This window comes from uncultured Methanobrevibacter sp., from assembly GCF_902801725.1.
GTDB lineage: Archaea > Methanobacteriota > Methanobacteria > Methanobacteriales > Methanobacteriaceae > Methanocatella.
The window spans coordinates 1-57,671 of sequence record NZ_CADCJB010000003.1 but is presented as its reverse complement, the minus strand read 5'-3'; the positions used below and the strand labels follow the sequence as shown (position 1 = coordinate 57,671).

The 57,671-nt window shown below is 34.2% G+C and carries 61 protein-coding genes (1 of these 61 running past the window's edge); 27 read left to right on the top strand and 34 right to left on the bottom strand.

Annotated features, from left to right (window positions below; translation table 11 throughout):
* A protein-coding gene (locus QZV68_RS01005; RefSeq protein WP_296877722.1) for a hypothetical protein crosses the window boundary here: on the top strand, window positions 1-1,049 show its 3' portion. Its footprint begins 490 nt before the window's first position; only the last 1,049 of its 1,539 coding nucleotides appear in the window; its start codon lies off the left edge, out of view; the stop codon is at window positions 1,047-1,049.
* A gap of 31 nt (window positions 1,050-1,080) precedes the next feature.
* On the opposite strand, the gene QZV68_RS01000 is transcribed toward QZV68_RS01005, so the two are convergent.
* The 4 genes from QZV68_RS01000 to QZV68_RS00985 form a co-directional block, all read right to left on the bottom strand.
* Entirely contained in the window at window positions 1,081-1,596 is a 516-nt protein-coding gene (locus QZV68_RS01000; protein ID WP_296877720.1) for a flavodoxin family protein, read from the bottom strand.
* Entirely contained in the window at window positions 1,589-2,053 is a 465-nt protein-coding gene (locus QZV68_RS00995; RefSeq protein ID WP_296877718.1) for a flavodoxin, read from the bottom strand. The genes QZV68_RS01000 and QZV68_RS00995 overlap by 8 nt, the downstream gene beginning before the upstream one ends.
* 131 nt (window positions 2,054-2,184) lie before the next feature.
* Complete coding sequence (locus tag QZV68_RS00990) at window positions 2,185-2,547, bottom strand: DUF2283 domain-containing protein (RefSeq protein ID WP_296877716.1); 363 nt, start codon at window positions 2,545-2,547, stop codon at window positions 2,185-2,187.
* Window positions 2,547-2,744 carry a hypothetical protein gene (locus QZV68_RS00985; protein ID WP_296877714.1) on the bottom strand — a complete coding sequence of 66 codons (198 nt, stop codon included), beginning with the start codon at window positions 2,742-2,744 and terminating at the stop codon, window positions 2,547-2,549. The genes QZV68_RS00990 and QZV68_RS00985 overlap by 1 nt, the downstream gene beginning before the upstream one ends.
* A 338-nt stretch (window positions 2,745-3,082) precedes the next feature.
* Between QZV68_RS00985 and QZV68_RS00980 the strand changes: the two genes are divergently transcribed.
* The 6 genes from QZV68_RS00980 to QZV68_RS00955 are packed head-to-tail and all read left to right on the top strand — an operon-like array spanning window position 3,083 to window position 8,600.
* Window positions 3,083-3,853, top strand: a complete 771-nt coding sequence (locus QZV68_RS00980) for a uroporphyrinogen-III synthase (protein WP_296877712.1) — start codon at window positions 3,083-3,085, stop codon at window positions 3,851-3,853.
* On the top strand, window positions 3,846-4,949 hold the full coding sequence (locus tag QZV68_RS00975) for a glycosyltransferase (RefSeq protein ID WP_296877710.1): 1,104 nt from the start codon (window positions 3,846-3,848) through the stop codon (window positions 4,947-4,949). Before QZV68_RS00980 ends, QZV68_RS00975 begins: the two co-directional genes overlap by 8 nt.
* Window positions 4,950-4,953: 4 nt before the next feature.
* Window positions 4,954-6,048: a UDP-galactopyranose mutase gene (gene glf / locus QZV68_RS00970; RefSeq protein WP_296877709.1), complete on the top strand. Its 1,095-nt coding sequence runs from the start codon at window positions 4,954-4,956 to the stop codon at window positions 6,046-6,048.
* Window positions 6,049-6,056: 8 nt separating this feature from the next.
* Complete coding sequence (locus QZV68_RS00965; protein ID WP_296877707.1) at window positions 6,057-6,326, top strand: signal recognition particle subunit SRP19/SEC65 family protein; 270 nt, start codon at window positions 6,057-6,059, stop codon at window positions 6,324-6,326.
* A gap of 5 nt (window positions 6,327-6,331) precedes the next feature.
* Complete coding sequence (gene recJ, locus QZV68_RS00960; RefSeq protein WP_296877705.1) at window positions 6,332-7,738, top strand: single-stranded-DNA-specific exonuclease RecJ; 1,407 nt, start codon at window positions 6,332-6,334, stop codon at window positions 7,736-7,738.
* 58 nt (window positions 7,739-7,796) lie between these two features.
* Complete coding sequence (locus QZV68_RS00955; protein WP_296877703.1) at window positions 7,797-8,600, top strand: winged helix-turn-helix transcriptional regulator; 804 nt, start codon at window positions 7,797-7,799, stop codon at window positions 8,598-8,600.
* Here QZV68_RS00955 and QZV68_RS00950 read toward each other — a convergent pair whose 3' ends face one another.
* Both QZV68_RS00950 and QZV68_RS00945 read right to left on the bottom strand, forming a co-directional pair.
* Window positions 8,601-9,884, bottom strand: a complete 1,284-nt coding sequence (locus QZV68_RS00950; RefSeq protein ID WP_296877701.1) for a DEAD/DEAH box helicase — start codon at window positions 9,882-9,884, stop codon at window positions 8,601-8,603. It lies immediately after the preceding gene.
* Window positions 9,885-9,908: 24 nt separating this feature from the next.
* Window positions 9,909-10,724, bottom strand: a complete 816-nt coding sequence (locus QZV68_RS00945; protein WP_296877699.1) for a radical SAM protein — start codon at window positions 10,722-10,724, stop codon at window positions 9,909-9,911.
* A 131-nt stretch (window positions 10,725-10,855) separates the two neighbouring features.
* On the opposite strand from QZV68_RS00945, the gene cas4 reads away from it, so the two are divergent.
* Window positions 10,856-11,545, top strand: coding sequence for a CRISPR-associated protein Cas4 (gene cas4 / locus QZV68_RS00940; protein ID WP_296877697.1), 690 nt, complete (start codon window positions 10,856-10,858; stop codon window positions 11,543-11,545).
* A gap of 358 nt (window positions 11,546-11,903) precedes the next feature.
* Here cas4 and QZV68_RS00935 read toward each other — a convergent pair whose 3' ends face one another.
* The 7 genes from QZV68_RS00935 to QZV68_RS00905 all read right to left on the bottom strand — a co-directional run bounded on the left by QZV68_RS00935 (window position 11,904) and on the right by QZV68_RS00905 (window position 15,632).
* Entirely contained in the window at window positions 11,904-12,542 is a 639-nt protein-coding gene (locus tag QZV68_RS00935; RefSeq protein ID WP_296877695.1) for a hypothetical protein, read from the bottom strand.
* Window positions 12,543-12,571: 29 nt separating this feature from the next.
* Entirely contained in the window at window positions 12,572-12,979 is a 408-nt protein-coding gene (locus QZV68_RS00930) for an RDD family protein (protein ID WP_296877693.1), read from the bottom strand.
* 8 nt (window positions 12,980-12,987) lie between these two features.
* Window positions 12,988-14,007, bottom strand: a complete 1,020-nt coding sequence (hypE, locus tag QZV68_RS00925) for a hydrogenase expression/formation protein HypE (RefSeq protein ID WP_296877691.1) — start codon at window positions 14,005-14,007, stop codon at window positions 12,988-12,990.
* A 106-nt stretch (window positions 14,008-14,113) separates the two neighbouring features.
* A complete protein-coding gene (locus tag QZV68_RS00920) occupies window positions 14,114-14,488 on the bottom strand; it encodes a 30S ribosomal protein S8e (protein WP_296877689.1) in 375 nt (124 codons plus the stop codon).
* Between the two features lie 193 nt (window positions 14,489-14,681).
* Window positions 14,682-14,918, bottom strand: coding sequence for a hypothetical protein (locus QZV68_RS00915; protein ID WP_296877687.1), 237 nt, complete (start codon window positions 14,916-14,918; stop codon window positions 14,682-14,684).
* 2 nt (window positions 14,919-14,920) lie between these two features.
* Complete coding sequence (locus tag QZV68_RS00910; protein ID WP_296877684.1) at window positions 14,921-15,202, bottom strand: hypothetical protein; 282 nt, start codon at window positions 15,200-15,202, stop codon at window positions 14,921-14,923.
* 85 nt (window positions 15,203-15,287) lie between these two features.
* Complete coding sequence (locus QZV68_RS00905; protein WP_296877682.1) at window positions 15,288-15,632, bottom strand: hypothetical protein; 345 nt, start codon at window positions 15,630-15,632, stop codon at window positions 15,288-15,290.
* Window positions 15,633-15,821: 189 nt separating this feature from the next.
* Here QZV68_RS00905 and QZV68_RS00900 point away from each other — a divergent pair, with 189 nt between their 5' ends.
* Together QZV68_RS00900 and QZV68_RS00895 are read left to right on the top strand one after the other, a co-directional pair.
* Window positions 15,822-16,505, top strand: a complete 684-nt coding sequence (locus QZV68_RS00900; protein WP_296877680.1) for a DNA polymerase domain-containing protein — start codon at window positions 15,822-15,824, stop codon at window positions 16,503-16,505.
* A gap of 37 nt (window positions 16,506-16,542) precedes the next feature.
* Entirely contained in the window at window positions 16,543-17,235 is a 693-nt protein-coding gene (locus QZV68_RS00895; RefSeq protein WP_296877678.1) for a TIGR02253 family HAD-type hydrolase, read from the top strand.
* 19 nt (window positions 17,236-17,254) lie between these two features.
* Here QZV68_RS00895 and QZV68_RS00890 read toward each other — a convergent pair whose 3' ends face one another.
* The 4 genes from QZV68_RS00890 to hemB form a co-directional block, all read right to left on the bottom strand.
* The gene (locus QZV68_RS00890) at window positions 17,255-18,028 is read right to left on the bottom strand and encodes an exodeoxyribonuclease III (RefSeq protein ID WP_296877676.1); all 774 of its coding nucleotides are present in this window, start codon (window positions 18,026-18,028) and stop codon (window positions 17,255-17,257) included.
* Complete coding sequence (locus tag QZV68_RS00885; protein WP_296877674.1) at window positions 18,028-19,569, bottom strand: phenylalanine--tRNA ligase subunit alpha; 1,542 nt, start codon at window positions 19,567-19,569, stop codon at window positions 18,028-18,030. Before QZV68_RS00885 ends, QZV68_RS00890 begins: the two co-directional genes overlap by 1 nt.
* Before the next feature lie 213 nt (window positions 19,570-19,782).
* Window positions 19,783-20,658, bottom strand: a complete 876-nt coding sequence (locus QZV68_RS00880) for a triphosphoribosyl-dephospho-CoA synthase (RefSeq protein ID WP_296877673.1) — start codon at window positions 20,656-20,658, stop codon at window positions 19,783-19,785.
* The gene (gene hemB / locus QZV68_RS00875; protein WP_296877671.1) at window positions 20,655-21,659 is read right to left on the bottom strand and encodes a porphobilinogen synthase; all 1,005 of its coding nucleotides are present in this window, start codon (window positions 21,657-21,659) and stop codon (window positions 20,655-20,657) included. The genes QZV68_RS00880 and hemB overlap by 4 nt, the downstream gene beginning before the upstream one ends.
* Window positions 21,660-21,768: 109 nt before the next feature.
* Between hemB and aroC the strand changes: the two genes are divergently transcribed.
* Window positions 21,769-22,863 carry a chorismate synthase gene (aroC, locus tag QZV68_RS00870; protein ID WP_296877669.1) on the top strand — a complete coding sequence of 365 codons (1,095 nt, stop codon included), beginning with the start codon at window positions 21,769-21,771 and terminating at the stop codon, window positions 22,861-22,863.
* On the opposite strand, the gene QZV68_RS00865 is transcribed toward aroC, so the two are convergent.
* Window positions 22,860-23,789, bottom strand: coding sequence for an MBL fold metallo-hydrolase (locus QZV68_RS00865; RefSeq protein ID WP_296877667.1), 930 nt, complete (start codon window positions 23,787-23,789; stop codon window positions 22,860-22,862). The genes aroC and QZV68_RS00865 overlap by 4 nt on opposite strands.
* Before the next feature lie 13 nt (window positions 23,790-23,802).
* Window positions 23,803-24,723 (bottom strand): DUF2121 domain-containing protein, encoded by a 921-nt coding sequence (locus tag QZV68_RS00860; protein ID WP_296877665.1) that lies wholly within the window; start codon window positions 24,721-24,723, stop codon window positions 23,803-23,805.
* 359 nt (window positions 24,724-25,082) lie between these two features.
* Between QZV68_RS00860 and acs the strand changes: the two genes are divergently transcribed.
* The 3 genes from acs to QZV68_RS00845 all read left to right on the top strand — a co-directional run bounded on the left by acs (window position 25,083) and on the right by QZV68_RS00845 (window position 28,232).
* A complete protein-coding gene (gene acs, locus QZV68_RS00855) occupies window positions 25,083-27,179 on the top strand; it encodes an acetate--CoA ligase alpha subunit (RefSeq protein ID WP_296877664.1) in 2,097 nt (698 codons plus the stop codon).
* A 66-nt stretch (window positions 27,180-27,245) separates the two neighbouring features.
* A complete protein-coding gene (locus QZV68_RS00850) occupies window positions 27,246-27,599 on the top strand; it encodes a hypothetical protein (protein WP_296877662.1) in 354 nt (117 codons plus the stop codon).
* Between the two features lie 6 nt (window positions 27,600-27,605).
* A complete protein-coding gene (locus QZV68_RS00845; protein WP_296877660.1) occupies window positions 27,606-28,232 on the top strand; it encodes a DUF447 domain-containing protein in 627 nt (208 codons plus the stop codon).
* 37 nt (window positions 28,233-28,269) lie between these two features.
* Here the strand turns inward: QZV68_RS00845 and QZV68_RS00840 are convergent, their stop codons facing one another.
* A complete protein-coding gene (locus QZV68_RS00840) occupies window positions 28,270-29,241 on the bottom strand; it encodes an ABC transporter substrate-binding protein (protein WP_296877658.1) in 972 nt (323 codons plus the stop codon).
* 161 nt (window positions 29,242-29,402) lie between these two features.
* On the opposite strand from QZV68_RS00840, the gene QZV68_RS00835 reads away from it, so the two are divergent.
* The 3 genes from QZV68_RS00835 to QZV68_RS00825 all read left to right on the top strand — a co-directional run bounded on the left by QZV68_RS00835 (window position 29,403) and on the right by QZV68_RS00825 (window position 31,955).
* On the top strand, window positions 29,403-30,017 hold the full coding sequence (locus QZV68_RS00835) for a class I SAM-dependent methyltransferase (RefSeq protein ID WP_296877656.1): 615 nt from the start codon (window positions 29,403-29,405) through the stop codon (window positions 30,015-30,017).
* A 163-nt stretch (window positions 30,018-30,180) separates the two neighbouring features.
* Window positions 30,181-31,191: an ATP-binding protein gene (locus QZV68_RS00830; RefSeq protein ID WP_296877654.1), complete on the top strand. Its 1,011-nt coding sequence runs from the start codon at window positions 30,181-30,183 to the stop codon at window positions 31,189-31,191.
* Window positions 31,192-31,199: 8 nt separating this feature from the next.
* Window positions 31,200-31,955, top strand: coding sequence for a HesA/MoeB/ThiF family protein (locus QZV68_RS00825; protein WP_296877652.1), 756 nt, complete (start codon window positions 31,200-31,202; stop codon window positions 31,953-31,955).
* Window positions 31,956-31,975: 20 nt separating this feature from the next.
* Here the strand turns inward: QZV68_RS00825 and QZV68_RS00820 are convergent, their stop codons facing one another.
* From QZV68_RS00820 to QZV68_RS00790, 7 genes are all read right to left on the bottom strand, one after another.
* Entirely contained in the window at window positions 31,976-32,179 is a 204-nt protein-coding gene (locus QZV68_RS00820; RefSeq protein WP_296877650.1) for a hypothetical protein, read from the bottom strand.
* A gap of 129 nt (window positions 32,180-32,308) precedes the next feature.
* Window positions 32,309-33,139: a formate dehydrogenase accessory sulfurtransferase FdhD gene (gene fdhD, locus QZV68_RS00815; RefSeq protein WP_296877648.1), complete on the bottom strand. Its 831-nt coding sequence runs from the start codon at window positions 33,137-33,139 to the stop codon at window positions 32,309-32,311.
* A 35-nt stretch (window positions 33,140-33,174) separates the two neighbouring features.
* Window positions 33,175-34,563 carry a glutamate--cysteine ligase gene (locus tag QZV68_RS00810; protein ID WP_296877646.1) on the bottom strand — a complete coding sequence of 463 codons (1,389 nt, stop codon included), beginning with the start codon at window positions 34,561-34,563 and terminating at the stop codon, window positions 33,175-33,177.
* A 9-nt stretch (window positions 34,564-34,572) separates the two neighbouring features.
* Complete coding sequence (locus QZV68_RS00805) at window positions 34,573-35,973, bottom strand: hypothetical protein (RefSeq protein WP_296877644.1); 1,401 nt, start codon at window positions 35,971-35,973, stop codon at window positions 34,573-34,575.
* Complete coding sequence (locus tag QZV68_RS00800) at window positions 35,966-36,763, bottom strand: class II glutamine amidotransferase (protein ID WP_296877642.1); 798 nt, start codon at window positions 36,761-36,763, stop codon at window positions 35,966-35,968. The genes QZV68_RS00805 and QZV68_RS00800 overlap by 8 nt, the downstream gene beginning before the upstream one ends.
* Window positions 36,764-36,909: 146 nt before the next feature.
* Window positions 36,910-37,464 carry a hypothetical protein gene (locus QZV68_RS00795; RefSeq protein WP_296877640.1) on the bottom strand — a complete coding sequence of 185 codons (555 nt, stop codon included), beginning with the start codon at window positions 37,462-37,464 and terminating at the stop codon, window positions 36,910-36,912.
* A gap of 57 nt (window positions 37,465-37,521) precedes the next feature.
* On the bottom strand, window positions 37,522-38,541 hold the full coding sequence (locus tag QZV68_RS00790; protein WP_296877638.1) for an adenylosuccinate synthetase: 1,020 nt from the start codon (window positions 38,539-38,541) through the stop codon (window positions 37,522-37,524).
* Window positions 38,542-38,786: 245 nt separating this feature from the next.
* Between QZV68_RS00790 and QZV68_RS00785 the strand changes: the two genes are divergently transcribed.
* The 5 genes from QZV68_RS00785 (at window position 38,787) to QZV68_RS00765 (ending at window position 45,427) form a co-directional block, all read left to right on the top strand.
* Window positions 38,787-40,697 (top strand): histidine kinase dimerization/phosphoacceptor domain -containing protein, encoded by a 1,911-nt coding sequence (locus tag QZV68_RS00785; protein ID WP_296877637.1) that lies wholly within the window; start codon window positions 38,787-38,789, stop codon window positions 40,695-40,697.
* Entirely contained in the window at window positions 40,687-42,555 is a 1,869-nt protein-coding gene (locus tag QZV68_RS00780) for a sensor histidine kinase (protein ID WP_296877635.1), read from the top strand. Before QZV68_RS00785 ends, QZV68_RS00780 begins: the two co-directional genes overlap by 11 nt.
* 86 nt (window positions 42,556-42,641) lie before the next feature.
* Window positions 42,642-43,052 carry a response regulator gene (locus QZV68_RS00775; RefSeq protein WP_296877633.1) on the top strand — a complete coding sequence of 137 codons (411 nt, stop codon included), beginning with the start codon at window positions 42,642-42,644 and terminating at the stop codon, window positions 43,050-43,052.
* Between the two features lie 6 nt (window positions 43,053-43,058).
* The gene (locus tag QZV68_RS00770) at window positions 43,059-44,810 is read left to right on the top strand and encodes a glycosyltransferase (protein WP_296877631.1); all 1,752 of its coding nucleotides are present in this window, start codon (window positions 43,059-43,061) and stop codon (window positions 44,808-44,810) included.
* Entirely contained in the window at window positions 44,807-45,427 is a 621-nt protein-coding gene (locus tag QZV68_RS00765) for a hypothetical protein (RefSeq protein WP_296877629.1), read from the top strand. The genes QZV68_RS00770 and QZV68_RS00765 overlap by 4 nt, the downstream gene beginning before the upstream one ends.
* A 118-nt stretch (window positions 45,428-45,545) precedes the next feature.
* Here QZV68_RS00765 and QZV68_RS00760 read toward each other — a convergent pair whose 3' ends face one another.
* From QZV68_RS00760 to QZV68_RS00745, 4 genes are read right to left on the bottom strand one after another with little or no spacing between them, the layout of a single operon-like run.
* The gene (locus QZV68_RS00760) at window positions 45,546-46,139 is read right to left on the bottom strand and encodes a hypothetical protein (protein ID WP_296877627.1); all 594 of its coding nucleotides are present in this window, start codon (window positions 46,137-46,139) and stop codon (window positions 45,546-45,548) included.
* Window positions 46,136-46,744, bottom strand: coding sequence for a DUF6891 domain-containing protein (locus QZV68_RS00755; RefSeq protein WP_296877625.1), 609 nt, complete (start codon window positions 46,742-46,744; stop codon window positions 46,136-46,138). The genes QZV68_RS00760 and QZV68_RS00755 overlap by 4 nt, the downstream gene beginning before the upstream one ends.
* Window positions 46,731-47,432 (bottom strand): DUF6882 domain-containing protein, encoded by a 702-nt coding sequence (locus QZV68_RS00750; RefSeq protein ID WP_296877623.1) that lies wholly within the window; start codon window positions 47,430-47,432, stop codon window positions 46,731-46,733. The genes QZV68_RS00755 and QZV68_RS00750 overlap by 14 nt, the downstream gene beginning before the upstream one ends.
* Window positions 47,433-48,668, bottom strand: coding sequence for an LL-diaminopimelate aminotransferase (locus QZV68_RS00745; RefSeq protein ID WP_296877620.1), 1,236 nt, complete (start codon window positions 48,666-48,668; stop codon window positions 47,433-47,435).
* A gap of 200 nt (window positions 48,669-48,868) precedes the next feature.
* Here QZV68_RS00745 and QZV68_RS00740 point away from each other — a divergent pair, with 200 nt between their 5' ends.
* Window positions 48,869-50,446: an ATPase gene (locus QZV68_RS00740; protein WP_296877619.1), complete on the top strand. Its 1,578-nt coding sequence runs from the start codon at window positions 48,869-48,871 to the stop codon at window positions 50,444-50,446.
* A 259-nt stretch (window positions 50,447-50,705) separates the two neighbouring features.
* Window positions 50,706-52,019: a hypothetical protein gene (locus QZV68_RS00735; protein WP_296877617.1), complete on the top strand. Its 1,314-nt coding sequence runs from the start codon at window positions 50,706-50,708 to the stop codon at window positions 52,017-52,019.
* A gap of 68 nt (window positions 52,020-52,087) precedes the next feature.
* On the opposite strand, the gene QZV68_RS00730 is transcribed toward QZV68_RS00735, so the two are convergent.
* The gene (locus QZV68_RS00730; RefSeq protein ID WP_296877615.1) at window positions 52,088-52,552 is read right to left on the bottom strand and encodes a hypothetical protein; all 465 of its coding nucleotides are present in this window, start codon (window positions 52,550-52,552) and stop codon (window positions 52,088-52,090) included.
* 8 nt (window positions 52,553-52,560) lie between these two features.
* Complete coding sequence (locus QZV68_RS00725; protein WP_296877613.1) at window positions 52,561-54,231, bottom strand: glutamate--tRNA ligase; 1,671 nt, start codon at window positions 54,229-54,231, stop codon at window positions 52,561-52,563.
* Window positions 54,232-54,401: 170 nt separating this feature from the next.
* Here QZV68_RS00725 and QZV68_RS00720 point away from each other — a divergent pair, with 170 nt between their 5' ends.
* The 3 genes from QZV68_RS00720 to QZV68_RS00710 are packed head-to-tail and all read left to right on the top strand — an operon-like array spanning window position 54,402 to window position 57,252.
* Window positions 54,402-55,406, top strand: a complete 1,005-nt coding sequence (locus QZV68_RS00720; RefSeq protein ID WP_296877610.1) for a lipopolysaccharide assembly protein LapB — start codon at window positions 54,402-54,404, stop codon at window positions 55,404-55,406.
* A 16-nt stretch (window positions 55,407-55,422) separates the two neighbouring features.
* Window positions 55,423-56,436 carry an aldo/keto reductase gene (locus tag QZV68_RS00715; protein ID WP_363136759.1) on the top strand — a complete coding sequence of 338 codons (1,014 nt, stop codon included), beginning with the start codon at window positions 55,423-55,425 and terminating at the stop codon, window positions 56,434-56,436.
* Between the two features lie 3 nt (window positions 56,437-56,439).
* Complete coding sequence (locus QZV68_RS00710) at window positions 56,440-57,252, top strand: class I SAM-dependent methyltransferase (RefSeq protein WP_296877606.1); 813 nt, start codon at window positions 56,440-56,442, stop codon at window positions 57,250-57,252.
* A gap of 29 nt (window positions 57,253-57,281) precedes the next feature.
* On the opposite strand, the gene QZV68_RS00705 is transcribed toward QZV68_RS00710, so the two are convergent.
* Window positions 57,282-57,611, bottom strand: a complete 330-nt coding sequence (locus QZV68_RS00705; RefSeq protein ID WP_296877604.1) for a cupin domain-containing protein — start codon at window positions 57,609-57,611, stop codon at window positions 57,282-57,284.
* Between the last annotated feature and the right edge of the window lie 60 nt (window positions 57,612-57,671).

Genomic DNA, 57,671 nt, shown 5'->3' with positions numbered 1-57,671 from the left:
CAGAAGCAACCGGAAATGGCAGTGCCAACTCACAAGGTGGAGCCGGAGGACAACCTCCTGAAATGCCCTCAGGTGAAGGCAGCCAAGCTCCTGGAAACGGTGGCGGAGACCCATCAGGTGCGAGTGATGTGAGCGGAAATACACAAGCAACCATTAAAAATGTTAAAATTACAACCCATTCAGACAAGTCAAGAGGTCTTGATGCAACATACAAAGGTAAAATCAATGCCGAAAACGTAATAATCAATACCGACGGGCAAAGTTGCGCTGCCATTGCAACTGACCGTGGCGAAGGCCAGGTGCATGTCAAAAACTCAGACATCAATACAGGAGTTAGCAAAACCAGCGGCAGAGGATCACCTTTAATATACTCAACAGGAAACATTACCGTTGACAATACCAAAGGAACATCTTACGTATCACAAATAGCGTGTATCGAAGGTAAAAACTCAATTGAAGTGAAAAACTCTGATTTGACAGGTTATGGTGAAGGTAACAGAAAAGATGGTGATGCTTACGTTGATTTAGGCGGAATATTCATCTATCAATCAATGAGCGGTGACGCTGATGTCGGAACATCCCACTTCAGCTCTGAAAACTCAAAGCTCACAATTCCAAAGGAATCATCAGTTTACAAAGAAGCTCCTATGTTTCATGTAACCAATACAGCCTGTGTAATTGATTTGAAAAATACTGAATTGAGCTTTGGAAGCCAAACATTTTTAGAAGTTTCAAGCCAAAACCAATGGGGAACAACCGGCTCCAACGGAGGAACTGCTGAGTTAAACACAGACAATGAAAAAATAGATGGAAATGTTATTGTTGACAATATCAGTTCCCTGAACTGGACCATGAAAAATACCGAATTCAAAGGCGCCGTCAACTCAACCGGAAACACTACTGTCAATGTTGCTGACGGATCCACTTGGACACTGACTGGTGACAGTTCACTATCATCCCTAGCAGTATCCGGCAAAATTGACTACGGCAGCTACAAGCTAACCGTCAACGGCAAGACTTATGACAGTTCAAATCCATTTAAAGGATAGGAAAGATTGATATCTTTCCTAATTTTTATTTTTAGCAGTTCAAACCTGCATCATATACTTTTTTCAAAATATCTTTTTGTGATTTTGCATTTCCCAAGACTTCAAACACTTCTTTTATTGTTGGATTTTTGGCAAACCCTATGAAACTCTTAAGTCCTGTGAGTGCATCCCCACAACTGCTTCCTGCAGCCAAAATTATATAAAAATCCTTGTTTTCCAAATGTCTAAATATCGGATAGCACCTGTCGAAAAACATTTTTAGTGTTCCGCACATCTCATAGTAGTATACTGGAGTCGCATAGACTATCACATCAGCATCCATCATGTCGTCCAGAATTTTTGCTATGCCGTCATCCTGAAAGCACTTCATTTCGGGAGTCTTGCATTTGTAGCATGCCTTGCATGATGAAAACTCGATGTCTTCAAGGAAATACTTGACTGCATCATGGCCTGCATCCTGAGCGCCCCTTAAAAATTCATCGCATAATGTATCTGAATTTTGGCCTTTTCTGGGAGATGAACTTATGATTACTACTTTTTTACTCATCCTCAATCCACTCCCTTGCTTTAGAGACATTTCCCATGAATCTCATACCTTTTGCAAAGTCAAGCTCTGGATATGCATCCTGAAGGTCGCTTACGCACTTGTCAACGCCTGATCCTCCTGATGTACAGAAAACCTTAATTGTCTTTCCTTTCAGGTCAACACTTTCTATGAATGTGTTGATTATTGTCGGAGCGGTGTACCACCACACAGGAAAACCTATAGCTACAACATCGTAGCCTGAAACATCACATGTTTCGGCAATTGGAGGTCTGAAACTCTTATCGTTCATTTCAATTGTTGACCTTGAATTTTTGTCCATATAATCCAAATCTGCTGCAGTATACTTTTCCACAGGAGTTATTTCAAAAATATCATAGCCGTTTTCATCTGCTATCTTTTCCGCTACGCTTTTTGTTACTCCACTTGCTGAGAAATATGTTATCAATACATTGCTCATATTATCACCTATTTAAAAATAAGACAATTATATTATATAATTGTTTACATATGCAACAATTACTGTTTATGGTAAAATATTTGAGCCAATTAAATGGAAAATAGCTTTAATTAAATAGACGTTAAAAAAAATTAAGCAGTAGAAAAAACTGTCTCCATTGCCGGAATCCCATAATTATTAGCAAGATTATGCTTAAAACAGACATCTTGTTCGTGTTTAGAAACAAAATAAGTAAATTTCAATTCAATACAAATTAAATCATCACTAATAATAATGGCCAAATCAATATTAGGAGAAATAAGATTTTGTTTATCAATCCCAAATATTTTTGAAGCGCTAATTATTTCTAATGCAGCAGGAAAACCATTTACATCTAAATCCAATATAATTCCATTAGTTATATCTATTGATTTATCATATCTAAAAGATTCATCAATAGTAATATCCATTAAATCATATTCATAATCATATACATAATCCAATTTAGATTTCATTAATGCTTCCTCCGTTGAATGTCTTTAGGAATTACAGTAATAATAGATACTTCATTAAAATTAATTATATCCACAACAATATATAAATCCTCATATTTCTTGTATTCAAAAATTAATTCGAATCTATTACCATATCCTAAAGTCTTTTGAATACCAACTGGGACTTCAGACAATAATTTTTTAGATACACAATTCAAATCAACACCACGATATGCTGATTTTTTTAAATAATGGTTGGTATGCCTTATCCCATATGGATTATTCTTTATTTTATTTAAAACTTCGATCAAATAATTAATATCATAATCAATATATTCACCTCAAAATTTCTTAAAAGGCAAATTATAGTTTGTATTTCCATAAATATATAATTTTTTACAGTTATAACTTAAATTAACTAATATATAATCAATTTAATAAAATCAAAGCAATTTTACAATGTCAAATCAATTTTAAAAATAAACCAAAGTAACAAACATTATAAACAAATAAAAACAAAACATATAATATTATAAATTAATGAAGGTAATATAAAATGTCAAAACCTGTTGTTGCAATAACAAGGCCAAAGGATAGGGCAAAAAAGGCTTGTGAGATTGTAGAAAAACTAGGTGGAAGTGCAATACTTGCACCGACACTTGATTTGGAGCCTGTCAACACAGAATCTCTAAAATATCTGGTATCCAAAAAAGATGAACTTGACTGGATTATATTTACATCTCCAACAACCATCGTTTCATTGAATAAATTCTATCCTGATTTTATTCAGACTTTAAACTGCAAATTAGCAGTAATTGGAAATAAAACCGGAAAGTTGGCTGAAAAAAATGGATTAACTGTTGACTTGATGCCAAATGATTTTACAGCTGAAGGTCTGATTGAAGAGTTCAAAAAACGTGAAATCACCGATAAAATCATCGGCATTCCAAGAACCGCATCTGCAAGGCCAATACTTCCGCAGGAACTTGAAAAACTTGGAAATGAAGTAATTTTAGCTGAAGCATACAAATCATTGTTCCCCATGGATGAAAATGCGGTGCAGGAACTGATACAAAAAATTGAGAATAAGGAAATTGATGCAATCACTTTTACAAGCCCCTTGACTGTTGAAAATTTCTTCCAGATAGCCGATGACAAAGAAAAACTTGCAAAACTGTTAAATGACAATCTGTTAGTTGTCTGCATTGGCCCGATTACAGCAAAAGTCCTTGAAAAATATAATATTGCCTACATTTACCCAGACACTTACACAGTTCCAGACATGATGGAATTATTATTTAAGACTTGGAGGGAAGAAAATGAATGAAAAAATAAGCATTATCCTGCCAATTTTTAATGTTGGAGACCATCTTAGAGGTGGAATCGACTCTCTTATAAACCAAACAATTGGAAATGAAAACCTGGAAATAATCATGGTTAACGATTGCTCTACAGATGGATCAGATAAGGTAATCGACGAATATGCTGAAAAATATGATTGCTGTGTTGCAATCCATCATGAAACCAACAGCGGCGGTGCTCACACACCACGTAACACCGGCATTGAAGCATCTACCGGCGATTACATAATGTTTTTAGATCCCGATGACAGATACACACTGGATGCATGTGAAACATTATACAATGCCATCAAAAAATACGACGCAGATATGGCATTCGGAAGGTTTAGAAGAATATTTGAATATGGAGGATATGTTCAAAAATCATATTCCCCGTATTTGGATAATCTGGAAAGTGCATATCCCGGCGAAAAGTTTGAAAGTGCAAACTTTCTGGACATTCCTGACGTCATTTGGGACAATGTTGTCGAAAGGGTCCTTTACGGAAAAACAATAGAAAAGACATATCCGAGAGACAAGCCAATCGACATAATCCATGTTGACAATATCGAAGAGGAACCGGACATGCTGAAAATGCAGCCTTCAGTATGGTGCAAAATCTATAGAAGAGAACTGATAATGGACAACAATATCCGTTTCAAGAAGTTCGTTTCCGGAGATGACCTAGCATTTACATTAGAAGCCCTTTTAAACTCAAAAGGAATCGTATATTTAAACAACTTCATATCCTATGACTATTACATTCGTGATTTGCCTGATGACAAGTCCATTACAAATAACGTCAATGTAAGGCTTCTCGATGAGCTTATGGAGTCATACATTTACTGCAGAGAATGTACTGAAGGTTTTTCAAAGGATGTGCAAAACGTATCCGTCAATCCGCATCTGCTTCACTGGATGCACACCTGGAAGACTTCACCGTTTACAAAAGAAGAGAATAAACTATTATTGAGCAAGGTAAATAAACTTAAAAAGATTCACAAAACAGATTTTAAAACAAGAATGCTGTTAAGCTCAATGACAACTGCAATTGAGTCAAAAATACAGCTTTCAAAGGAGTGAAAAGATGGCTGATTATAAATATGTAATTGTAGGCGCCGGCCTTTCAGGACTGACAATAGCTGAAAGAATTGCAAATGAGTTGGATGAGAAAGTCCTTGTCATTGAAAAGAGAGACCACATCGGAGGAAACGTATATGATTTTTATGACAACGGAATTTTAATTCAAAAATACGGACCTCACATTTACCATACAAACGACAAGAAAGTCCACGATTACCTTTCACAATTTACTGAATGGAACGATTATGTCCACAGGGTCTTAAGCTGCGTTGATGGAAAACTCGTGCCTATGCCAATCTGCATCGATACCCTAAATGCGTTATACGATTTGGATTTGGATGAAGACTCAATGCGCAAATGGATTGATGACCACAAAGAAGATATCGATGAGGTGAAATCCTCAGAAGACGTGGTTTTGAAAAATGCTGGTCGTGACATTTACGAAAAATTATTTAAAAACTACACCGAAAAGCAATGGGGAACATCAGCCGCCAACTTAAGCTCAAGCGTCATTTCAAGAATTCCGTTCAGATTCAATCATGACGACAGATACTTTGCAGACACCTATCAGGGAATGCCTAAAGAGGGTTTCACCAAAATGTGTGAAAATATGGCAAAAAGCGACAATATCCACATAGGTCTCAAATCAGATTATAAGGATTACATTGATAAGATAAATTATGAAACCCTAATATATACCGGTCCAATTGATTACTTTTACGATTACAAATACGGAGAACTGTTATATAGATGCTTGAACTTTGTATATGAAATTTTAGATAAAGATTCATTCCAGGATGTTGCTGTAGTCAACTACCCAAATGACCCTTACTTTACAAGAATTACAGAATTCAAGAAATTGACCTGGCAGGATGTGGAAGGAAAAACTGCCATCATGAGAGAATATCCTGGATTCAACGGTGAGAAATGTTATCCTTATCCGACACAGGAATATCTTGATAAATTCAAATTATATGAAGCTGAAATGGAAAAAGAAGAAAATGTAATATTTGCAGGAAGATTAGCCAAATATAAATATTACAATATGGATTTAGTTGTCAGAGATGCATTGGACATCTTTGAAAATCAAATTAAATAGGTGAAAATATGATTACTGTATGGCCACAATATATAGATAAAAACTTAAGTCTTTCTGAAGGCCGCAAAATCGCCAAAAACGATTGCGTTAGCGAACCGACAGTCAAAGACATTGAAACTGCACTTAAAAGACTCAATTTAAAATATAGTGTGCAAAAGGAATTTTCATATCCTGGAAAATGGTATGAAAAATCCGGAAGAGTACTGGTAGAATGGGATAAGACCAAATTGGAACTTATCCGTGAAATAAGCTTGAAAATTAAAGAAATAAGAAACTGATTACTATGGAAATACCACAATCAATGTCTGAACAGTACAAAAATGCAAAGGAAATTATTGAAAACTCCTCCGACATTAAGATATACTCACATATTGACTGTGACGGTATCTGTTCAGGCGCAATATTATCAACCATCCTTGACAGACAAAATAAAGTTCATGACATCGATTTTGTTAATCTTGATGTTTTGGACGATATAGAATTGGACCATGAGCTGACAATCTTCTCAGATTTGGGATCAGGTCAGAGAATTGATACGAAAGCCAAAGAAGGTCAAAAAATAATTATACTGGACCACCACCCCCCATTAAGAGACCTTGACTACAAGGACAACAAAGATTACACATATCTTGAAATCAATCCTATTCATCACGGCATTGACGGGTCATATTATGTCTGCGGTGGCGGACTATGTTACTTTTTAGCTAAAGAATTCGGTTACTATGACTTAAGTTGGATTGGAGTTCTTTCAGCCATCGGAGATATGCAAAATACAAAAACAGGACATTTTGAAGGCCTAAACAAGATTATTCAAAAGGATGCTGTCGATGGAGGATATCTTGAACTAACTGAAAACGACATCAACATCTATGGAAGAAATACCCGCCCACTATTCGTCGCACTTTCATATTTCAGCGACGTCAAACTGCCAATCACAAACAACACCGCTGAAACCATGGCTATTCTAGAAGAATTGGGCATAGATGAAAAACACAAGAGGAAAACATTAAATGAACTTACCATGGATGAAAAGGTTAAACTGTACCAAAAATTGGTTGAAATGATTTCCAAAGTCGTTCCAGGAAGATATATCAAATATATCCCCCAATTGATTATTGGAGACTCATATACATTCCTAAAAGAGGATGAAGACAGTTTTTTAAGGGATGGTTCTGAATTTTCAACTGCTATGAATGCATGCGGCAGGAATCATGAAGAAAAAGTGGCAATGGAAGTTCTAAAGGGAGACAGAATCGAAGCTTTGGATCAATTGGAGGCAATCAGCAAAACCCACCGATATAATCTGGCAACTTCAATTTCACAGATTGCAGAAAGCGATGAAACAAATATCATTGAACTGGAAAATCTCCAATACTTTGACGGAACAGGAATCAAGCCTGAAATTGTTGGAACAGTTACCGGAATGATTTTAGGATACTGCAACTGGAAAAAACCAGTTATAGGCTTTACGCAAACCGATGATGAAGGACTTAAAGTTTCACTCAGATGTTCCAGATTACTTTCCTATGATGGAATACATTTCGGAAACATAATCCGTGAAATTTCAAGAGAAGTTGGCGGCACAGGTGGAGGGCATGCAATGGCATGCGGAGCATACATACCTGTTGAAAATAAATGTCAATTTATTGAATTATTCAATGAAAAATTAACAGGTCAACTTACAAACTAAATATATTTAAATATACTTGAATAAATATATAATCATAGCAATTAGGGGAATGAAAATTATGAAGGCATTTAAAAAAAGAGGTGCGCTTACTCACTTTCAAATATTAAGTGAAATATCCAAGCAAGACCCTCACCTTAAACAAAAAGATTTGGCTAACAGTTTGGGAATTACCATACAGGCGGTTTCCGAAAATATAAAAACATTAATGGAATTAGGATATATAACTTCCAAAGACGGCAGGTCTCCTTATAAAATAACTCAATCAGGTATTGATAAAGTTAAAAGAGATGCAATAAGTTTAAGAAAATATACTGATTCTGTTTTAGAAACTATGAACCATTACAAGACCATATGGCCAGCCATAGCTACTGAAAACTTGAAAAAAGATGATATCGTTGGACTTTATATGGAAGATGGAGTTTTATACGCACATAAAAAAGAAGAAAATGCAACTGGAGTCGTTTTAGAAGATGCTGAAGCAGAATGCGATGTATCACTGACCAATCTCACAGGAATGATTGATATGAGTGTTGGTGAAGTTACTGTCATCAATGTTCCGACAATCAAGGACGGCGGTTCAAAAGTTTGTGATTTGGAATTAATCGGCAACATTTACAAAAATGGAACCAACAGTGGCGAAAAAATAGATAAAGTTGCCATTGCAGGTACTGTTGCACGTGCTGTTGCAAACAAACTTAATATTCCAATAGACATTGAATTTGCAGCTCCTCAGGCAACTGCAAATGCAGCCCGTAAAGGATTGAATGTTATTGCCATATGTGTTGGGGATATGAGTAAAGCATTTATCCGTGAGCTTGAAAATGAAAAAATCAAATTTAATATTATCGATGGCGGAAAATAATTAATTTTCCCTCATCATCTTTAATAACGCCGAAGCAATATCATCACTTGAAAAAGTTTTAGAAGAACTATTTTTTATCAGCTTTTTATATTTGTCCAAATCATCATTCTTAATTGAATTTTTTACTCTCTCCAAAATCACCTTGCTTTTCAGCATGTCAATTTCATCATCGCTTGGAATATCCTTTTCAATGATTCTTACTTTACTTTGCTTTTTGATATTATCAAACAAATTTGAATCTCGGGAGGTGACTAAAGTAAATGCAAAACCTGCATTTCCTGCTCTGGCAGTCCTTCCGATTCTGTGAGTATAATCATCGAAATTTTGAGGAACATCATAATTAACAACCACATCCAAATTAGAAATATCCAATCCCCTTGCAGCAACGTCGGTTGCAACCAAAAAGCGAACATTACCGTTTCTGAATTTATTCATTACCTTGTCACGTATTTTTTGGGTCATGTCCCCATGGAGCGCATCAGAGGAATAATCATTCTTCTTCAGATTTTTAAATACGAAATCAACTCCCTTTTTAGTGTTGCAGAATATCAATGCAGATTTAACGTCATATGCCTCGAACAAATTGCATAAATCATCAAACTTATATTTCGGATTTGTTTTAAATGAATATTGGGTGATTTTTGGAATAGTTTTTTTATTGGACCCTATTTTAATAAATTTCGGATTTTTTTGATAATTCTCAGCAATCCTTCTAATCTGGCGAGGTATTGTAGCCGAGAAAAGTAAAGTTTGCCTTTGGTGAGGAGTATTCTTTAGAATTGTTTCTATATCCTCCCTAAAGCCCATGTCAAGCATCTCATCCGCTTCATCCAAAACAACGCTTTCAACACCAATCAAATCAAGATTTTTCCTTTGAATATGGTCAATGACACGTCCGGGAGTTCCAACAACAATATGAACACCTTTTTTAAGAACTCTTGTTTGCTTTCCAATGCTTTGACCCCCATAAACCGCCAAAACTTTGAGCTTTTTAATGTGTTTTGCCAGTTTTTCAATCTCACCTGCAACCTGAATGCACAGCTCCCTTGTGGGGCATAATATAATGGCCTGCGGAGACCTGTCGGGAACGAAAATCTTTTGAAGAATTGGAATTGAAAATGCGAGGGTTTTTCCGCTTCCAGTTTGTGCCTGAGCAGTTATATCCATTCCCTTCAATCCTATAGGAATTGCCTTTTTTTGAATGGGCGTTGCTTTTTCAAAACCCATCTCAACAATCGCTTTTTTGATTTCATCCGAAATATTTAAATCATCAAAATTCATCATATTAATATTTAAAAAAACAGTTATTTAAATTAATTTAGTCTGATAGGACTTTTGAGGAAAATCATGAAGATATTCAAATATTTCCTGAGGACGGTTTAGGATATTGTTTTTTGAAGTTTTTTGTCTGAATATTTCCATCAGCTCATCGTTTTTAGGTGATGGAATCGAATAGCTGTCTCCAAACTCTTCAATATACCTATCTTTTAAACCTGGAAAATTCACATCCAGTTTTTCATAGAAGTATTCCCTGTTGCCCCTTCTTAAGGTCAGCCCCATATTGAAGCATATTATTCCCTTCACTTCCGCTTCAATGCAGGAATCCAAAATCGAAGTGATATTTCTTTTGGTATCGTTAATGTAAGGTAAAATCGGACACAACCAAACAACGGTTGGAATTCCTTCATCCCTCAAAACATCAAGCACTTCAATGCGTCTGGAAGTGCTGCAAACGTTAGGCTCAAGGATACTGCACAAATCATCATCAGAAGTTGTCAATGTCATCTGAACAACTGCCTTTGTGTTTGAGTTGATTTTTTTAAGCAAATCCAAGTCCCTTAATACAAGATCAGACTTTGTAATGCATGTAAAACCAAACCCATATCTGTCAATCAGCTCCAATGCATGCCTTACATATTCCAAATGTTTTTCAAGGGGAATGTATGGGTCAGTCATCGCCCCTGTTCCAACCATTGATTTTGGCCTTTTAATCAATTCTTTTTTAAGCAATTCAATGGAATTTTCCTTTACTTCAATATCCTCAAATTTATGGTCCATTCCATAAACTTCACTTCTGGAATCACAGTATATGCAGCCATGAGTACAGCCTCTATACAGATTCATCCCATTATTTTTTGAAAGGATAGATTTTGATGAAACATAGTGCATGAATTTTAATATATCCAAAATACTATTTAAAAAAAGCGAGAGAGCATTCGTAAAATAATAAGTATTAAAAAATACTAAATACAATTATGCAACAAAAAAACATTACAGGATATGGAAAAGAATATGAAATTAAAGAGCATCCTGACATAAAAGGTATTCAAATTATCGAAGGTAAAAACAATTTCCCCATTAGCTGGTTAAATCAGCAAGGATATTGTGAATACCAGATATATCTCGAATACATGAAAGGCATTGAAACTGCACCTACAAGTGCAATGACCCACGGAAGTGAAATCCACAACCAGCTTGAAACCATCTTCAAACAGGATGCAACACCCACAACATTTGAAGAAGCCGTTGAAATATCAAAAAGTGAAGCAAGCATGTCAAGGGAATGTTTTGTCATATCACCCCGCTATGGCATTAGAGGATACATCGATGAAATCTGGATGACACCGGAAAAAATTGTAATAATCGATGACAAACCGGGAAGAACACCTTACCAATCAACAATGAACCAGGTAAGAGCATATTGTCTTGCCTTCAAAGACATGACAAATGATTCAAGGCCTATCAAAGCAGCCCTAAGAGAACGTGGAACAAGCAACCTCTTTTGGATTGAAATATTCACACCTGAAATCGAAAAGGAAATTGAATTTACAATTGAAAGAATGCAAGGCTTGCTTGATGGTTCAAAGCCATTCATACCAACCAAAAATCCTAATAAATGCAGATCCTGCAGATATAAAAGATACTGCGAACACAAAAAAGGATAATTAGGAACGGACAGAAAATTCAATAATCCTGCAGACAATATTTTTAGTTGGCATTTGACTTACGGCAGCTAATTCATTTACTAGCGAAAATACACTGTTGAAAACAAAACGGAAACAGCAACAATCAACTATGAAAATGCCGAGAATACATTGAAGTAATTGATGGAAATGCAATACCTGTTTAAGAATCTGAAAAATTCAATTGACACAGGTTAAAACGCCACAAAAAAATGTGATGAATGTCTTTTTTTAAAATATGTTTTGAGAATTTGGCAATGAATAAAAAAAGTACTAATCTACAGCAAACTGGCTAAAATTTCCTGTTTCGAACCAAAGAATTTAAAAGGAGAAAAATAACTTAAACAACCCTATTTAAACCTAAATATATTTTATTTTTCTTATAAACTTTGTCCAAAATTTCATTCCATTCTTCAGCAGTTATATGGCCCTTGTTTGGAATCAGGTTATCCAGTGAAGATTCATTTAAATTTAAGATATCTGCAAGGATATACGATAAAGTCTTTCCAGTCAATGACAAATCATAGGGATCATATCCTGTCACTGCCAAAACCCATAATTTTTCACGGGTTAAAGTCTTGTATTCATTTTTAAGTGAATCAAACCAACTGACAACCTTATTTCCCTCACAGCCAATTCCGCCACCAATGGAAATATAATAGTCCTCTCCTGAAAAATCAATAGAAGCAATCGCATCATCTATTTTGGCTTTAAGCTCTGGAGAATCGAGACTTAATTCATATTCGTTGTCTGTTACAAAGTCAACGACATAATTTTCAATTTCCTTCTGATTTTTAAAGTAACCTATAGGCTCCAGCCTATCAGAATCAATATCGCACAAATCGTAAATCAAATCCTCATCTACATCGCAGATTTCATATCCTTCAAGCTTATGGGACTTGTATTCCTTAAAATCAATGCAATAATTCTCCAAATCTTCCTTGTTCAAATACCACAAAACCTGAATCTTTCGAATCATAACCATCAAAAAATAAAAAAGAAGAGAGCTTATCTAAGCTCATCAATTACAACAGTTTTGGTAATGCTTCCAAGCAACCTATTGTTATTAGCTCCTAGGAATTTACCAATGAGCCAATCGAAAATTATAGGAACCCAATAAACTTTAGATAAATTACGCACAATAGATTGAGCCCAATTAATTCTAGCTCCGTTTCTTGACCTAACTTCGAGATACATTAAAGCTTTACCAACTGTAGCTCCTTTAGTCTTTTCAAGGACTATGAAGTAGACTAATATTAAAATAGGCAATACTGTTGGGAAAAACTGATATACTGCAGAAGAGTCATATGGATTCATAATGAGAGAACATAAATAAGATACAATCCACATGAACGCTGAAACAACAAAGAAATCAAGAATATATGCAAAAATTCTCCTTGTAAATACACTTGCCATTTTATCACCTAACAAACTCTTGGAACTGGATCAGCAATCGGTGCTTCAAGAATTCTTTCACCACCAATAGGTGTGTTGACAATTACATAATCCCCTTCGACTACTTCACCAATTATTGCTGCATTTTCACCATATTTTTCGCCTTTAATAGCTTCAAGGACTGCTTCAGCCTTATCGGCCTTAACACCCATCACAACTTTTCCTTCATTAGCTACTTCAAATGGGTCAATGCCTAACATTTCAGATACTGCATGGACTTCATCCCTTACTGGAATTGCATCCTGTTCAAGAATAATTCCATTTCCGGATTTTGAAGCCATTTCATTAATTGCATTAGCAAAACCCCCTCTGGTAGGGTCTTTCATTGCTGTAACTCCACCAATTTCTAATGCTTTATTAATAATATTCCACATTGGAGCAACATCAGATTTCAAATCAGTTTCAAAACCAAAACCTTCTCTAAAAGACATTAAACTCATCCCATGGTCTCCTAAACTACCAGTAACGATAATTTTGTCTCCAACCTCCAAAGTTGAATCACGAATCACTTCACCTTTCTTGGCAATTCCAATTCCAGTAGTTACCATCACGATTCCTTCAAGCTTATCTTGAGGCATCACCTTGGTATCACCGGTAATCACTGCAACATCAACTTCTTCGCAGGTTTCATTTAGGGATTTCATTATCCTATCTAAATCATCGATAGGAAATCCTTCCTGCATAATAATTGCATTGGAAATAGCTAATGGACGAGCACCCATTACAGAAACATCATTAATGGTTCCTGCAGCTGAAATTCTACCAATATCTCCACCGGGGAAGAACAATGGATCAATAGTATGACCATCAGTTGTTACGACAATTTCATAATCTCCTAATGGAATAGATGCGCCATCATCCAAATCATCTAAGCTAATACCACCATTTACACTCTTTTTAGTGATATTATCTAAAACTGTGCTAGCTATTAAGTTAGCCATTACTTCCCCACCAGCACCATGATTCATATTAATTTTATCATCTGACATTTTATCTCCTAAATAAATAATATTTAATGAAATAATATTTGTAAAAACAAGTATATAATTATTGGTTAAAAAAATTATAAAAAAAAGAGAATTTAAAGAGTAATCTTTAAATTAAAATTCCGTTAATAACACCGTCTTGACCAGGTCTTGATGTTACTTTAGCATTACCTTCAGGAGTTTCGACAATAGCCCCTTTGGTAATGATGTTCCTTCTTACGTAGTTAGGGTTTGCGGTGTTTTCAATTACTCCAAGAATGTCTACCACTTGAGTTTTTCCGTTAGCATCAGTAACATTGATTTTGTTAGCGGTAGCTAATCTGAGTTTTTCATTTCCACCACGGGTTCTGATTTTTCTTAATCTTTTTTCATCTACTCTAGTTTCAGCTGGATCTCTTCCTAATTCAGCTTTTCTTTTTCCACGGTTTGCAACATTTCTTGCACCGGATGGACTTCTAGTTGATTTTCCTTGAGAAATTGCCATTATTTCACCTAAATAAATATAATATATAAATTAATAATCGCGTCAATAAGACTCTTTCAATTAAAACTGCAAGCAAGAAAAAATAACAGTCTAATTATAGAGAGCAATAAAGAGCCCTAAAGAATAATGATAATAAAATATTACTTTATCATTATATATAAATGTTTTATTTTTTAGCGAAAAAATAGGAATTTTATTTTTTATTTTTTAAAATAAAATTATCAATCAGCTTATCGAAATCCTCTTCACTGAGATTTTCATCCGAAGCGGCATCCAGTATCTTTTGAATTTCATCTTCAGAAACCGAATCTCCTAAAAAATCAATCAGTAGTTCTCTTAAATCCTCATCATCAATATAAGCTTCATTGTTTGATGTGATTGATTGTGAATTCCCATCTTCATCCAATATGTAATATGGAACTTCTTTCATGACTAATCCTCATCATTAACAAATTCATAATAAACTACATCATAAGGGTCATCATCAAAACGCCATTCATTAGGTTCAACGGCCTCGTCACACTCCAAAAGTGTGCCTTCTTCGAAATCTTCACCTTCAACCTGAATGACAATATTAACATCCTCGCCCAGTTCTTCAATATCAATTCCCAGTTCATCCAAATCTATTTCCAGCTCACCGTCTTTGATTGCATCTTCAGGCACCACGATAATTATTTCATCAGCAGAATTAACATTGATTTTCTCTTCATCCATATTATCACGTAATAAATTATTTTTAATAATAATTAACCTTAACTCATATTTAAACGTTGACAAAAAAATAAAAAAAAGACGTAACCTAAAGGTTACAGTCTATCAGATAGTTCAAATCGGGAATTCCAAAGTTGTTTTTACATTTGGTTGAAAAAACCAACAATCCTTCAATACACATCCTAAAAGTCAGACAGGAATTATCGCAATCTATACCAATCCTGACATCAGAACTTTCCAAAACACTTTTTGAAGTGTTCAAGACCTTTGATGCATTTGGAATTAAAACTGCCGCCGGCAAATTGGAATCGTTTATTCCCAAATATATGCCTTTGCTTATACCATAATCTGCAACATATCCATTTTCATCACCTATTTTTCCAACAAAAGTGTCATTTTCTTCATCATAGCTTGAAATCAATCTTTTTTCCATAATATCAAACCTCAAACATATTATATTAAACATAAGATATAATTAATGTCCAAGAGCATTTGAAAAGTAATAACAAGAATTTTTAGAGGAAATAATGCAATATGAAGGAAATAAAATTGACCTTGACTTGAAAAAATGCATTAGAAAAATATTATAACAACATAAAATATACTTTAATTAGGTGTCGAAATGGTTCAAGAGACAAAAGAGCAACTAGAACTTGAAGAGGAAATCAAATTCCAGGCCCAAAAATTCATTACATATCTCAATTCAACCCTTCCGGAAAGCATGGAACTTGAATATGAAGGATTTTACAGAAGAGGATTTTTTGTAAGTAAAAAAAGATATGCTGTCATTGAAGATGGGGAAATTATAGCCAAAGGATTAGAATTAGTCAGAAGAGATTGGGCACCAATAGTTAAAAATACTCAAGAAGCCGTTTTGATGGCAATTTTAAAGGAAGGAAATTCCGATAAAGCAATTAAAGAAGTTAAAAAAGTATTCAAAAGAATTAAAAACGGTGATGTGGACAATAAAGAATTGGTTATCCACACACAAATCACAAAGCCACTTGACCAATACAAGCAGGTTGGACCTCATGTTGTCGCTGCAAAAAAAATAGAGGAACATGGCATTAAAGTTACACGAGGAACTATCGTGCAATACATAATTGTAAAAGGAAAGGGATCCATCAGCCAACGTGCCGTTCCATATGAGTACAGCGAAGGATATGCATATGACAAAGAATATTACATCAACAACCAAATGATACCGGCCATTGAAAGGATTATGTATTCATTTGGATATTCCCGAAAGGACCTTCAGGACATGGCAAGGGGCGAAGTCCAACAAAGTTTGGATGCATTTTTCTAAAAAAATTTATAATACATTATAACATAAATAAGATTATATGATAAATAATGATGAACGTGTAGTTTTCTTTGATGTTGACGGCACATTGCTTGACACATCTGATTTTGCTGAAACTGCAAGAAAAGCAGCTATTGGATTAATGGTAGATAATGGATTGCCATTAGATAAAGATGAAGCATATGGTGTTTTAAAAACCATCATTAGAGAGAAAGGATCCAACTATGGAAGACACTTTAATGTCCTTACCCAGGTCGTTTTGGGTCATGAAGATCCGATGCTCGTTGCACTTGGAATGATTACATACCATAATGTTAAAATGGCACTTTTAAGACCATTTCCAGATACAATCGATACATTAATTTATCTTAAAAGCCAAGGTTACCGCTTAGCAGTAATATCCAATGGTATAACCATCAAACAATGGGAAAAATTAGTAAGACTTAATGTGCACTCATTTTTCGATGCAGTAATAACTTCTGAAGAGGTAGGCAAAGACAAACCTAACAAACTGATTTATGACGTTGCCCTTAGAAAAATGAACGGTAACCCTGAAAAATCAGTGATGATTGGAAATAAATTTAAAGAAGATGCATTAGGTGCTGTAAATGCCGGAATGAGTGCTATTCTTGTAAATTCAGACATTACTGAAGAAGACAGAGAGTACATTAAAAAAGAAAAATTAGATATCGCAATTGCAGATGACATTGGTGATGTAATAACAATACTATAATCACCAATCACGACTTTTTTTAAAATTCCAATTCCAAAGTTACCGGACAGTGGTCTGAACCATAAATTTCATTTAAAATTTCTGCAGACTTCACATTATCCTTCATCTCTTCATTGACATAGAAATAGTCAAGTCTCCATCCGGCGTTTCTCTCACGTGCGCGGGTTCTGTAACTCCACCAAGTGAAATTATTTTCCCCTTCATCAAACATTCTGAAAGTATCTATGAATCCGGCTTTTTCAAGTTCATCCAGCCATGCGCGTTCTTCAGGCAAATACCCTGACTTTCCTTCACAATTTTTAGGATTATAGACATCAATCGGATTGTGAGCTATATTGTAATCGCCTGTAATAACAATATTCTTTCCCTGATTTTTCAACTCGACAATCTGTTCCAGCAGAGCATTGCAGAAATCCACTTTAAAGTCAAGCCTTTTAGCATTCATTCCACTATTCGGGAAATAGATATTGTATAATATAAAATCAGGATACTCGATTCTCAAAACCCTACCTTCACTGTCGAGGTTTTCTATTCCAAGACCTCTTACAACATCAACAGGCTCAATTTTAGAGTATGTTCCAACCCCACTGTATCCCTTCTTTTCAGCCTCGTTAAAATGAGAAGAAAAACCATCAACATCTGCTAATTTCTTGGGAATCTTATCTTTATCAGCCCTTACTTCCTGAAAGTTAATGATATCTGCATCAGTATTATCAAACCAGTTCCAAAACTCGTCTTTTTTAGAAACTGCCCTAATACCATTCACATTCCAAGAAACTAGCTTGATTGACATTATAATCTAACCCCACTATCAAGAGGAACTTCACGAAGCCAGTTAATATCACTTTTGTAAAGCATACGAATGTCTTCCACACCGTATCTTATCATAGCAAGTCTTTCAATACCCATACCAAAAGCCAAAGCAGGCTGATCGATTCCCAACGGTTTTAATACTTCAGGCCTGAACATTCCGGCACCACCGAGTTCAATCCAGCTTTCCTTTTCTTCCAAGTATATTTCGGACTCTGTAGAAAGATATGTGTAAGGGAAGTAAGCCGGTCTGAACCTTACTTCAAATCCTAATTTCTTATAGAATTCTTTTAAGGTACCCAACAGATTTTGATAGCTTATTCCATCACCGCAAACAAGTCCTTCCACCTGATGGAATTCAGGCAAATGTTTGTAATCAAAAGTTTCCCTTCTAAATACCCTTCCGACAGAAAACATTTTTATTGGTTGATCGTGTTCATACAAATGTTTTGTAGATATTCCAGTAGTATGTGTTCTCAAAACACTTTGGCGTGCAATATCCTCATTCCAATCATATTGCCAACCAATTGAACCTGTATCCGCACCGGTTTCATGAGTTTCAGCAGTGAGCTTTACCAAATCATCATCTGGCAAATCACAAGTCAAAGGATTTTTAAGGTAGAAAGTGTCCTGCATTTCACGGGCGGCATGGTCCTGTGGCTGGAAAAGTGAATCAAAGTTCCAGAATGCTGATTCAACATATTCACCATTGTCTTCTGAAAAACCCATGTTCAGGAAAATTTCTCTTATTTCATCTATAATTACTCTTAATGGGTGTTTTTTACCTGCGAATACAACTGGAGCTTCTGCATTAATATCATAAGGACGGTATTGTAAACTTTTCCATTCCCCCTCCTTTAAATGTTGGTGTGTTAATTGAGTAGCCTGTTCCTGGATAATGAAACCTTCCTTTAGAATAGCTTCACCTTTAGGTAGGATTTTAAAAGAATGTGAGGTCTCCTTTTTAATACTTAAAATATTTTTCCTACCAGTTAATTTTTTAAATCCTTCCACCAAATCATCAGTGAAAAGTTTAACTCCATCACTATTGGCTTTAAGATAATCAAGAACCTGTTCGTCAACGCCGGATTTATCTATAAAGTCTTTACCTACATCAGTGATGTTAACAACACCTTTATCTATTTGAGCCCAATTTTTACGGCGTAACCAACCAAGAGCAATATTTGCCTCTTTTTTATCCACACCTGTTGAAGATGACAAATCTTTCATGTGGATTTCAATTTCGTTAGCCAGAACGTTCAATATTCTCCTTTCAGGAAGCCCCTTTTGGGCATATTCCATTCCATCGTCAGTTAAGGAATAGGTTTTCTGAACTTCCTTATCCACTTCGATAATATCTTTTGAAGCAAGTGAACCTGCAGCACTCATGACAGATTTAATATCCATGCCTGTGTTTTCAGCTATTTCCTCAGGAGTTGCATTCGGATTTGATTCCAGTTCTTTTAAAAGTTTCTTTTCATATATATGCAATTCATTAATGGTTTTTTTAATATCCTCACTCATTTAAACACCATAATTTATAGATTAATAATATGATAATATATGTTTGAATTAATTTATAAATATAATGCCAAATCATTGAAAAAAGTAAAAATTAAAAAATTTTTTTAAAATCAAAAAAAAATGCCTTGAAAGTTTAAAATAAAACATGAAAAGATTTCATTGGCATTGGATTATGTAAAAAAATAGTAAAAAAAAAGGAGTAAATTCCTTGATTTAAAAGTTAGATTTTAGATAACTTACAAAAATTGATGCCGCTGTTAAATCAGCAGTTGTTCCAGGATTGTATTTATTTGCAAACAGGTAATCATCAAATTCTCCAACTTGGTCTAAAAAGTCATTTGAATCTTTCATTTTAAGCAAATCACGAGTCATCATTGATATCTTTAAGGCCTCATCATTGCCGTATTTTCTTGAAATCAGAGTATCTGGAACCTGTGACAGTATGGTTAAAAATGTCAATAGACAAGCTTCGTTAAGAGTTTTTTTATCTTTTAGCTCATGATAAGTGGGATAACCCAACTCAAAAACAGCAGGCATGTCGCTGGTCATTTCTCTGGCAAGCATATCCCATGGAGCTGAAATTTTTAATACATCAAACATGGTCTGGCCGTTTGCCCTCAATTCATTTTTTGCATTGTCGCTTGCCACATCATATTCATCCTGATCGCCCATTCCGCCGGCATCGGCTATATTGATTGCATCATACAAATCACATGCATCATCAACAGAGGTATTTCCCATCAGCAATTTGACATTTTCACGGATATCATCAAATGAATCACTGATTGCAGCTGCAATTGCAATTGGAGTTGTCATCATGACGATGCCCAGATTGGTGTTATTTTTAATCCACCTGTCGGTTTCGGCCACAGCCTGAAGAATATATTTACCTAATTGAGGATTTTCAATATCAACATCAGAGCATGCTTCACGGATTGTATCTCCAATTACGATGCCGCTAATAATGAAGTCTTCGAAGACCATATCATCATAGTCACGGGTTCTGTGAACATTTCCCGGTTTTGGACATCCGCTTACTTCAAGTGCAGAGGCAATTTGAGCAATTTTAGCTATTTCGTTTGGATTCATTCTATCACATCATTGAAAAGTAAATATGGTGCAAAGTTAGTGATTATTAAGTCTGCTCCAGCCCTTTTGATTGAAAGTAAAGATTCTGCTATTGCCCGTTCTGTTAAAAATCCCTTTTCAATAGCTGCCATAAGCATCGCATATTCTCCACTTACATTATATGCGACTAATGGAAGCATGAATTCATCCCGAACCATACGAACAACGTCAAGATACGGAAGTGCAGGTTTAACCATCAGAAAGTCGCAACCTTCAATTACATCAAGCTCACATTCCCTTATAGCTTCAACTGCATTGGCAGGATCCATCTGATAAGATTTTCTGTCTCCCTCATGAGGTGAAGAGCATGCGGCAACCCTAAATGGCTCGTAAAATGCAGAAGCATACTTGGCAGAATATGACATGATCATCACATTCACATATCCGTTTTCATCCAGAACCTCACGAATTGCCTTAACTCTGCCATCCATCATATCGGAAGGAGCTACAATATCTGCACCGGCCTGTGCATGAGACAATGCAACTTTAGCTATGTATGGCAGGGATTCATCGTTTAAAATTTCAATTCCATCATCAGTGTCTTCATTTTCAACAATCATGCCGCAGTGACCATGGGACGTGTATTGACATAGACACACATCTGTAATGACAACAAGATTAGTTTCTTTTTTAAGTCTTCTAACCGCTTTTTGAACAATACCTGTTGCGGAGTAATCAGGTGAGGCAATTTCATCTTTGGTATCCTCTTTTGGTATTCCAAATACAATAATTGATTTTAAGCCTTTGCTTTCAAGTTGTTTTGCAAATTCAACACCACTGTCCAAAGAATATCTGTATTCACCAGGAAGTGATGAGATTTCCTCTTTTTCATCTCCTTGAAGTTCTTCTTTAAAATAAATTGGATAAATTAAGTCTTCCTTTTCAAGCTTAGTTTCACGAACTATATTTCTGATTTTAGCATTTTTTCTCAATCTTCTCATTCTTGTAGTTGGAAATTCCATAATAATCACTTATTTTATTATTTAATTTGAGATTATTTAAAATTTTTACTAAACTTATATAAAATTTAAAAAATATAATAAACCTATAATTATCAAAAAGAGGCCAAAAATGTCAAATTCAATAGGAGAAAAATTTAGAATAACAAGTTTCGGGTCAAGCCACGGAAAGGCAGTTGGCGCTGTTGTTGATGGATGTCCTGCAAACTTAGAACTGACTGCAGAAGACATCCAAAAAGAGTTGGATAAAAGAAAACCAGGAACAAGCAATGTTACAACCCCTAGAAAAGAATCAGATGAAGTTCAAATCCTATCCGGAATTTTTGAAGGAAAAACTGATGGAACACCAATTACAGGAGTTGTATTTAATAAAAATCAGCATTCAAAAGATTATTCTATGTTTAAAAATACCCCTCGCCCTTCCCATGGGGATTTCGGTTGGATGATGAAATACGGAAACTACGATTATAACGGCGGCGGAAGAGGCAGTGGAAGAGTGACAATTGGCCACGTTATTGGAGGAGCAATAGCTAAAAAGCTCCTAAAAACAAAAGGAATAGAAATCATTTCCCACGTTACCCAAATCGGAAATATCAAAGCCGAAAAACTTGATTTCAATACAATAAAAGAGAATATTGAGAAAAACCCAATCCGATGCGGTGACCTTAAAGCTGCAAAAGAAATGGAAGAGTTCATAATATCTAAAAAAGAAGAAGGAGATTCCGTTGGAGGCATTGTTGAAACAATAGCCATTGGAGTTCCGGCAAGTCTTGGTGAACCTATTTTTGAAAGGCTGGATGGTGACCTTGCAAGGATATTGATGAACATTGGCGCTGTTAAAGGAGTTGAAATAGGACTTGGATTTGATGTTGCGAAACATTGCGGATCCCAAATCAATGACGAATACCAAATTGACAATGAGAAGATAACCACAAAAACCAACAATTCCGGCGGAATCATTGGTGGAATGAGCAATGGAATGCCAATAGTATCACGAATTGCAGTAAAGCCTACACCATCGATTTCCAAATGTCAGAATTCTATAAATCTGGAAAGAATGGAAAATGAAAAAATAGAAATTAAAGGCAGACACGACCCTTGCATCTGTCCAAGAGTTACCGTTGTGGCCGAATCCAGCACTGCAATTGTCTTAGCTGACCACATGATTCGTTCAGGATTTGTCCATCCGACAAACTTAAAACCTTAATTTTTTCTTTTTTTAATTATTGAAAGCTCATCGAACTCATTATTTTTAAATGAAAGCTGGTATGAATTCTTTCTTTCACTATTATATAATGAATGGGTTGTACTGTGATTTTGAGATTCAACATCCTTAAGAGAAATTAATCTGAATCTTTTAGGATTATTGTAATTTACATTAAATGACAATCCGTCAAATGCCGCTATTACCTTAACACCTGTTTCTTTAGAAATTTTTTTAGCTTCAGTAACCGGATTGGAAGAAATCATTTTAAGCCCAAGATGTGTCATTACCGCAACTTTAGGATTTACCTTATTAATTAAATCAACGAAATTACGAGAACACATATGGCCATTGATGGATCTGTTTCCAGGTCTCAAAACGCTGGCTATCAAAATGTCCGCACCTTCATGATACTCAGGCAGCTCATCAAAATAACCCGTATCTGAAGTATATGACAATTTGAATCCGTTATAATCAAGCTGGAATCCAACACCTGCCGGGTCTCCGTGAATGGTTTTGGTTCCTTTCACTTTAATACCGTCAACTTCCTGAATTTCATCAGGTTTTAAAAGAACAGTATCAGACCGGGATTGATGATAATCAGAAATGCATGGACCCCATTTTTCATAACCTTTTAAAACACTGGTGCTTCCAAAAATAGTTCCATATCTTCTAGTCATTCCCCTAGTCATTGCTTCAATGAGAATTTCCGCATCGTTATAATGGTCAGTGTGTGCATGAGAAACAAATACTCCATTCAAATTACGGGGATCGAAACCGAACTGATAAGTCCTTATAAGAGCTCCTGGACCGGGGTCAATATGATAATTCTTTCCGTTAATATTATCAATCCTAAACCCTCCAGTCATCCTTCTTTGAGAGATAGCGGAAAATCTTCCACCACCACTTCCTAAAAACGTTAATTTCATTTAAATCCCCATATCATAACGAACATAAAATAACGTCACATTTGAGAGGAGAATTATTCTTTTTAAGGCATAAATCCTCATTTTCAATAGTGACTTTATCCCCAATCTCGACATCATCGCTTTGCGTAAACATTATGACATTCTGACCAGGCGCTGCAAGCTGTTTCCAGTTTCCATCCAATGCCTGAATGTTTTCATTTAACTGGACATACAAAATGTTGCCATCAACTGAAACAACTTTTCCGACATCGCCCTTATCGATAATTTTATTTGCCATTTCAATTTCAATACTTTGCTGAACGATTTGTTCGGTTAAAGTCTGTCTGAATTTCGCCAATACCTTAACATCATTATCGATAGTTATGTTAAGGTGTCTTTGGGCTTGTGATTTATCAAAATTAGGTTCCTGCTTTAAAACATCACAGTTAATACCGACTGTAGGAGTTTTAGCTGCAACTTCTCTTAAAATTTCCTCAAAAGCTTCACCTTTTGATTTTAAACTGGATGAAGGTTTCAATTTTCTTTTAATTAAATTTTCAGCCATTTTTTTAGCAAAATTGTTACCGAAAATTACTATTCCCGCTTCACCGGATTTTCTGGAAGTTACTTCTGAACCCAATAATTCAACCAATTGATAACCTGCAGTGGTTCCGTAAATTCTTCTGCGTTTTGTTTCAAAAGTTCCTTTTGTGCTTACTTCACCCCTAACACAGTTGCCAACAATCTTTAGCTTACTGGCATCATCAGTAATTTTTACAGAAATGCCCAATTCATCAGCTCTTCTTTTAAATTCACCGTCAGAGCTAATTTCACCACTATACAATTCTTTTTCTAACCTTTCCAAATTTTCCTTATCACCGAAATAACCAATTTTTCTTTTATCTGCTGCCATTACGCATCCTTTTTTTCCAATGTAAGCAATAATTAAGCTCATATAATTCCCCATGTCATCATATATCATAATTTCAAAAATTATAATATCAAAAGTTTATTATTTATATATAATTATAATTATCCTATATTATATAGTTTAAGAAACATGAACTTTACATGCAAAAATTAACATGATTTTTTTAAATCTAAAATGTGTTATTTTTAAAAAAAAAGTATTGAACAATTTTAGAAAGTAATAATAGTTTCATAATGATTAAAATGGGTTAAAAACTAATTAAATAAACAATATATTTAAATATTAATATAACGATATTTATAATTATAATAGTTGTTAATCATTTATCATTATAAGTCATGTAGTGTTTATAATGTTAACAAAAATTTAAAGGAGAGAAACCAATGAAAGATCTCAACAAAATGTTTAAACCTGAATCCGTGGCAGTTATTGGTGCTTCCAATACTCCGGGAAAAGTTGGACACATTATTGTAGATAATCTCATCAATGATGGATTCGAAGGTAAAATCTATCCAGTAAATCCAAAAGGTGGAGAGATTTTAGGTAAAAAAGCATATGCTAATATAAAAGACATTCCTGAAAAAGTAGACTTAGCAATAATTACCATCCCTGTTGCATTTGTTAACCCGACTGTTAAAGAATGTGGTGAAGCAGGCGTGGAAAACATGGTGGTTATTACTGCAGGTTTCAAAGAAGTAGGCGAAGAAGGTGCTAAATTAGAAGCAGAATTAACAGCACTTGGTGAAGAATACGGTATAAACATTATTGGACCAAACAGTTTAGGAATAACTGATTCACACACTCCATTAAACGGATCATTTTCACAAATGATGCCACCAAAAGGAAACATGGCATTCATTTCCCAAAGTGGAGCTATGATGGTAGCTATTATCGATTGGAGTGTAACTTCAGGAATTGGATTCAGTAAAGTAATCAGTTTAGGAAACAAAGCTGGTGTAACTGAAATTGAATTATTACAATACTTGGCAGACGATGACGAAACCAATGTAATCATCTGTTACTTAGAATCAATTTCCGATGACGACGACTTCGTAAGAACCATGAGAGAAACAGCTCACAAAAAACCTATTATTGTTCTTAAATCAGGTTCCAGTTCAGCTGGAGCAGCAGCTGCATCTTCACACACAGGTGCGCTTGCAGGAAGTGACCTTGCATTCGACACAGCATTCCATCAATCCGGAATTATGCGTGTAGAAACCATGGCTGAATTATTTGACCTAGGTTTAGCATTCTCCAAAGCACCACTTCCAGAAGGGGATAATGTAGCAATTATTACCAACGCTGGTGGTGGAGGAGTATTAACCGTAGATGCAATGGAAAAAGCTGGCTTAAACCTCGTGCAATTTGATGAAGAAACCACTGCAAAACTAAAAGAATGCGTAACTGAAGAAGGAAGTGCTAAAAACCCTATCGATGTATTAGGTGATGCACCAGTAATCAGATACAAAGAATCATTAGAACTTGTTTTAGGTTATGAGGATGTTGACAGTTTAATCGTTATGGTATGTCCTACAGCATCTGCTGATCCGGATGGAATTGCAGAAGCAATCATTGAAGAGAAAAATAAATTTGAAAAACCTGTTATTGTCGTTAATATGGGAGGTCCATCATTTGAAGCTGCAAATGATGTTTTAAGAGAAAACGGTATACCAACCTACGTATTCCCTGAAACTGCTGTAACTGCTCTTGAAGCAATGGTTAGATTCAAAAGATTAGAAGAAAGAACCTATGATGATGTAGTTGAAAAAGTAGATGATGTTGACAAAGATGCCGTTAAAGCAATATTTGATAAAGTCAAAGCCGATGGAAGAGACACATTACTTGGTAGTGAAGCTTATGCAGTAGCTGAAGCTTATGGAATTTCCGCAGCACCGATCAAATTATCCACAAGTGCTGATGAAGCAGCAAGTTTAGCAGAAGAAATGGAATTCCCAGTAGTGCTTAAAATTGCATCAGATAAAATTTTACACAAATCAGATATCGGCGGTGTAAAAGTAGGAATCTCCTCAGCTGAAGAAGCAAAAGCAACCTATGAAGAAATTATTGCAAATGCTAATAAAGCACACCCAGATATTGTTCCTGATGGTGTAGAAGTGCAAAAAATGATGGATTCCGGTGAAGAAGTCATTGTAGGTATGATTCGTGACAAACAATTCGGTCCTATGATTGCATTCGGTATGGGTGGAATCTATGTAAACCTTATTGAAGACGTTTCATTCAACCTTGCAAAAGGAATGAGTTCCCAAGAAATTGACGAACAAATTGCATCAACCAAAGTATCAAAATTACTTGAAGGATACAGAGGAGAAGCACCTTGCGATGTTGAAGAGGTTAAACAAGCTATCAAAAGAGTAGCCAGATTAACTCTTGACTTCCCAGAAATATCTGAGTTGGACATCAACCCAATCTTCGTATACGAAGAAGGTTCAAGCGCACTCGATATCAAAATCAAATTATAATTTCTCTTAACTGAGAAATTCCCCTTTTTTTATATTTTTTATAGAATCATTTAATATAGTGATTATATGAATGGTGAACTTGATTTAGAACTTTACACTATTTCCATCATTGGATTAAACAATGCTTTAAACAAATTAGACAATTCACAAATGAATGATGAAATAAAAGAAATGTTTAAAGAAAGCTGCAATAACTTCCAGGAATTATACGATGACATTGTCAACGATTTAAATCAGGACGAAATACAATTCAATGATTATTATATGTTTTTTCAAAACGGAAAACAGATGTTTCCCCAATACATTGAAAACCTTAAAAGCATTGAAAATGAAGAAATTAATGATTACATAAACTCATTAATTAACATATTTGAAAATTTAAACAGAATAGCTGAAGCTTTTCCAAGCCAACAGGGGTAGGATATAATGAATTTTGATTTGGAAAAAATTGGAATCAACACAGAAGAGAGATATGAATGCATTTATACTACTGTAGATGATAAAGGAAATAAAAACTCAGCAGCAATCGGTTTAAAATACTTTGGCGGAGACAATATCGGATGCAGAATATTTGAAGGATCAAAAACATTAGAAAACATCCAAAAAACCGGAAAATATGTTGTAAACATTACACAGGACCCTCTGGTTTTTACCAAATCAACAATCAGCAAACTTCCCGACGAATATTACACCAATGATAAAGACATGGCCATTCTGAAAGATGCCGGATCATATATAATTGTTAATGTTGTCGATATCCAGGAAACAAAACCTGAAAATACTCCAATTGACAATGACCAAAGCATATTTCTTATTAAGGGTAAAATTGAAGATGTAATCATCAATGATGATAATGTTAAAGCTTTTAACCGAGGATTATCAGGTCTAATCGAATGTTTGGTTAATTTTTCAAGATATCAGATAGTTGATGATGATAAAAGAGCGGCATATATGGACAGAGTAATTGAAAATGAAAGAATGATTGGAAGAATAGGCGATAAGCAAACAAAAGACGCAATGCAAATAATCAAAAGGGAATACGAAAAAAATTAATCAAAAAAAAGAAAAAATAAAAGCATAGTTTAAAGAACTATGCCGGCCAGTACAATTTATCTTTTGAAACAGTACTGTTTAAAATACCTACTTTTACTTCAAGATTTTGGAATGAATCCACATCTGCTTTGAAGGTATCATTAAGACCAGAAATGAATGGGAAACTTTGTAATGAATTAGTTTCCAAATCAGAATTAGCAACAATATCTTCAGGCAAGAGTTTTACAACTTCAGAGGAATTGCCCTCTTTAATTTTATCATTGATGAAATTAGTTGCGTTTTTATGAATTGCAATGATATCTTTAGTTTCGTTTTCATGGTTTTTAATGAAGTCGTCAGATGCAACAACCACACAACATGGGTGGTTTGGTAAAATTTCGGATGAGTTTTCTAAAACAACATTATTGGTATCATTTGCTGCGATACTTACATAAGGTTGGAAAGTAATAATACCGTCAATTTGTTTGGTTTTTAAAGCGTCATTCATAGATGGAACTTTCATTGCTGAAATGTTTAAATCTTTAGTAGATAAACCGTTTTTGTCCAAGTAATATGAAAGAAGAACATATTGAATAGAAGCTTCACCAGGAGTTGCTATTGATTTGCCTTTTAAATCAGCTGCAGAAGTAATTCCAGAATCTTTAGTTACAACAATTCCACTACCCTCAGTTTGAGCAGAAGAAATAACTTTTACAGGAACTCCTTTTGCAACGGAAGACAATACCGGAGCGATTCCAACATATCCAACATCGACTTCACCACTAGCCATAGCAGTCATTAAGTCTCCACCATTATTAAACTGAACAAGTTCAGTTTTAATTCCTTTTTTCTCATATAAACCTTGCTTATCAGCTACAAATAATGCAGCATCATGGTCAGAAGGTAAATATCCTATCTTTACAGTGTCATTTCCTCCACCTAAAAAATCGAAGAAACCTGCACTGGCTGCACCCATAACTAAACATGCTGCAAGTGCTAACACTAAAACAAATGCTATTTTTTTATTCATTCATAATCACCGTTTAATAAATTTAAATTTATTACAATTATTAATTATTATAAGTATATTATAAATATATTACTTAAGAATATTAACAATTGTTATATTGAATCCCTAAACATATTTTATAACTCATCCAATATAAACATTAACTATACAAGGTTGAAACAATGGTAGCTAAAAAAATTGATCAATGTATGAAACCTCATGGCGAGGAAGGTATTCAAACCATCAAAAACATGAATGAGAACCACAAAGAAATTTCCGAATTTGCATTTCAATGCATCACCATCACAAAAAACGATAAAATACTTGATATTGGATGCGGAGGAGGAGTAAATATCGAGAAGTTCCTCAAGTTAACCGACAAAAATGTCGATGGACTTGATTATTCAGAAATTTCAGTTGCTGAATCACTAAAAAGAAACAAGAGTTCAGTTGAAAAAGGAAGATGCCGCATCATTCAAGCGGATGTCAGCGATATGCCTATAGAAAATGAAAGTTATGATTTGGTTTCCGCATTTGAAACAATATACTTTTGGCCAGATATTGGAAATACGTTTAAAGAAGTTTTAAGAATTATTAAAACAAATGGACAATTCATGATTGCTCAGGGAACTGACGGCAACCACCCTGATGATGAAAAGTGGTTGGCTTCTGTTGAGGGCATGAGTGTTTATACTTCTGCCCAACTTGAAAAATATCTATTGAATGCTGGTTTTAGTAGCGTGAATAGCTTTAAAAAAGAAAACGATTATATTTTAGTTGTAATTGCCCAAAAATAATTGAATTTTCAAAACATTTAAATATTAATTTATACAATGTTTATTTATGGAAAAAATAACTATTGTTATATTCCATGATTGCCAGTGCGGCAACTCCAAAATCTAAAATATATAATAAAACATAATATTAATGAGAAAACTCATTAACTGATTAAGGGATAATATGAACTTGGAAGATAAAATCAATATTGTCAAAAGTCTTTTAAAAGATAAAAAAGTAGCCATCGGATTTTCAGGTGGTGCCGATTCAACATTAATGGCATATTTATCTTCAGAAGTTGCAAAAGACACAATAGCTATTACTATTGATAATCACTTAATGCCAACCGATTTTATCAGCCACACCAAAAGCATGTGCGATTCTTTTGGAATAAAACATGAGATTATCGATATTAATTTTTATGAAGACCAGGAATTTCTTCAGAATTCTCCAAGCAGATGTTATACCTGCCGTGACATGATGTATTCACAGATAAAGAGTACTGCCCTAAAAAAAGGTTTTGATTATATCTGCGATGGAAACAACATTAGTGATCTTGTTAATGACAGGCCAGGAATCCTGATTACCTATAAACAAAGGTTTGAAACACCCCTGATTAAAGCAAAATTAACATCCAAGGAAATTCATGAATATCTTGATAAAAACAACATCCCATATTCAAAATCGACTACATGCCTTGCAACAAGAATTCCTACAAATACCAAAACAAATAAGGAAAAAATCGAAAGGATAAGTCAATCAGAAGACTATATTTTAGATACTACTGACTGCAAAATAGTGAAAGTTAGAGACTTTGGAGAAATTGGTATTATTGAAGTTGATGACATTGACGAAATTTTATCCAATGACAAATTCAGACAAATCAACGATGAATTAAAAGGCAAAGGTTATAGAAAGATTGCATTAAATTTATCGCAAATTGATGATGACGAGTTCATTAATATTGATTATAATGAGGGCTCATTTTCATATCAGCTTCCGTTCACCATCAATCTCGAAGAGACTTCAAGACAGATTACTGGCAAGATCAATTCAATAACCGATGAAAAAATAGTATTAGACAACATTACTATTTTTGAAACTGGATTAATAGAAGGAAACAATTTAAAAACAAAAGAAATAGCGCTAGATACATTTATGGAAATATTGCAAAAACTAAGAAGAAATATTTAGGTGAAAAAATGCCAACAAGATACATAGGTGATGGATACTGGGAAATAGCTTCCCGTCAAATGAGTATAGTTACAAGAAGTGAGCAGGAAAGATTTAAAGATGCAAAAGTAACAGTTATTGGCTGTGGAGGAATTGGTGGAGAAACCATTGAAATGCTTGCAAGAATGGGAATCGGAGAACTGGTTTTAGTTGATAAAGATGCATTCGATTTGTCCAATTTAAACAGACAGACATTAGCTTCAATTGCCGATTTAGGTCTTGAAAAAAGCAGTGTTGCAGCTGAAAAAGTCAGATTAATAAATCCCTATGTAAAAACAACCATTTTTAATGAACATATCGATCAAACTAACATTGACAAGGTCATTGGTGACTCAGATATTGTAATCGACGCACTTGATAATGTCCTGACAAGAGTTATCGTTTCTAGAAAAGCAAAAGAAATTGGAATTCCATACATTCATGGAGCAATTCATGGAACAATGGGGCAGATTACCGTATTCCTACCAAACAGCGAAAAAACATATGAAGAAATGTTTAATCTACCATCATTAAGTAAAAAACTAGATGATGATGTCATTGATGCATTGAAAAATGTGACATCAGGAGTTCCGCCGGTTATTGGACCAACACCAAACTTAATTGGATGTCTTGAAGCATTTGAAGCTTATAAAATAATAACTGGAGTTGGAAAAGTTACTGTTGCTCCAAAAATTTTAACATTTGACTTGCTCGATTTGAGCTCATTCAGTTTAGATGAAATTTAATAGATGCGAAAAGCATCTATTTAATTCACTATACTTTTAACAAATTTAATATCAATTTTTAAAGCTTTTGAAATTTCCTCATCACTCATTCCAAATTCCAACAAAGAAATAATATTCTCCCGGAGATTTTTATTTTCACCTTCTTTTCTACCCTGTTCCAAACCGAATATTCCAAATATCTGATGAAATTGTCCGAAAAGTATTGCTGCAACTTTGAAAAACATATTTATATTTTGATGTGGCAAGCGATTACAATCCAAATATTACTAATAACAAATTAGTTTAACTTATATTTTTTAATTATTGAAGTGCGACCATATGAAAAAAGCAGAAATGTGAAAAAAAGAAAAGGATTACTTTTGTAAATCTACACGCTCTGGAGCAGTGTAAATTGTAAATCTACTATCCCTTACAAAACCAATCATTGTGATATTGCCTGCACGCGCAACGTCAATACCTGATGAAGCAGGGGCAGCATTTGAAATAATGATTGGGATTCCAACCCGTATCACTTTAATTAACATATCAGCAGGCATTCTTCCACTATATGAAATGTAACATTTAGAAAAATCATAGCCCTCCCTTGAAGCAGCCCCTATCACCTTATCAACTGCAACATGACGGCTGACATCTTCACGAATGATTATTTGGTCTTCAAATTTTAGCTGAGCAACATGAACCCCAGCCGTTTTCTGCCAAATTTTCGCCTCATCTGTCAAATGTTTGATATCTTTAATAATTTGAGTCGCATTGATTTTTAAATCTGAATTATTGGATTCTATTGTTTTTAATTCTGATCTTATTCCTCCTGCATTATCAGAATTTACTCCCTGATACTCCAATAATCTGCATACACAAGCATGTTCACAGTTTCCCTTTCTCTCCTGAACTATGCCTTCCTGTTCCAAGTCCTCTTCAGGATCATGATTTAAGTTTGTGGAAACCAGAACATTTGTTCCGTCCAGCTTGATAGATTCAATATCAGAGTAATTTTTTATCAATCCCTCTCCAAGACAGTATCCTACTGCAAAATCCTCCAAATCCTTTGGATATGTTGAAAATTTACGGGGAGGCAAGTAATCAATGAACAGATATGTATATTCATCATCCACACTGTTTTCCTTAATTGTTCTATACTCACCATCCTTCCATTGAATAACATCAGTTTGTCTTAAAAATTCCAATTTATCATCCTCCAATTCAAATTAGAAAAAGCAGTTCATTTTCCAATCAATGCAATGCTTGCGTATTTCTTAACGTTGTCACACTCAGCCAAATCAATGTTTTTCAGACTGCTGATACTGGTCTGCTTATTATTTTTAGACAGAGCAATATGAGTATTGATATAACCATTTTCCCTAATTAATTTTAAAAGCCTTTTTCCATAGGTCAAATCAGGATTTAAAATACGATTAAGCATTAAATTTAAAGTGTGGTCGTCATCAATTCCCAATACATCACACATTATATACATCTCGTTTATAATTTCATTTGCCCAACTTTCAATAGTTACTTTCTGACCGTCCCTAATTAATCTCATTGATTCAACATAAGCACATTCGGCAGTGTTTTCTTCATTTATTTTGGCTTCTCTCTGCCAGCCAACATAGTCAGATTCTCCTTTAATGAGGAGATATATTAAAAATAAATGTAAAAACTTCATATCACGTTTTACAAGACCACATTTATAAAATGGATTAATATCCAAAGTTCTTATTTCAATATAATCAATTCCATCTTTTTTTAAAGAATTCAATACATCTTTAGGATTTTTTGGTTTGAGCCTGATTTGAGTGTACAGCTCCTTGGCTTCAGACAAATCTCCACTTTCTATAAAATTGTTGATATCCTCTACAAAGCCATCAACAGAGGCATAAGATGGATATAACTCTTTTAAATTTTTATATCCGCAAGAAGCGTTTCTAAATGAAGGGCCTCTGGTCGAATAATAACTACCATAGTTATCCTTAGCATCCATCAAATGAATGCAATCATTGGAAAATGTTTTATGAGAACCTATCGAACAACCTGTCAAATAAATAATTAGCCAGCAATATCTAAGATAGTTTCTCGCAATTTTCAAATAAACATTGTCCTTAAACTCCCTAAAGCTCAAATCTGCATTTTCAAATTCATATAACTTTTTCAACAGACTGTCTGAAAATGAAAAGTTAAAGTGGACTCCAGAAATCATCTGTTTTTTAACCCCATATTTCTTAGCCAAGTCTTCACGATATTTTTGTGATGATTTGCCTTCTTCTGAGTATTGAGCTATTGGAATTTGATCCCAATAAGGCAAAATACATGGAATTGATTGAAACCAAAGATATTCATCATCAGGAAGAGACACGTTTACCAAATCGGATATCAGTGAAAACGCGCCAAAGGCATCGTCGATTGTGTCGAATGTTGGAGTTATTATTTCTATTTGACTTTCAGAAAAGTCGGTGGTTACCAATGGATTAGTTAGTTTATCTCCAAATACTTCAGGATGAGGGGTTAAAGATAATTTGCCATCGCCTTTAGCTCTTAACGACTCCCATTCTATCCCAAATAATCCTGACAATATGTCATCAGGAGATAATTTAGATAAATATGATAAATTCATTTAATCACCTCAATAGACCTTGCAAGGTTTGCCATAGTCTTCAATAAGTTTTTCCAGGTTTATATTTTGATTTAATGCATCAATCAGGTCCTTTCCTGGATTTGTATGTTTTTTAATACGGGCATACAACGGTTTTAAAAATATTTCCTCACCGATTCCTCTTTCTTCAAGTCCGCTTGATGCCAAATCCACAACATCTTTGCATAATCTACATAAATCCTTTTTATCAACAAATGCAGGAAGTTCATCCTGAATGAATAGTTTTCTAAGTTCGCTTGCAGTATATCCCTTATGATAAATAACCTCATCATCTGAAATCAGATTGCTCAGTTCATCAAGCTTATCCTTAAGGCCCAAATGAAATGCCGCAACTGACATTGAATCCCTGATAGGTTGGGTGCATACACTTCTAAATTCAACGGTCCCCCGGAATGTCAAATTGATGAATTTGAACGGTCTTAAATATTCAATATCATCAATTGAAGGATTTATGTCAACATTTTTGTATTCTCCATTGCAATAGACATCTCCGCGAATATTTTCCTGACCGAAATAATCTAGAATATTGATTGACGGAAAACTGATATATGCTCCGTCGCGCATTACGCAGTACATATTTAGGGATTCAAGATATGCCTGAAGGTCTTTGATATTCTTGAAATCCACATCATACATCCCAATGTTATGAGGATTTACACCATGAGTTGAGTACTCCCATAAAATGTCCCTAAAGCATGTCAAATGTTTATTTTCTTCGAACAGGACAGAATTAGAAAATAATAATGCTTTAATCGGTTCGATTTTGGAAAATACATTTATGGTTTTTACCAGATTATCCCTATAAACGTCTAATTGAACCTGGGAAGCTGACGAAAACATTCCGTATTCAGGGTAGTCATGAAATGGAAATTGAATGTCATCATAGTTTTTGAAAGATTTTAGATGATGATAAAGCATCAGATATCTCTCTGAAGGAATTGGAATATGATTATTGTACTTTCTGTGTGGATTGATTCCCATTCCAGTTAAAGTATGATTAAATTCCTCAAAAGACTCTTTTGTAAATTCATAATACTCGCAAAAACGTTTATTGATAGTAAACAACTCAGTTTCACGACCCATAGCAAATTCTATATTATTATATGAGCAATCATAACAAACAATATCGTCAGTTTTAGGATTTTTCAGTGAAAACACATTCCCTTCATAATCTATTCCGTCTCTTTCAAAATCATTGAAATGCTTATGAAATCTGTCAGTGATTTTGTGAACTACATTAAAATCAACAGCCTTTTTGTCGAGATTGATAATCGGAATTTCAATTTCTATACCAACATAGTTCTTCTTTTGACTTGTCGGCTTTATAAACTCCTCAAACAACCTATTTTTTATTACTTCATCATTAATCATTAATATCATCCCGATTTATTGATTTTAAGAATTCTTCTATAATTTTTTCATGTTCTGGAGTTAATATGAATTCATTGTCATGTTCTTCACTTTCGAAAATGATATTTCCATCAATCAAACCAAATAGCTTATTCAATTCAACAGGCATCCAATTTTCATCATCCGTCAGAGGATTGGAAGCGACTAAAAAGCTTTCATCACTTTTAAGATAATACAGGGAGTCCCTCATGTTGGAGTGAATGTAAGTTAAATCACCGTCATAAATCATCAGATTAAGTTTATTATTTTTAGATAAATCAGATACAATTTCGTATAATAAATTGAAACGTTCCTTGATAGTTGATAATCTCCCATTTTCCTTTTCAAATTGATTGACTTCATCAATTATATATAAAAGTATTCGCTCGGAATCAGTACTTCCATCCCCCTTCTCAGCATATTGATTAAGTGGTGGATAATCAAAGATAGTACCGTTATGGATTAACATCCAGGATCTGTTATTATCATCAGCTTCCGTAAACGGATGACAATTGGGAGATATAATTTCACCCATGGTAGCCAATCTAATATGAGCGAATACATTTTTCCCAACAACAGGATGGGACAATATATTTTTAAGGTGTTGGCTACATGTTGCTTTTATAGGCTCTTTATCTATAACAAATTCATTAGAGTGCATATTAGCCAATCCCCATCCGTGCGGATGTTCCTCAGAGTGATTATAAAAACATTCTAAACATTCATTAACTTGTTTTGGCGTATTTGAATTAAAACAAAAAATTTCACACATATATTATCCTCCCATTATTGATTATCACAATAGTTATATTATGATAACTATTGTTATATAACTTATGTTATATAAATATTTTTAAAAATATCAGGAAAAATCATACAGAAGGCAAATTCAAAAATATAATCCCTCAGCCCATAAAATTAATAGCCTTTGTCCTCAAAGTGATTTCTTGTTTTTTGGTAAAATTCTTCACTGGAAAAATCAAAATTCTCATTAAAAGATTTGTATGCCAAATCACAATCCTTATTTAAATCAAATTTGAAATCAGGACATTTATCGAATAGTTTTTGAAAACAATTTTCAGACAGTTCAGGGAAAGGAACTTCATTGAAAGGGATTTTCTCCACACTCATTTTCACGGCAATTGCAAGAACCGCCAACTGAAGAGCTGAAGCATAGGCATCATAATACTCCCCATAATCCAGATTAACATCAAAGTAAATCATGAAATTGATTAATACATGAGAAATCCAAATTATGGAATTGGGCTCATATTTCTCCAATTGCAAATCAGCAAATTTAAAAATCAGTTTTTCTAAATCACTGCCAGCATTATCTTCACAAAATTTAACAAACTCATTAAAAGAGTAATAAGTGAGATATTTAAGATAAGCATCCTTAATGCGATTATCACATGAATATTTGTCAATTTTCTTTAAATCTTTCTTCCTCAATATTTTCGGATAAGTGAACATGAAAAATCATTAATCTAATCAAAACTAGCAGTTTATAAAAAAAAGGAAAAAAAAGAATTACAATAATTCTTTTCTCAAGTCAATTGTGTCTTTTAAATCAGGACCAGTGGAGATAATGGTTACCGGCACACCGGTTTCGGTTTGAATATCCTCAATGAAAGCTTTTGTTTCAGCAGACAATTCACTGTAGTCCTGAACACGTGCACAATCGAACAATCGGTCAACACAGGTTAAAGCAATTTGGGTTGCGCCGTTGATTCTGCATGATTCCTTTGCAAGTTCCATATCAAAGTGACCAATTCTTCTGCGTCTTCCTGTTACAACACCATATTCTTCCAATCCCCTACTTTCCGCTTCTTCCTTGGTCATTTCAGTTGGGAATGGACCTTCACCAACACGAGAAATGTATGATTTGAATACATTAATCACTTCATCAACTTTAGTTGGTCCGACACCGACATCAGCAGCAAATGTGGATGCGGTAGTGTCTTTACTTGTTACAAAAGGATATGATCCATAGTAAAGTGAAAGGGCGAAACCTTGTGATCCTTCAATGAATACGTCCTTACCTTCATCAATAGCTTCATTAACTTCAAGAGATACATCAGTAATGTATTCTTCAAGTTCAGGAACATCACGTGCTAAATCAATAGTTCTCAATACTCTGTCTGAATTAGCCGGTCCACAACCTGAACCGGTACTGCCTATCTTTTTAGCCAAATATTCAGAGTTTTTATCTCTTGACATGTGCTCTTCATTAATTATTGCACATCTAGGGTCAACACACATTCTTTCTTTTACATTATATTTCTTTAAATCCTCAAATTCTTTAAATAAAACATCCGGATTCACTAAAACTCCAGCACCAATCATGAGTTTAGCATCAGTATGTACAAATCCTGATGGGGTTAACCTTAAACCATATTTCTCACCATTGAATTCAACGGAGTGCCCTGCATTTGGTCCAACTCCTGCACGAGCAATAATGTCCGGTTTATCAGCATCGCAAAGGTAGGTAATGCATTTTCCTTTACCTTCATCCCCCCATGCTCCACCAACTAAAATACTACAAGTCATTTAATAACTCCTTAAATATTTATTATTGAATTTTGTACAATAAATTGACAAACATAAAATAGCTTGTGATATTAATGCACTATTAATATAAAAATATGAAAATTAAAAATTTCCGTAACAATAATATTATATCATTACTGTTTAAAAAAGTTTTTGCAACTTCAATCTGAAGATTTTTCATATAATATAAATAATATATCCCATAAAGATATTATCATATAAATTATAAACTCAAGGTAATTCGCATGCATGTTGAAAAAAAATACAGAAAATTGGAAAACATAGAGGAGATACGGGTTTATAATATTGATAAAAACAAAATGTTCCACAAGGTCAAGCAATTTAAAAAAATAGACAATGTTCGTTTTAACAATATTATGAGACACGTCCCTTCAGACATCAATGTTTTCACGCCTATCGAAGGCAGTGATGATTATCTTGTCGAAAGGATAGGCTGGAATATGCTGGGAAGATTAAATATCAGACCAGATGAAGTTGAAGGAAGATTATTTAGTGAATGTTCTCCGTTTTACTATGATATCTTTAAAGACATATTTGAAGAAGTCTTTGAAACTGGAGAGACAAAGCCGATGAGAATATTTTATTATATTAGCGATAAGATTGCAACACTGGCAAATATCAATATTCTACGGGATGAAGGAAAAATTTATGTAATTTCTGATTTGAAAAAAGCAGAAACTGAAAATAAAAGTGTAGAGGAACAGCAGCAGGAAGAAGATGAAAATAAAGCTACATTAATTGAATACTTCTCACAGACAGGAAGTTATTACAAAACCAATAATGAATACGCCTGGACTCCGGGAATTTATAATATCATTAACCGTTCAAAAGAGGTTAATGACTCCTTTTACAACATCATTTTTGATTTGGTGATTCCTGAAGACAAGCCTCTGGTTGAAGAATTGCTGAAAACCATGAGCCCCGAAACTGATTCATACGAGAATATCATTCGTATAAAAACACCTGGAGGAAGTATTAAGTATTTAGACACATATCTTTACTCCAAATTTGATGAAAACGGAGAAGAAATAAGCCATTATGGATTATTTAAAGACATCAGTGTCGATTCAAATAAGCACATGACCAGACCTGTTGATTTCATGCTGAACGGATTTAATCATAATTCGAAGCTATCATTGCTTGTAGAGCCACTAAGCAAAAGATATGAATTTAGCGAAGGGTTCTATAAAATGATTGAGATACCGAAAAACGAGTACATACACAAAATAGACATTATTGATAACATCATTGAAGAAGAGGTTAGAAACGAAATTACAAAATTAATTGATGGTGAAATTAATGAAATTAACTGCGTATTTACATATAAAGTAAATGGAGATATGGACAATTGTAAAATATGCGAATTATTCATTGAACGTTTTAAATATGGTAATCAGGATCATAGCATAGGATTTTTAACTGACATCACACTTTCACGCAAAAAACAACAGGAATTAATAAAATCAAATGCAACCAAAAACATATTGATTAAAGAGGTTCATCACAGAGTTAAAAACAACCTACAGGTACTTAACAGTTTCCTGAACCTTGAAAGAAGAGAATATGGAGACAATCCAAACCGCATATTGGATAATATGCAAGCACGATTGTCCTCCCTTGCATTACTTCACGAAAAAACATACAATACTGAAGATTTTATCAACATCAATCTTGAAGATTACATGAAAGATCAAGATGAAACATTGCACATGCTATTCAGGGCAAAAAACATTAATTTCACTTCCGAAGTAGACCCTAAAATTCATTTGTCTATAGACGTGATAACACCATTGCTTTTAATAGTTGACGAGTTAACAATGAATGCAATCAAACATGCATTTCCAGACCCTGACATGACCAATAAAACAATTTCCAAGAAAATTGACTTTATTAATGAGTATATCTGCGAATTAATATTAAGGGACAATGGAGTTGGACTTAAGGACCCTGACGCATTGACTAACCATAATCTTGGTTGGGAAATAATCAACAATCTAACAAAACAGATTAACGGAGAACTTGAAATTTTAGACTGCAAAGTTGGAACTGGATTTAGAATAATTTTCCCAGTGAACTTTGAACACAGCGTTGAATACCATCGCGAACTTTGGGAGGGTGAGAAGAATGAGAATTGAAAAAACATACCGGAAATTGGAGGATACCGAAGAGATTAGTATCTATGACATTTCAGAAAGCGAACTATATCAGCAGGTTCCCCAAGAATTTGAGATGTTCTATACACCTTTTGAAAATACATTAAATCAACTTGACAATGATTTGGACATCTTCGTACCATACAACAACGGAGAGGACTTTATCATACACAGATTAGGTTTAAGTGCTCTTGCAAGGGGAGACATTAAACAAAGCGATGTTGCAGGACGTTTACTTAGTAAAACATCTCCAGGTTTTTATGACATTTTAAAAGAACCTTTTCAGGAAGTTTATAAAACCCATAAAACTAAAAAAATGAGATTTTACTATCACTTCCATGAAAAATTAGCTCGATTCTCAAACGTTAAGATTGTTTGGGATATGGACAAATTAATTCTAATTTCAGACCACAGGGACAATCGTGAAACAAACTTACATGTCTCCAATGAGGAAAATAATGAAAAGGCAAATTTAATCGAATATTTCTCACAGACCGGAAGCTATTATAAAATCAATGACCGTTACTCCTGGACTCAAGGTATATATAACATCATCAATCGTGGAATAGAAGCAAACGACGAATATTACAACATTGTATTTGACCTGGTTATACCTGAAGACAAGCCGTTGCTTGAAAAAATCCTAAAGGAAATGGATTCCGGAAGAAGCAACTACGAAAGCGTCATCAGAATAAGAACAGATGACGGCGTTTTGAAATATGTTGAAATTAATCTTTATTCCAAGTTTAATGAAGACGGATACCTTATAAGTCGTTACGGTTTAATAAAAGACGTGAGTACTGATTCAACAAGACAAATGACAAGACCTGTTGATTTCTTGCTTAAAGGATTTAAAAACAATAAAAAATTAGCATTACTTATTGAACCGTTGAATACAAAGCAATACGAATTCTCACAAGGTTTTTATCATCTCATTGAAGATTCTCCTGAAGAGTATCATCATTCACGTGCTATTATTCAAAACATTGTGGAAGAGGATGTGATAAATAATATTCTCAGACTAATTGACGGACAAATCAATGAACTTGATGAAACATTCACTTACAATGTTAAAGGAAATGAAAATAACCAAAAGATATGTGAAATTTACATTGAAAGATTTGAATTTGGTTCCGACACACACAGTATCGGTTTCCTAACAGATGTTACTGAAGAAAGAACTAAACAGCTGGAATTGATGGAAGCTAACGAACATCAAAAAATATTGATTAAAGAAGTTCACCATAGGGTTAAAAACAACCTACAGGTACTTAACAGTTTCCTGAACCTTGAAAAAAGAGCTTATAGAAACAAACCTAATATAATCATTGACCATATGCAGTCCAGATTATCATCTCTTGCAATTCTTCACGAAAAAACCTACAATACTACCGATTTTAAAAACATTAACCTGAAAGAATATATTGAAGACCAAGACATCCAATTAAGAAGCCTGATTGGATTGAGAGATGGTATTGAGTTTGAATCAGAAGTTGATGAAGATCTGGTATTATCAATTGAAGTAATCACTCCATTATTATTGGTTATAGATGAATTGACAATGAATGCAATTAAACATGCATTCCCTGATAAAAGCAAACCTAACAAGAAAATAACTAAGAAAATAAGAAAAATTGATACTGAAACTGCAGAAGTCATACTTCAGGACAATGGTGTTGGAATCGAAGATCCTGACAAAATCACCAAAAATCTCGGATGTGAAATCATCAAAAATCTCACAAAGCAATTGGACGGCCATATCGAACTGTTCCAACATGAAAACGGAACAGGATACAAGTTAACATTCCCAATATATATGGACCATACAATTGAAGGATAATATTTCTGAATAAAATAAAAGAGGACGACAAAAATATAAATAAAATGAAAAATATAAGTAATAAATTGTTAAAAGAAGGTATAAATATGAATGAAAGAATATTAATTGTTGAAGATGAAGCAATCACTGCATTAGATTTAAAATACAGTCTAGAGGAATTGGGTTATGAAGTAATCGATACAGTTGATACTGGTCAAGATGCAATTGATGTAGCAGCAGAAAAAGTGCCTGACGTTGTTTTAATGGACATTAAATTAAAAGGAGATATGGAAGGTATTGAAGCTGCAGAAGTAATATCAGAATTAAGAATCCCAGTAATCTATTTAACCGCAAACACAGATACTGATACTTTTGAAAAATCCAATGTGAAAGGATCCTACGGATTTGTATCCAAACCATACGACATAACCAAATTGGATAAAACTCTTAAAATAACCATAAATAGAGCAAAATTAGAAGAAAGCAAAATAGATGACGCCAGTGGATTTACACAATAGATTCAAATGACGGAATTACAACTAATTAAAGGTCGGCCAAAAATATTTGCCATAGGCTCTGAAGAGATAATGTTATCTTTGATAGAGAAATATGTTGAAGATTACAATTATGAGTATGTCGGATCAGCTTCACAAAAAGATGAAATTTTCGAAAAGATAGACAATTTATCACCTCATTTGATATTTCTGGATACTGAAATACAAGGATTAGATTTGCTGGAACTGGCAACTGATTTGGAAATATTTGATGTTCCAGTCATTATTATTGTAGGAGCTCTTTTTGACAACACTATCGATAAATTACTAATGAGTAATCCCTACAACTATCTGCTTAAGCCTTTTGAAGAGGATGAACTGCAAAGAGCAATGGCCGTTTCCCTTAAAAAACATGAACAAAATAAATTAAGCGTTCAAACAGCCCAGCATAAAATAGAAGAAAAAAATACAGAACTTTTAATTGAAAAATCAGACTCAAGTTTTCTTTTGATTCTTTGTATCGCATTAATCATCATAGCTATTTTAAGTAGAAATGCAACATGGCTTCAATGGGTACTTATAATTCCAACATCAGCTATGCTCCTTAACTCTATTGTCAGCATAAAAAAACAAAAACCAGTCACCCCATACGAAGAGGATGACCTTCCTTTTATAAGCATTTTTATTCCGGCGCACAACGAAGAATACACTATTGAATCAACAGTCAGAAGTGTTTGTGAATCAGAATATACCAAAAATGGAGAATCCAACTTTGAAGTGATTGTCGTAAATGACGGATCTACAGACAGTACCGGAGAAATATTATCCGGCTTAAAAAAGGAAATTCCTGAACTTAAAATTGTTACTAGACACCCGCCACGATCCGGAAAAGGTAAAGGTTTTGTTTTAAACGATGCTTTAACATTATCCAAAGGAGAAATTATCGGAGTATTTGATGCGGATACACAAATCAGTACAGATTATCTCATGACAATCGTCCAATATCTAAATGGAGAAGGCATTGAAGGAGTTCAGTCAAGAGTTAAAATGTGGAACAAAAATGAAAACTTTTTAGCCCGTATGCAACATGTAGAATTCGCAAGTTTTGGAAATACATTAATTGCAAAGGATAATTTTAACTTCACAGGATTTTTAGGTGGAAATGGGCAATTTGTAAAAAAACAAGCAATCATAGACTCCGGTCGCTGGGACGGTTTTGCAGTTACTGAAGATTTGAACCTTGCAATAAAAATTATTCTTAATGGTGGAAAAATACGTTATGCCCGAGACTGTGCAGTATATCAGGAAGCAGTTACATCATGGAGAGCATTCTTCAGACAAAGAATCAGATGGGCTATAGGTAACTTTGAAACTTTATTCGTTTATTTACCCCAGATTCTAAGGTCAAAAATATCTATCTCAAAGAAATTCCATATTATCGAACACATTTCTTTTTATAGTTTTAACTTATTAATCTTCTTCGGATTTGTTGTCACAATAGTCAATGCAATTTCATGGTTCATTTTCCATGGCCCAACCATTATTAGAATGGAAGCTCCGTTCATTGTTGGAGTATTATCCATGATTGCATTTTTCCCTGGAATTTTACTTGCTCTTTCAAGAGATAAACCTACAATTCTGGAATACATAAAAGACCTTGTAAAATATTATATTTACTGTTTCCACTTGATACCATTATTCTTCATGACAATGATGACAATGCTTACAAGAAAAGAAAGAAAATGGTCTAAAACCGAACATACAGGAGGTCAAAAAGAATGAGGCGAGGAGATATAATTCGTGGAGTCGTACTTATAATAATCATTATTTTCTTTGCAACCAACATTAATGCAATAAACAGTTTTTTAAGTGTTAATACAGACAGAACCATTGATTTTGACCATAGTGTGACCATTGTGCCCCAAGCATGGAACAGCACTGAAGAATTAAACTTAACAAACGAATCCAAAACTCCACATGCAATTACAAACAGATATGTCTATATCGACCATTGGGATGATTGGCCTGAAGATCACATTACATCGATTTCGGAAGCCAAATTCAGAAATATGGAAAAAGGAGATTATCAAGTTCTCAAAACTGAAAATTCCACTGCAAGCGGAGTTCCAGTATCAAAACAATATTTCTCAAATCCTTCAAGAAACAACAATGTGACTTGGAGCCATATTGGAGTTAATTATGTTTTCCCTAAAGAAGACACAAATTATGCAATACAGGTTCATTATTTCACATCACATGACTACAACAATTCAACTTTCTTAAGGGAAGTGGATGACCGTATTGAAGATGATATGAGCAATATTCACAACACAGAATATAATGGATTTATTTCAGGTGTGAGAGATGCTTACAATTTCGTAACATCCCACATACCTTGAACTAACTTTTTTTAAATTAAATATATAACTAAAAATTATAATACTTGTTTTAAAAAATAATATTTTAATCAATCCTAAAATCAATATTAAAAAAGAAAAAGTAAAAATAGAACAACAATTATTCTTTAGGATATATCAAAGGATGATTTTCGCACATAGGATCTTTTATAATATTTCTTTTCAGATGATATTTTAAAAAGTAAAGCATCCACTGATTTGAAAGTTCCCTTAGTGAGGCATCATCCAATCTTTCTTCCTTAGTGAAGAAATCCATTTGATTACCGCCAACGGCAATTGCTATTTCTCTTGTCTTCAAAAGCATAAAAAAGTCATTTCTGATATTATGAATACTGAAATCCTCTACAACTGAAATTGTTTTCTCCTTTTTGTAATCATAGAATAAATCATTAAGATATTCAAAATCTACAAATTTCAAATCATCTATGTCTAATAAAACATCTTCACTCAAAAGCTGATTTTTGAAGTCGTATTTAGATAAGAAATCTATATCCCAAATATTGTTATAAAAGGCTGTTATAAAAGAATCCTGTGCAAAACGAACAGTTAATGAAAAATCTTCAGTCTCCTTATGAGATCCAAGCTCTACATCCATAAACTCCAAATAAATCGAATCCTGAGATATTTCTATTGAAGTCAATTTGCCTGAATTAATAATTACATCCCTAATTAATTTAAGTGATCTTCCATTCATTTTAATGCTCCTACAAAATTATCATATGCACCTTCAATTTCATATTCCTTTTGATTATCATAAGATTTATCCCATCCGAATGGATTTATTTCTATTTGATTATTGATAGTTCCATCCCAATTGATTTCAAAATCACATGATTTTAAACAATCAAAAACAATTTTACCAATTTTTAAAGCTTTATCTTCATTGTTCTCAAAGTCCCCAAATGTGATTTTCAGTTTTTCTTCCAGAATTGCCTCTTCAACATCCTCAAAGGTGTAGAAGCAAAAACCATCCGGAGAATATTTATTATTCATTAAATGCACATAAAGCTCAAAAGCATCAGTAACGCCTTCTTTGATATCATAGCCACAATTGTGAATAGCTACAATATTTTTACCTGCCAACAGTTCAAAAACATTTTCCAACTTAGCGAAATTAATATTATCAGACTCATTTAAAGAGATGTCGAATTGGGAAAAATCAACATCCTCCCCAATAAATTCATCCTCCAATATTTCCAGAATTTCATCCTTGTTAAAAAAACCAGATTTAGAAAGGGCATTAATCATGTATTCAATTTCTTCAACTAAATCTGGGTCCATACTATCAGTCCTGTTCATCACCAAAGATTATGATACGGGTAACGTTGCCCCTTTCAGTGAAACCTGCCATGACCCGGGCTTCACCAATCTTTGCCAGTGAAAAATCGTCATGAGGCTTATATCCATAACCCTTAAGTTTTGTATATGCTTCAAATGCAACCTTTGGATATATATTGAAATTCTTCTGAAAGTTGTAATAGGTATCCCTGAATTTTATCACAGAATTATTTTCCTCAATTAAATCTGATTTGATTGCTACAAATATGTCCAATCCATCTTCAGATACTGCATAATAGCCATCCATATCCAATATAGCTATTGAAGCCATTGCTAAAGTGTGACAATCATCAAAATTGGAGTTGAGTGGAGAAGAATTAAATTCAGACAATCCGAATTCATCCCCAATAGCTTTAATCTGTTTTGCTGATTTGATTAGATTTTCGCCGAAAATCTCTTCATTGTCCCATGCCCATGACCATTGCATCAAATCTTCAGAATAAAATCCCAGGATTTGAACCGGGAATGTGATGTCGCCGAAAGTGATTATGCCCTTCTCGATATCCAAATCCCCAATTGTTTCTCCAATCAATTCTGAAAGATTTTCCTGTTTATCCAAAGCTAAAGCACCATACTTTGATAAAACCATTTTAAAGGAGTCTTCTTCTTCAACTGAAATTGGCTTTTCTACTACTTTCAAGATTAACACCTAAAATTCTAATTTTGAAATTCTATCCATTGCTTCTTTAGTGTTTTCCAAAGTATTGAATGCAGTTAATCTTAAATATCCTTCACCGCTTGGACCAAATCCGGAACCTGGAGTTCCAATTACATTGGCTTCGTTTAATAATAAATCAAAGAATGCCCATGAATCCATATCATTAGGAGTTTTTACCCAAATATAAGGGGAGCTTACACCGCCATATACATCAAGGCCAAGGTCAGTTAGGCTTTCCCTGATGATTTTAGCATTTTCCATATAATAATCGATGGTGTCCCTGATTTGTTTTTTACCTTCAGGAGAATAAACCGCTTCGGCAGCCTTTTGAACAGGATAGGATGCACCGTTAAATTTAGTGGTTTGTCTTCTATTCCATAACGGATTGATTTCAACTGCATTGCCCTGACTGTCGTATCCCATCAATTCCTTAGGAACAACAGTGTATGCACAACGAGTTCCGGTAAAACCAGCAGTTTTGGAAAAACTCTTAAATTCAATAGCTACTTCTTTTGCACCTTCTATTTCATAAATGGAATGAGGAACATTATCTTCAGTTATGAATGCTTCGTAAGCAGCATCAAATAAAATTATTGATTTATTTTCCTTGGCATAATCAACGAATACTTTCAATTGATCTTTTGTAAGGGTAGTGCCTGTTGGGTTATTAGGATAACATAAATAAATAATATCTACTGGTTCTGATGGAAGTTCAGGAACAAAACCGTTTTCTGAATTACATTTGATGTAAGTTAATCCTTCATACATACCATCGTCCTTCATTTCTCCAGTTCTTCCAGCCATAACATTTGTGTCCACATATACAGTATATACAGGGTCAGTTACAGCGATTTTATTGTCTATTCCAAAGATTTCCTGTATGTTAGCTGTGTCGCTTTTTGCTCCGTCGCTTATGAAAACTTCGGAAGTGTCCAAATCAATTCCACGTGCAGTGTAGTCATTTTCAATAATAGTTTTAGCTAAAAAGTCATGGCCTTGTTCAGGACCATATCCCACAAATGTTTCACCATTTCCCAAATCGTCCACAGCAGAATGGAATGCTTCAATGACTGCAGGAACTAAAGGTTTTGTAACATCTCCGATACCCATTTTGATGATATCTGCATCAGGGTTTGCTTTCCTGAATTCTGATTCTCTTCTTGCCACTTCAACGAAAAGGTAGCTACTTTTTAACTTAAGATAGTTTTCATTAATTTTAACAACCATGATTAAACCTCATAAATATTAATCTAATATATATTTTATTTTTTCAATATATAAAATGAATGATTAGTATAATTATCATTGAAAAATAGTAAAAATTTTATTTCATAATGATATTGATAGAACCCCAAATATGAAAATATTTAAATTAACTTGTTTACATAAATATAAAATACTAAAAATTAATAAAAGAAGTTGGTAGAATGAATGGAATAACAATAATAATTTGGATTACAATAGCCATTATAGCAATTATTGCAATAATACTAGTTAAATTGCACTATAAAGGAGAAGAATTAGAGAAAGATGATGGATCAATACTTGAAGATACAGGATCCTTAAGTAACCTAGTTTCAGCAGGAAAAAATATTCTATCCAATAATGGAGATAAATCCAATTCCAATCAACCAGCTACTCTTAATCAATCTAAACCTGCTAGCCTAAACAAACAACCTTCATTCAATGAAATATATGAAGAACCTGTTGTTTCAGAAGTTAATAATGCTAATTACAATAATATTGAATACGAATCACAAAATCAAGTACTTGTGGATTATGGTAATACCGTTGAAAAATTTCAAGAACCAATTAAACAAAGCCAGATGGATATTATGAGCCAAAGTAACAACCCTAAAAATGAAAAACATGAGTTAAAAGATTTATTCACTATTGATGAACTTATTAAAGAATCAAAAAGAAAAGATAGTGAAAGAGAAAAAGAAGCACATAAAAATGATGATGAAGACAAAGAATTAGAAGAACTTAAAGAAAGCATCAAACAAAAGCAAGAAGAGAAAAACATTGAAGAGATTATTGACGAAATGCCTGAAGAAACAATCAGAAGCATCATCAATGAATCTGAAGATGAAGATGAACAGAAAGATGCTGTTAAAGAACCTGTTAAAGAGGAAAAGGTAAGCGATGCAATCCCTGAAACAACCAAAAAGGAAAATGCAAGCGATACAATTACCAAAACCGTTGAAGAAGAACCAAAACTCGAAGCATCAACAGTTACTTCACAAGACATTGAAGAGGCAATAACCACCGCCGGCGAAGAAAGTGAAGAAACCGAAGAAAGCATTTCCGAAAGTACAGACATTACTGATGCTTTGCTTAACAATACAGAAAGTGAAAAAACAGAGGAAGTCATAAAAGAACCGATACTTAAAACTCCAACAAAAGTCAAAGACGATTACAAATTCGGAGCAGATCTCAAGGATGAAAATGTATTTGGCGACTATGACAGTGATTTGGACTACAGAAAAGATTTGGCTAAAATTACAAACACAATTAAAGGTTCAAAAATATTCCAGGACGTTAAGGAAAAGCTCATATCAGAGCCACCTGTTGAAGAAGATGTCATTGAAGAGGATTTCATCAGAAACGTCAACGAATACGAAGATGAATTTGTACCAATCATCAATGAAACTCATGCAGATTATGAAGCAACATATGAAGAGTATCATAGGGCTGAGATGGATGACTCATTAAGACAGAGAAATTCACAAAATGTATTTAGCATAAAAGAAACAGCTCCAAAACCTGAACATAAGGAAGAAAAAGTAATACCTGCAATTAAGGAAAAACCTTCAAGAGACAATATAAAAATAAAGTTAAACAATAATGAAGTTGTCCTTAAGAAAGGTGATGAAATCATTTTCAATCATCAGGGAGAAACCTATTCCAGCCAGGTTTATGCAATAAACGGTGACGACATCTCTGTAAGATACAGAAGAAAAAATATCATTATCAAACCGTCAGATGTAAAAAAGGTATATTAAATTATCTTTTTTACTTAAAACACCACAATTATTCACCATACCCTACAATCCAATATATTTTTTTAATGCTTGTTTTAAACAATTTCAAGAAGTAAATTTAACTTGATTTGAACTTTAAAAGAAAAATAAAAATCTCAAAAATCCTAAATAAAGACAAGAATATTTTACAATTTAATTAATATTTATATACTCTCATTTTTAGACTTTTAAGCATAGAGATGCATTTCTTTATATGAAATAAATAATTTAAGGGGAAACTATGTTTAACAAAAAGATATATATACTTCTATTATTAATAGTTAGTATTTGTACCATATCGACAGTAAGTGCAGTAGATAATGTTACTGATGCATTAACAGTTGATGATGCAGCTTCAGACGATGTAGTAACTGTTTTTATTGACGATTCAAGTAATGTGACTGATGATACAAATAAAGAAACAAAAGAGGATGTTGCAAGTGAAGACACATTGGCCGCTACCGAGAATGATCCTTCAGTGGCAGTGGTTGAGTCCGATGAGGTTCTTTCAGCCAAAAAAACTCCTGCCAGCATGTACACAGTTAAATTCACAAAAGACGTTTATCAGTTTTCAGCTGTAAATGGTGCCGTGATAGAATTTAATATTAATCCATGTAAGAATACAAATTACAATGCATTTAATTTATACGTTTGCATATTCAAACTGGATAGTAAAAATAATTTAGTTTCAGAAGTTTCTGAATCAGAAACTGTTACTAATAATGGTAAAGATAGAAATAGTGTAACTTATACCTATACTATTAACCCAAAAGAGATTAAACCTGGAAAATATGCCATATATGTAGCTAATGATGATTCAGAAGGAACATTCATGGATGCTGCACGTTTAGAAGTTAAAAAACCTTCAGTAACCATAAAAGCTTTCAAATTTGTTAAAAGAGGTGGAACTACTGTAAAACTTAAGGCAACAGTGACAAGCCAAGGCAAAAAGCTTACAGGAGGTTATGTCGTATTTAGAATAAGCGGCAAAAACTATAAGGTCAAAGTTAAAAACGGTGTGGCAACCAAATATATGAAAGTAAAACAAAACAAAAAATATGTATATGCAGCCAGATACATTGCAAACACATTCTATAAAGCTTCTAAAAAAGTTACAAGCTATGCAATGATTAGGGGCAGAATAGCAACCAAGATCCTTGTCAAACCGCAAACTGTTTATAGGGGCGACACCAGTAACAAAGCATTCTATGCAAAAATAGTTACCGCAAGCGGCAAATATGTCAAAGGAGGCGTGCTTAAGGTAGTTGGCATTGGCGAAAAAGAAAATGTAAACGGTAAAGTAAAACTATATAGAAACGGTTTTGATTGGAATTATGTGACCAAGAAAGGAAATGACTATTACTACAAAAAGTCTGTAACCAAATACATCAAGCTCATATACACTCCATCAAACAAGAACTATAAAAGCAGCGTAAAATACTTAAAATACACTGTACGTTACAAATGCCCAATTATAGTAAGCCTTTACCCCTTCATAAAATGTGGAAAAACATATTCACATGCACACGGTTCCGAAAGGTATCATGTGATATAAAAATAAAAACAATATACATTAAGGGGATTAACCCCTTAAATATTACTTTTTTAAAAAATTAGAATCTATTATTCATTATTCAATCTGTAACTGCCATTTTCAACTATATATTTTGGAACCACTATTTTTAAAGAACGAATAACATTCAAATAAAAATCATCCAATTCCCTATCGGCATAAGGATAAGTATATTCGAAAATATACAGGTTATTATCTTCCACATATAAAAATTCATTGCGGCGAATCTCATTTTCTCCATCGGAAAACGAAGATACAATCATATAATAAATATCATCGTTAATAGGTATGAAATCAGAAGCTATCAGATTTATCTTATCGTTATTTTTGATATTTTTTTCTATATCCTCCCTAATATCCGGAAGTCCTACCAATGTGGGAGTGGTGGAAAACTTAATGGACATTGGTATCTTAGTATTTACCAGATACATGTCATTGAATTCATCTTTAGTGGCAATAGGCTCAAAGTCTTCAGGCATCTGAAGATTTGAAAATCCATTTGAAAACATTGTCATTTTATCACCTATTTATGTGCGAAGTAGAACACCAATTCACCATCTGAAATTTCATCAAGGCGGGCGAATCCCACTCTTTCAAATTGAACAATATCACCAACTTTCAAATCGCGAAGTGCACCTTCACCAAGACCTGTTTTAATTGATGCATCATCCATGACAATTTTAACATCAACATTGTCTTCAGCAGGAACCCATTGGATAATCCTTGCTTTGACTGCCCTTGCATCTTCAAAGGAAGTGGAATGATAAGATATTTTTCCATCTTCAATGTTGACATTGACAGCATCCATCAGGCGGAATATTCCATCGCCAATGTCTGATTTTGCAAGATAAGCAGTTCCTTCAAAAGGAAGAACTCTGTTTCCCCTATCCAAATGGTCAGCATGAAGCGGCCTTTCAATATCCACTTTACCACCCTCATAGCCATCAATTTCCACAAGTTGAGGTTCTTCACAGAAGAAATACCTGTTGGCAACCGGTTCAAGGAAGCTGCGGTTTAATCCGTAGATTTTTTTCCAGCTGATAGCGGAATCAGCCATCTTAACACCAATTTCGGTAATCAAATTGTAAATGGTTCTTGGGTTTATTCCTCTTCTTGCAATAGCCCTTAGTGTTCCCAATCTAGGGTCGTCCCATCCTGAATATGTTCCATCCTCAATTCCTGCCATTGCCTTGGATGTACTGAGTGCGATATCTTCCATTTTAAGCCTGCCATAGTGGATATATTCAGGCACATCCCATCCCATATGATCATACAAGTATTTCTGCTTTTCAGTGTTGGCCAAATGGTCTTTTCCTCTTAAAACATGAGTCAATCCCATCAGATGGTCATCCACTGCCACAGAGAAGTTCATCATTGGATAAATCCTGTATTTGTTGCCCAGGCGAGGATGAGTTTCGTCAACCAGTCTCATGGCTACCCAATCACGAATTGCAGGATTCTTATGAGCAATATCGGTTTTAACTCTTAGAACAGCTTCACCGGCTTCCATAGTGTCGAATTTTTCCCATAATTCAATATTTTCCTCTATGGAATTGTCCCTGCATGGGCATGCTTTGCAGTTGTCTTTGAGTTCCTTGAATGTTGCACCGTCACAGGTACACATATAGGCAGCACCATTCTCGATTAATTGGCGGGCATAGTCATAATATGTTTCGAATCTGTCAGACTGATAAATCACTTCATCGGCCTTGATTCCCAGCCATTCGAGATCTTCGGGAATCATTTCGTAAGCAGGCTCATATACTCTTTTGGGATCTGTATCTTCAATTCTCAAAATCAGTTTTCCGTTATGTCTTTTTACATATTCCGCATTTGGAACGGCTGCACGAGAGTGTCCAATGTGTAAAGGTCCACTTGGATTTGGAGCGAAACGTAAAACTATGTTTTCATGAGTTCCAGGGAGTTCCTGAAGGCCAACTTCCTTAGCTTTAGGTTTTTTGTCCTGAACTTCAACACCGAATTTTTCCATTTCTGCCTGTTGCTCTTCTAAAGACAGCGCATTGACTTTCGCTACAATTTTACCAGACATCGGACCGATTTCTTTTGCTTTGCTTCTGAGTTCAGGTTCATTTGACATTATTGAACCCATAACAGCTCCGGGATTTGCACTTCCCTTATGTTTAGCTGCATTTAATAAAGCATGTTTATAGATAATTTCCTCTAAATCATTCATTTAATCATCACATTTAATTATTTAACAAAAATAAGCGTCAAGTAAAAATTCTTTACTTGTTTATAATTTTGATGCAAGATATAAAAATAGTTAATGTTTTTAGAATCAAAAAAATATTATAGATAAAAACCTAAATATTAATGAGAGTATTAAAAAAACCGGTTGATATAATGGGCAGGGAAATTGAAAAAGCAAAAAAACTAATTGAAGATGCCAATTATAAGGATGCATTAAAAACTGCCAGAAAAAGGCATGGCAAAGATGATATCGAATCATATCTAACTATTTTAGACCTTCTAATCCAGAAAGATTACCTGCCTGCCTTAGAAGAAAAGGGAATGTATTATCAATATTATGACCCCAGTCATGATGACGGAGATTACGGCGAAAAATACTTTGACGAATACCTTAAAAAACAACCAAAATCAATTAATGCCCTTTGCGACAAATCAATGTCCCTTTTCAATAAATCGAAAATTGACGAATCATTGAAATATATGGACACTGCCTATAACAGGTATGACAAATACTGCAAAGTTGAAGAGCCTAGAATCTCAAAAAAAGAAGTTAAAATGGCCAAAATCGAACTTCTAATACAGGCTAAAAAATATAGAGAAGCTTTAGATGAACTGGACAAATATGAGGTCAAGTACGATGATGATAAAAAATTAAACCTTTACAAGGGCCAGATGCTTCAAAAGAACGGCAAAAATAAAGAGGCATTGATATACCTTGAAAAATCATTGGATGAAGAGACCACTTTAACAGCATTGAATGCAAAAGCTGATGCAGAATATGAACTTGGACAGTACAAGGAAGCATTAAAAGATTACAGACAATGCATACAGTATGAAAAGGAAGCCAATGACAATTTAGAGCTGACAACCAATTTTAATTACAAAGCAGCATTCTGTTGCGTTGAGCTTGGAGACAATCAGGAAGCCATCAAACATTTAAATAAAACCATAAACAAGCTAAACGAACATGGTCGCCTCCCCCATGACCTGGAAAAAATCTATCAAAAATGTTCATTTGAAAAAGACAGGATAATGAGGCAGGGAGACATCAAAGATGAAGAGTTCAAGAAAACAAAATTCATTTCATCAAAATATGCAATCTATGCACTGATAGTAATAATAATCTTATACATCATATTAAAAATAATCGGCTATTGAAATTAATATTGGAGACATTAAAATGAAGTTGGGAAAAACAAATTTGGAAGTGAACAAAAACGGATTCGGCGCACTGCCAATTCAGAGATGCAACATGGACGAATCAATTGAAATACTTCAAAAAGCTTATGCAAACGGAATTGATTTCTATGACACTGCACATTTTTATACAGACAGCGAAGAGAAACTGGGCAATGCCTTTGAAGATGTTCGTGAAAACATTTATCTTGCAAGCAAAACTGCAGCTGAAACTCCCAAGGTGTTCTGGAGCGATTTGGAAACTTCACTTAAAAGCTTAAAAACAGATTACCTTGACCTGTACCAGTTCCATAACATATCATTTACCCCAAAGAATGATGATGAACTATTTAAAGCAATGATTCAAGCAAAAGAAGATGGAATGATTAATCATATAGGAATTACAACCCATAAAATCACATTTGCACATGAAGCTATAGAATCCGGACTTTATGAAACTTTGCAATATCCGTTTTCATACTTAAGCGGCAGTGAAGAAATAGATCTTGTCAACAAATGCAAACAATTGGACGTTGGTTTTATCGCTATGAAAGCCATGGGTGGAGGATTGATAAAAAATTCCAAAGCAAGCTATGCGTTTTTAAATCAGTTCGACAATGTATTGCCAATTTGGGGAATTCAAAAAATCTCCGAGCTTGATGAATTCCTGTCCTATGATGAAAACACAGTTTTAAACGACAGCCTAAAAGCAGAAATTGAAAAAGACAAAAATGAACTGGGCGAAGATTTCTGCAGAGGCTGCGGATACTGCATGCCATGCCCTGAAGGAATTAAAATAAATACATGTGCAAGAATGTCCCTTTGGGTTAGAAGGTTTCCAACAGAACCTCACTTAACTGAAGAATGGCAGCAGATAATGGCTAAAAGCGAAGATTGTATCGAATGTTACAGCTGCGTGGACAACTGCCCTTATGAACTGGACATCCCAAGGCTTCTCAAGGAAAACTATGAGGATTACAAAAACATTCTGTCCGGAAAGACAAAGGTGTGAAACATGAAGCAGTGCATTGAAAACCCCGATGAAGTCAAATGGGAAGATTTTTGGGCATCAAGGCTTAAAAATAAAGTAAATAAAAACTGGGATGATGCCGCTCCACGATTCTATAAAAGAACCCGAGGCGAAGATTATCAAAAGGTACTGTTTGAGAAGCTGATTCTTAATGAAACAGACACTGTACTGGATGTGGGTTGTGGAGAAGGTTCAATAACCATACCATTAGCCAAAAAAGTAAAAAAAGTCATAGGCATTGATTCATCACCAAAAATGCTTGAATATTTAAAAAAGAGGGCTTGTGACAATAACGTTGAAAATATCAAGACCATATTAAAACCGATTGAAGAAATTTCATATGATGAAATTGGAGATGTCGATGTTGTGGTCTGCTCAAGATCTCTTAATGGAATTGTCCCTATTTGTGAAGTGTTAACCGAACTTGACAAAATTGCCAACAAATATGTCTTCATAACCGTATTCGGACCTGAAAACAAAAAAATAGAAAAAGATTTCGATAAGGAACTTGGAATAAAAACAGAAGATTTTCCAGATTACAATTATCTTTTCAACATATTATTCAATCTCGGCATCTATGCCAATGTCGAAAGGTTTGATTTGAATAATTACCGCATGTATGACAGCATCCAGAGTGCTATGGATAACGGCAAGTTTAGGCTTGACCTATATTCTGATGAAGAAAAAGAATTGCTGAGAAAATATCTTGAGAGAATTCTCAGCTTTGATGAAGACACAGGGAAATATTATAACGTCAAAGACAAAGCTGACTGGATAATGGTCTGGTGGAAAAAATAGTTAATATTTAAAAAAAAAATAAAATGAATTTAATCACTTTTTATCATGGTTAAAATCATTTTATACGGACTGTTTACTGCCTGAAGAGCATGTGGTTCATTAGCAGGCATGATAATAATTTCACCTGCCCCAACAGTGTGTTTTACACCGGAAATTGTAATTTCAGCTTCACCATCTATTACTTGAACCATTGCATCAAAAGGAGCGGAATGTTCTGACAATCCCTGACCCTGGTCGAAGGCAAAGAATGTTACTGTCCCCAACTCTTTCTTGATTACTTCACGGCTTACGACACTATCTGCCTGATAATCCAATATGGATTGGATATCTAAAGCTTTCGCTTTAATATCTTCACTCATCAGTTATTCCCCCATAATTGTTTTAATATCTGCAATGGCATCTCCTGAAGTTGGAGTCAA

Coding starts and splice junctions, on each gene's coding strand:
- QZV68_RS00950 (WP_296877701.1), bottom strand. CDS start 9,884: ATGATGAATTTTGATGATTTAAATATTTCGGATGAAATCAAAAAAGCG.
- QZV68_RS00850 (WP_296877662.1), top strand. CDS start 27,246: ATGAATGGTGAACTTGATTTAGAACTTTACACTATTTCCATCATTGGA.
- QZV68_RS00765 (WP_296877629.1), top strand. CDS start 44,807: ATGAGGCGAGGAGATATAATTCGTGGAGTCGTACTTATAATAATCATT.
- QZV68_RS00780 (WP_296877635.1), top strand. CDS start 40,687: ATGAGAATTGAAAAAACATACCGGAAATTGGAGGATACCGAAGAGATT.
- QZV68_RS01000 (WP_296877720.1), bottom strand. CDS start 1,596: ATGAGTAAAAAAGTAGTAATCATAAGTTCATCTCCCAGAAAAGGCCAA.
- QZV68_RS00825 (WP_296877652.1), top strand. CDS start 31,200: ATGCCAACAAGATACATAGGTGATGGATACTGGGAAATAGCTTCCCGT.
- QZV68_RS00885 (WP_296877674.1), bottom strand. CDS start 19,569: ATGAGTGAGGATATTAAAAAAACCATTAATGAATTGCATATATATGAA.
- QZV68_RS00945 (WP_296877699.1), bottom strand. CDS start 10,724: ATGAATCTGTATAGAGGCTGTACTCATGGCTGCATATACTGTGATTCC.
- QZV68_RS00910 (WP_296877684.1), bottom strand. CDS start 15,202: ATGGATGAAGAGAAAATCAATGTTAATTCTGCTGATGAAATAATTATC.
- QZV68_RS00840 (WP_296877658.1), bottom strand. CDS start 29,241: ATGAATAAAAAAATAGCATTTGTTTTAGTGTTAGCACTTGCAGCATGT.
- QZV68_RS00735 (WP_296877617.1), top strand. CDS start 50,706: ATGTTTAACAAAAAGATATATATACTTCTATTATTAATAGTTAGTATT.
- QZV68_RS00740 (WP_296877619.1), top strand. CDS start 48,869: ATGAATGGAATAACAATAATAATTTGGATTACAATAGCCATTATAGCA.
- QZV68_RS00710 (WP_296877606.1), top strand. CDS start 56,440: ATGAAGCAGTGCATTGAAAACCCCGATGAAGTCAAATGGGAAGATTTT.
- QZV68_RS00720 (WP_296877610.1), top strand. CDS start 54,402: ATGGGCAGGGAAATTGAAAAAGCAAAAAAACTAATTGAAGATGCCAAT.
- QZV68_RS00805 (WP_296877644.1), bottom strand. CDS start 35,973: ATGATTAATGATGAAGTAATAAAAAATAGGTTGTTTGAGGAGTTTATA.
- QZV68_RS00890 (WP_296877676.1), bottom strand. CDS start 18,028: ATGTCAATCAAGCTAGTTTCTTGGAATGTGAATGGTATTAGGGCAGTT.
- QZV68_RS00895 (WP_296877678.1), top strand. CDS start 16,543: ATGATAAATAATGATGAACGTGTAGTTTTCTTTGATGTTGACGGCACA.
- QZV68_RS00990 (WP_296877716.1), bottom strand. CDS start 2,547: ATGAAATCTAAATTGGATTATGTATATGATTATGAATATGATTTAATG.
- QZV68_RS00810 (WP_296877646.1), bottom strand. CDS start 34,563: ATGAATTTATCATATTTATCTAAATTATCTCCTGATGACATATTGTCA.
- cas4 (WP_296877697.1), top strand. CDS start 10,856: ATGCAACAAAAAAACATTACAGGATATGGAAAAGAATATGAAATTAAA.
- QZV68_RS00760 (WP_296877627.1), bottom strand. CDS start 46,139: ATGAATGGAAGATCACTTAAATTAATTAGGGATGTAATTATTAATTCA.
- acs (WP_296877664.1), top strand. CDS start 25,083: ATGAAAGATCTCAACAAAATGTTTAAACCTGAATCCGTGGCAGTTATT.
- QZV68_RS00820 (WP_296877650.1), bottom strand. CDS start 32,179: ATGTTTTTCAAAGTTGCAGCAATACTTTTCGGACAATTTCATCAGATA.
- QZV68_RS00860 (WP_296877665.1), bottom strand. CDS start 24,723: ATGAGCTTAATTATTGCTTACATTGGAAAAAAAGGATGCGTAATGGCA.
- QZV68_RS00915 (WP_296877687.1), bottom strand. CDS start 14,918: ATGAAAGAAGTTCCATATTACATATTGGATGAAGATGGGAATTCACAA.
- QZV68_RS00935 (WP_296877695.1), bottom strand. CDS start 12,542: ATGATTCGAAAGATTCAGGTTTTGTGGTATTTGAACAAGGAAGATTTG.
- QZV68_RS00835 (WP_296877656.1), top strand. CDS start 29,403: ATGGTAGCTAAAAAAATTGATCAATGTATGAAACCTCATGGCGAGGAA.
- QZV68_RS00755 (WP_296877625.1), bottom strand. CDS start 46,744: ATGAACAGGACTGATAGTATGGACCCAGATTTAGTTGAAGAAATTGAA.
- hypE (WP_296877691.1), bottom strand. CDS start 14,007: ATGTCAGATGATAAAATTAATATGAATCATGGTGCTGGTGGGGAAGTA.
- QZV68_RS00880 (WP_296877673.1), bottom strand. CDS start 20,658: ATGAATCCAAACGAAATAGCTAAAATTGCTCAAATTGCCTCTGCACTT.
- QZV68_RS00785 (WP_296877637.1), top strand. CDS start 38,787: ATGCATGTTGAAAAAAAATACAGAAAATTGGAAAACATAGAGGAGATA.
- aroC (WP_296877669.1), top strand. CDS start 21,769: ATGTCAAATTCAATAGGAGAAAAATTTAGAATAACAAGTTTCGGGTCA.
- QZV68_RS00830 (WP_296877654.1), top strand. CDS start 30,181: ATGAACTTGGAAGATAAAATCAATATTGTCAAAAGTCTTTTAAAAGAT.
- QZV68_RS00705 (WP_296877604.1), bottom strand. CDS start 57,611: ATGAGTGAAGATATTAAAGCGAAAGCTTTAGATATCCAATCCATATTG.
- QZV68_RS00920 (WP_296877689.1), bottom strand. CDS start 14,488: ATGGCAATTTCTCAAGGAAAATCAACTAGAAGTCCATCCGGTGCAAGA.
- glf (WP_296877709.1), top strand. CDS start 4,954: ATGGCTGATTATAAATATGTAATTGTAGGCGCCGGCCTTTCAGGACTG.
- QZV68_RS00845 (WP_296877660.1), top strand. CDS start 27,606: ATGAATTTTGATTTGGAAAAAATTGGAATCAACACAGAAGAGAGATAT.
- QZV68_RS00865 (WP_296877667.1), bottom strand. CDS start 23,789: ATGAAATTAACGTTTTTAGGAAGTGGTGGTGGAAGATTTTCCGCTATC.
- QZV68_RS00980 (WP_296877712.1), top strand. CDS start 3,083: ATGTCAAAACCTGTTGTTGCAATAACAAGGCCAAAGGATAGGGCAAAA.
- QZV68_RS00930 (WP_296877693.1), bottom strand. CDS start 12,979: ATGGCAAGTGTATTTACAAGGAGAATTTTTGCATATATTCTTGATTTC.
- QZV68_RS00955 (WP_296877703.1), top strand. CDS start 7,797: ATGAAGGCATTTAAAAAAAGAGGTGCGCTTACTCACTTTCAAATATTA.
- QZV68_RS00745 (WP_296877620.1), bottom strand. CDS start 48,668: ATGGTTGTTAAAATTAATGAAAACTATCTTAAGTTAAAAAGTAGCTAC.
- QZV68_RS00775 (WP_296877633.1), top strand. CDS start 42,642: ATGAATGAAAGAATATTAATTGTTGAAGATGAAGCAATCACTGCATTA.
- QZV68_RS00770 (WP_296877631.1), top strand. CDS start 43,059: ATGACGGAATTACAACTAATTAAAGGTCGGCCAAAAATATTTGCCATA.
- hemB (WP_296877671.1), bottom strand. CDS start 21,659: ATGGAATTTCCAACTACAAGAATGAGAAGATTGAGAAAAAATGCTAAA.
- QZV68_RS00790 (WP_296877638.1), bottom strand. CDS start 38,541: ATGACTTGTAGTATTTTAGTTGGTGGAGCATGGGGGGATGAAGGTAAA.
- QZV68_RS00795 (WP_296877640.1), bottom strand. CDS start 37,464: ATGTTCACTTATCCGAAAATATTGAGGAAGAAAGATTTAAAGAAAATT.
- recJ (WP_296877705.1), top strand. CDS start 6,332: ATGGAAATACCACAATCAATGTCTGAACAGTACAAAAATGCAAAGGAA.
- QZV68_RS00995 (WP_296877718.1), bottom strand. CDS start 2,053: ATGAGCAATGTATTGATAACATATTTCTCAGCAAGTGGAGTAACAAAA.
- QZV68_RS00905 (WP_296877682.1), bottom strand. CDS start 15,632: ATGGAAAAAAGATTGATTTCAAGCTATGATGAAGAAAATGACACTTTT.
- QZV68_RS00965 (WP_296877707.1), top strand. CDS start 6,057: ATGATTACTGTATGGCCACAATATATAGATAAAAACTTAAGTCTTTCT.
- QZV68_RS00725 (WP_296877613.1), bottom strand. CDS start 54,231: ATGAATGATTTAGAGGAAATTATCTATAAACATGCTTTATTAAATGCA.
- QZV68_RS00900 (WP_296877680.1), top strand. CDS start 15,822: ATGGTTCAAGAGACAAAAGAGCAACTAGAACTTGAAGAGGAAATCAAA.
- QZV68_RS00975 (WP_296877710.1), top strand. CDS start 3,846: ATGAATGAAAAAATAAGCATTATCCTGCCAATTTTTAATGTTGGAGAC.
- QZV68_RS00800 (WP_296877642.1), bottom strand. CDS start 36,763: ATGTGTGAAATTTTTTGTTTTAATTCAAATACGCCAAAACAAGTTAAT.
- QZV68_RS00730 (WP_296877615.1), bottom strand. CDS start 52,552: ATGACAATGTTTTCAAATGGATTTTCAAATCTTCAGATGCCTGAAGAC.